Raw genomic sequence first — 57,671 nt, 5'->3', positions numbered from 1 at the left:
GCCTCGAACCGGGTGATGTGGGTCCCGCGCCGGTTCTTCTGCATGGGGCCCTTGTGCAGGGGCGACTGCCACTTCTTGCTGGAGTTCATCATCTGCACGTTGCCCGAGACGAAGTCCGAGCCGGACTCCTGCAGGGTGCGGATCAGCAGCTCGTAGGCGTACTCGGGAAGGACGTCGTCGCCGTCGGCGAAGGCCAGGAACTCGCCCCGGGGGTGCATGGCGCGCAGGCCGGTGTTGCGAGCGTGGCCGGGACCGTGCGAGTCCTGGCGGACGAGGCGGAAGCGGGGGTCGGCGGCGCAGAAGTCGGCCGCGATCATGGTCGAACCGTCGGTCGATCCGTCGTCGACCAGGATCACTTCGAAGTCACGGAACGACTGGCGTGCGATCGACTCCAGACACTCTGCGAGGTAGATCTCGACATCCTGGAACGGGACGACAATGCTCAGACGCGGGTGATCCGCCAACTCTCGCTCCTACCAAGACATTTCGCCCCCCAAGAGCGCCATCAAACGCCGGCAGCCTTGGCATCAGTGTTCACTTGTGGCTTTTCCGCACGTCGGACCCCTCCGGCCACAAGTTATTCACATCTTATACGGCGCTTAGAGTCGGTCAACAGTGATCAATGTGTTCTACATCATTACAACCTTCTATGATCACCTTTTCGTAACCTTCGCGTGCCGGCCCTGTCAGGCGATCAGATTCGGCTCCACGACGACAGCGAGAGCCCCGATCCGCTCTCCTGACGGGCCACCTTCGGGAAGCCTCGCGGATCGATCAGCACCATGACGATCCGGCCGTGACCGTCCTGGGCCAGGGCGGGGGCGCCCTGGCCGGACACGTCGAGGGACTGCCACCAGAAGCCCGCCTGCTCGCTCTCGGTGCCGCCCATGCCGAGCAGCACGGACCCGTCGTCGCCCCGGCACGCGACCACCGTGCAGTCGTAACCGTCGACCGGTGCGCGCAGCACCCCGTACCCGCCCTGGGCCGGCCCCCCGCCAAGAGGCATGGGCCAGCCGCCCTGCCGCCAGGCCGCGGTCCCGCCGAGCCGGGCGTCCGCCCACAGGTAGGTGGCTCTGTCCGGCCCCGTCTCCAGGGCGGCCGCCGTACCGGGCACGAGGCTCAGCGCGAATCCGCTGGGCTGCTCGAAGTCCCCACCGGGTGCGGTCTGACGCCAGACGAAGAGGCCCGACTCGGCCGCGGAGCACACTTCGAGCCGTCCGCTGCCGAGAGCCACCGGCCTGGCCCGGACGTCCAGGCCCACGCCGCCCAGGTTCTCCCACAGCTTCCACTTGCCCTTGGCGTCCTCACGCCGCAGGGACAGCCCGCCCTGCGCGTTGCGCACGAAGACGTGCACGGTGCCGTCCCGGGCGACGGCCGCGGCGGGCGGGCCGATCTCCCAGTTCTGGTCCCAGTGCTTGTAGTGCGGGTTGCCTATGGAGAAGAAGTCGGTGAAGGCCAGCCCGGTCTGGTACTGGATCGCGTGGGCGATGTCGACCATGCGCTGTCCGCCGCCCCGGACCCGGTCCCGGCGCGCGAGGAAGTGGACATACCGGTTCGCGCCCTGCGCCACGGTGAGATGCGTCAGCCCCTCCACCGCCACGAAGTGCGGACCGCTCCAGGACGGGCCGCCGACCGCCGTCTCCGTCCAGCGCAGCAGACCTCCGTCGGTGACGGCGTAGAGGCTGAGGCGTCCGTCGCGGCCGAGGGTCAGCCAGTCGCCGTGGGCCGCCCGGGCCGCCGGCCCCTGCGGTTGCTCGTCCTTGCGGCTCGCGGGGCCTGCTGACCTTCTCCGCATAGCCTGGTGCACCTTCCTGGTGTCAACGCGTTCCCCACCTGGGGGTCTACGAAAATCCGGAACATCATACGCCGACCGTTCACTTGTTCTTCGGTCCGTCGCCACACAGTGCGGGGCCTGCCGCGCGGGCGGCCGCCTCCCACCCGACAGACCCCGGGCTTTGACAAGCCGTCTATAGTTCTCGGGCACCTGTCCGATTCATCGTGGTCTTTCGGCCTCCCCCCTCCGATGACGCACCGCGGGCACCACGCCTGTGTGCCTGCGCCCGCCCCGGTCAAGCGGACCTCCCGTGTCGTACGACCAGGAACGCACCGACGCGACCCACCCGACCCGACCGCATCGCGGTCACGCCCGATCGCGGGCACGGAGGAACGAGCTGGATGAGCACCGACACCGACCGGACCGACTACGGCCACTCGGAGACACCCCGGCGCTCGGAGACCGGGCACGGGCACGGCCGCGGCAGCCGGCGTCGCAGCGCCAGGAAGCCCAAGCGGCGTTGGGGCCGCATCACCCTCCTCGTCCTGCTGGTCCTCGTCCTTGCCGCGGGCGGCTACGCCTATTACCTGTACAGGGATCTGAACGGCAACATCAACGGCGTCGACATCAACGACGCGATCGGCAAGGACCGCCCGGAGAAGCTGCCCACCTCCGGGCAGAACATCCTGATCCTCGGCTCCGACTCCCGCGCGGGCGACAACGCCGAGCTGAACACCGGCAAGGTCGCCGGAGCCCGCTCGGACACCGCGCTGGTGATGCACATCCCCGAAGGGCGCAAGGAGGCCGTCGCCGTCAGCATCCCGCGCGACACGCTGGTGACCCGGCCCGAGTGCACCAAGCCGGACGGCTCCGAGGTGGCCTCGGCCGAGCGGGTGATGTTCAACTCCGTCTACTCGCAGGTCGGCCCGGCCTGTGTGGTCAAGACGGTGGAGAAGATGTCCGGGGTCCGCATGGACCACTACGTGGAGATCGACTTCGCGGGCTTCAAGGACCTGGTGGACGCGATAGGCGGCGTCACCGTCACCGTCGACCAGGACATCCACGACAAGTCCAGCGGGCTCGACCTGACCGCCGGCACGCACAAGCTGAACGGCACGGACTCGCTGGCCTTCGTGCGCACCCGGCACGGCGTCGGTGACGGCAGCGACCTCGGGCGGATCGGGCTCCAGCAGGAGTTCATGATCGCCCTGCTGAGCGAGATCAAGAAGCAGGATCTGCTGGGCAGCCCGACCAAGACGTACAAGATCGCCGACACTCTCACCGCGGCCCTGACGACCGACTCCGAACTCGCCTCGCTCACCGCGCTGGCGGACTTCGGACGCAGCCTGAACGGCGTCGATCCGTCCACGATGGAGACCATCATGCTGCCGGTGGCGTACGACAAGATCGACCCGAACCGGGTGGTGGCCGCTGAGCCGCAGGCGTCCACGCTGTGGAAGGCGATCCGCGGCGACCAGGAGATCCCGGAGTCGGCGAAGAAGTCCCCCGCGGGCGGCAAGACTTCCTGACCCGCCACCGGCCGGCCCACCGGGGGAGAGACACCCCTCTCCCCCGGCTCTCGCCGTCCTCTCAGAACGCCTCCCACGCCCCCAGCGCCAGCCCCGCCTCGTCCTTCCGGCGGGTCAGCAGCAGCTGCCGGGTCGACGGGGACAGGGTCGCCGCCACCAGCCGGCCGTCGGCGTCCACGGCCAGCGCCACGGTCGCGTCGGCCGGCAGCGCGGGGCCCGACTCGGTCCAGGCCGCGCCGGCCTCCTCCGTCTCCGAGGGGTACGCGGCGAACGCGACCCGGCCGCTGCCCGCCGCACGCTGGGCCAGCAGCGTGCAGTCGTAGCCGTCTATGACGGTGCCGACGGCGGACACGGGGCCGGGCCCGGCGGCGGGCATCAGGGGGGCCGGTTTCCCGCCGGGGCGCCAGGCGCACAGCTCGCCGGTGTCGTCGTCGGTGAAGAAGACCGTGGTGTGCTCCGCGGAGGTCGCCAGCGCGCGCAGGGTGCCCGGGCGGACCGCGGCGTGCAGGGGCTCCCCCAGCACCATGCGGGTGCCCGGCCCCTCCTGGCTCCAGTGCAGGATCCCGCCCTCCACGGGCGCGTACAGCTCGACCAGGCCGGTCCGGGTCGTCACGGCCACCGGCGAGTCCTGGACGCCCCTGCCCTTCAGGTCACGCCACGGCGCCCAGCCGCCCTTCTCCCGCTGGGCCACCATGCTCATGCCGCCGCCCCGGTTGCGGACGAAGACGTGGGCGCGTCCCTGCGCGTCGACCGCGACGGTGGGAGGTCCGGTGCGGTCGCCCTGCTTGTTGGGGTGACCGACCGGCTGCCAGTCCAGGGGCACGAGCAGCGGCCGGTAGTGCGTGGTGTGCACCAGGCCGGCGCGGTCGGCACCGGTGGGCCGCCAGGCGACCAGGTGGGCGTAGCCGTCCGCGCCCTGTCCGACCGCGAGGCCGCCCGGACGCAGTTCCTGGTCGCCGCCGGCCCGGCGCGGGGGATCCAGGCGTCCGCCGGGTGTGCTCTCGGCACGCCACAGGGCGGCGTCGTCCGCCTGGAAGTACACACTGAGGCGGCCGTCGCGGCCGAGGAGAAGCCAGTCGCCGTTCACCGGTTCACTCTAAGCGGGAGCGCCGGTTCCGTGGCGAGCGGGTACACCCGTCGACCGCGAGGCGCGGACGGGGACAGCGACAGGGCGAGGACGGGGCCGAGAGCGAGAGCGGGGGCTGGGGGCGTGCGACCCTGACGGCATGGAAGACAACGCGCCCCTGCTCGTGGTCGTCGACGCCGCGAACGTCGTCGGCTCGGTGCCCGACGGCTGGTGGCGGGACCGGCGCGGGGCCGCCGAGCGGCTGCGGGACCGGCTGGCGGCGGACGGGGTGCCGGGGCGGGCCGGGCCGGTGGACATCGTGCTCGTCGTGGAGGGCGCGGCCCGCGGGGTGGAGTCCGTGCCCGGCGTACTGGTGGAGTCGGCGCCCGGCAGCGGGGACGACCACATGGTCGACCTGGTCGCGCGGGCGGCGGACGACCGCCCCGTCCTGGTCGTGACGGCCGACCGCGGACTGCGCCGCCGGGTGACGGAGCTGGGCGCGGAGGTGGCCGGGCCCCGGACGGTGCGGCCCGTGTGACACCCGGCCCCGCGCCGGTGGGCTACCTGCCGGACGGCTCGGCCGGTTCCTCCTCGCCGCGGGCCAGGCGGCTGTGGGTGCGGCCGTAGAGGAAGTAGACGACGAAGCCGATCGCCATCCAGATGGCGAAGCGGACCCAGGTCTCGGCGGGCAGGTTCAGCATCAGCCACAGCGAGGCGGCCACGGAGACGATGGGCAGCAGCGGGACCAGCGGGGTGCGGAAGGCGCGCGGCAGGTCCGGCCGGGTCCTGCGCAGGATGATCACGCTGATCGCGACGATGACGAAGGCGAACAGGGTGCCGATGTTCACCAGCTCGGCCAGCTCGCTGAGGCTGGTGAACCCGGCGACGATCGCGATGACCACGCCGAGCAGGATGGTCGGCCGGTAGGGGGTGCGGAACTTCGGGTGGACGTGGGAGAAGAAGCGCGGCAGCAGGCCGTCGCGGCTCATGGCGAAGAACACCCGGCTCTGGCCCAGCAGCAGGATCATGCAGACCGTGGTCAGGCCGACGGCGGCGCCGAAGCTGATCACGCCCGAGAAGAAGGGATGGCCCGTGGCCTTGAAGGCGTCGGCGAGCGGGGCGTCCACGGAGAGCTTGGTGTAGTGCTGCATGCCGGTGACGACGATCGAGACGCCGACGTACAGGAGGGTGCAGATGACCAGGGAGCCGAGGATGCCGCGGGGCATGTCGCGCTGCGGGTTCCTGGTCTCCTCGGCGGCGGTGGCGACGATGTCGAAGCCGATGAAGGCGAAGAAGACGACCGAGGCGGCCGTGAAGATGCCCATCACGCCGAAGTTGGCCGGAGCCCAGCCAAACATCAGCTGGATCAGCGGTGAGTGCAGTCCCCCGCCGGCCTCGACCGGCTGCGACTTCGGGATGAAGGGGTCGTAGTTGGCGCCCTTGATGAAGAACGCCCCCGCGATGATCACGATGAGGACGACGGCCACCTTGATGGCGACGACGAGCGAGGTGATGCGTGCCGACAGCTTCATGCCGAGCACGAGGATGGCGGTGAGCACCAGCACCAGCGCGGCGGCGAGGATGTCGAAGCCGAAGCCCTCGGCGCCGTCCCTGCCGCCCAGCTCGGCGGGCATGTGCCAGCCCGCGTTGTCCATCAGCGAGCGGATGTAGCCCGACCAGCCGACGGCCACCACCGCCGTGCCGAGCGCGAACTCCAGGACCAGGTCCCAGCCGATGATCCAGGCGGGGAATTCGCCCAGGGAGGCGTAGGAGAAGGTGTACGCGGAGCCTGCCACCGGGACGGTGGAGGCGAACTCGGCGTAGCACAGCGCGGCGAGCGCGCAGACGACTCCGGCGACGACGAACGCCAGGGCCACGGAGGGCCCGGCGTTGTTCTTGGCGACCGTGCCGGTCAGTACGAAGATGCCGGTGCCGATGACGACGCCGATACCGAAGACGGTCAGGTCCAGCGCCGACAGGGTTTTCTTGAGCGCGTGCTCCGGTTCCTCCGTGTCACGGATGGACTGCTCGATCTTCTTGGTCCTGAAGAGGGTGTTGCTCACGGGGACCTCCCACGCTTGTCGTCCTCGACATGATCGAGAGGGGGCGTACTGCGTATGCCCCGGCGTGGGCGATTTCACGCGGATGGGCCGGTTCCACCACTGCAACGAGTGGTGGAACCGGCCCATCCGGCGCAGTGCCGGGTTGCGGGTCCCGCGGTGCGCGGTGTCAGTCGCGCGCGGCCTCCACCTGGTCCACCTCGGCGCCGGCGCGGTCGTACCTGCCGTCGAGCTTGGCGACCAGACCGGTGACCTGGCGGGCGATGTCGGGCGCGGTGAGCCCGATCTCGGCCAGCACTTCGGCGCGGGAGGCGTGGTCGAGGAAGCGCGGCGGGATGCCGAAGTCGCGCAGCGGTACGTCGACGCCGGCGTCGCGCAGGGCCTGGGCGACGGCGGAGCCGACGCCGCCGACGCGGGAGTTGTCCTCGACGGTGACGACCACGCGGTGGCGCTCGGCGAGCGGGGCCATGGCCTCGTCGACGGGCTTGACCCAGCGCGGGTCGACCACGGTGGTGGAGATGCCCTGCTTGTCCAGCAGGCCGGCGACCTCCAGGCACATCGGCGCGAGGGCGCCGACGGAGACCAGGAGCACGTCGGGGGTGTCGGTGCCGGGGGCGCGCAGGACGTCCATCCCGCCGACGCGGCCGACGGCGGGTACGGCGGGGCCGACGGCGCCCTTGGAGAAGCGGACCACGGTCGGCGCGTCGTCCACCGCGACGGCCTCGCGCAGCTGGGCGCGGACCTGGTCGGCGTCGCGCGGGGCGGCGAGCCTGAGGCCGGGGACGACCTGGAGGATCGACATGTCCCACATGCCGTTGTGGGAGGCGCCGTCGGTGCCGGTGACTCCGGCCCGGTCCAGCACGAAGGTCACGCCGCACTTGTGCAGGGCCACGTCCATCAGCACCTGGTCGAAGGCGCGGTTGAGGAAGGTGGCGTAGACGGCGAAGACGGGGTGGACGCCGCCGTGCGCGAGGCCGGCCGCGGAGACCGCGCCGTGCTGCTCGGCGATGCCGACGTCGTAGACGCGGTCGGGGAAGGCCTTGGCGAACTTGTCGAGGCCGACCGGCTGGAGCATGGCGGCCGTGATGGCGACCACGTCCTCGCGCTCCTTGCCGAGCTTGAGCATCTCGTCGCCGAAGACGCTGGTCCAGTCGGCGCCGGAGGTGGAGATGGGCAGGCCGGTGTCGGGGTGGATCTTGCCGACGGCGTGGAAGCGGTCGGCCTCGTCCGCCAGGGCGGGCTGGTAGCCGCGGCCCTTCTCGGTGAGGCAGTGCACGATCACCGGGCCGCCGAAGCGCTTGGCGCGGGTGAGGGCGGACTCCAGGGCCTCCAGGTCGTGGCCGTCGATCGGGCCGACGTACTTGAGGCCGAGGTCCTCGAACATGCCCTGCGGGGCGATGAAGTCCTTCAGGCCCTTCTTGGCGCCGTGCAGGGTGTCGTAGAGGGGCCGCCCGACGACCGGGGTGCGCTCCAGGACCTCCTTGGTGCGGGCCAGGAAGCGCTCGTAGCCGTCGGTGGTGCGCAGGGTCGCCAGGTGGTTGGCGAGGCCGCCGATGGTGGGTGCGTAGGAGCGCTCGTTGTCGTTGACGACGATGACCAGGGGGCGGTCCTTGGCGGCGGCGATGTTGTTCAGCGCCTCCCAGGCCATGCCGCCGGTGAGGGCGCCGTCGCCGATGACGGCGACGACGTGGTCGTCGCGCTCCAGGACCTGGTTGGCCTTGGCGATGCCGTCGGCCCAGCCGAGGACCGTGGAGGCGTGGCTGTTCTCGATGACGTCGTGCTCGGACTCTCCTTGCGAGGGGTAGCCGGACAGGCCGCCCTTCATCTTCAGCCTGGAGAAGTCCTGGCGGCCGGTGAGCAGCTTGTGCACGTAGGACTGGTGGCCCGTGTCCCAGAGCACCTTGTCCTTCGGCGATTCGAAGACCCGGTGCAGGGCGAGGGTGAGTTCCACCACGCCGAGGTTGGGGCCGAGGTGGCCGCCGGTCTTGGACACGGCGTCGACGAGGAAGGTACGGATCTCCTCGGCCAGCTGAGTCAGCTCTTCCAGGCTGAGCCGGTCCAGATCGCGCGGTCCCGTGATGCGGGTCAGCAGCGGCACCCGTGCCTCCTTGCAGTAGAGCTGTTGCCGGGCGGGTCGAGTCTAATGTTCCGCTCCGGCGGAACGTGTCCGGGCGGTGCGTCGTACGTCACGCGTTCCGCTTTACCCACGCGCGGACCCTTCTACGTCTTCCCGGTCCCGGTCTCCCGGCACCTCGCCGTCCGGCTTGGGGACACCTTTGCCCGGGTGGTCCAGTCCACGGGGCGCACGGTGTGCAGGCCGGGGGGCGCCCGGCCCCGCGAATTGGTCTAGTCCCATTCTGGTCCAGACCATTGCGTCCCCCTCGCTCCGGCGATATCCCCGTACCCGGCAACACCCCAGCACAGCACGGGAATCGACGTTCCACCCCACACACACCGGGACTGACATGAGACGCATGCGTTCCATCCGGGCGGCCCTCACCGCGGCCGCCACCACCGTGGCCGCGGTGGGCCTCGCCCTGTCCGGCACCGGCGCGGCCCAGGCGGCGACCCCGCTGCCGGACCGGGTCTTCGCGCCGTACTTCGAGGCCTGGACCGGCGAGAGCCCGGCCGCGCTGGCCGCCCAGTCGGGTGCCAAGCACCTCACCATGGCCTTCCTCCAGACGGCGACCCCGGGTTCCTGCACGCCGTACTGGAACGGCGACACGTCGATGCCGATCGCCCAGTCGACCTTCGGCGCCGACTTCGACACCATCCAGGCGAACGGGGGCGACGTCATCCCCTCGTTCGGCGGCTACACGGCCGACACCACCGGCACCGAGATCGCCGACAGCTGCACCGACGTCCAGCAGATCGCCGCGGCCTACGAGAAGGTCATCACGACCTACGACGTCTCCCGGCTCGACATGGACATCGAGATCGACGCGCTGGACAACACCGCGGGCATCGACCGCCGCAACAAGGCCATCAAGCTGGTCCAGGACTGGGCCGCCGACAACGGCCGCGACATCGAGATCTCCTACACCCTGCCCACCACCACCCGGGGCCTGGCGAGCAACGGCGTCGCCCTGCTCGAGAACGCCGTGGCGAACGGCACCAAGGTCGACGTCGTGAACCTCATGACGTTCGACTACTACGACAACCAGCCGCACGACATGGCCCGGGACACCCAGACGGCGACCCAGGGTCTGCACGACGTGCTGGCCCGGCTCTACCCGGACAAGTCCTCGGCCGAGCTGTGGCACATGATCGGCGTCATCGAGATGATCGGCGTCGACGACTTCGGACCGGCGGAGACCTTCACCCTGGACAACGCCCGCACGGTCTACGACTGGGCCCTGGACCAGGGCATCAACACGCTCTCCTTCTGGGCGCTCCAGCGGGACAACGGGAGCTGCGCGGGCGGCGGCGCGGCCGACAACTGCTCGGGCATCCAGCAGAACACCTGGGACTTCTCGCACATCTTCGCGCCGTTCACCGGCGGCAGCACGGCCCCGGAGAACGACTTCTCCCTCTCCGCCACCCCGGCCTCCGGCACGGTGACCGCGGGCGCCTCGGCCACCACCACGGTGAAGACCGCGGTGAAGTCGGGTACCGCGGAGACGGTGCGGCTCAGCGCGAGCGGGGTCCCGACGGGCGTCACCGCGTCCTTCAGTCCCGCCTCGGTCACCGCGGGCGGGCAGTCGACGCTCACCCTCGCCACCACCGACCAGGCGGTCTCGGGCACGTACTCCGTCACCGTCACCGGCACCAGCCCGTCCGGCAGCCACAGCACCACGTACGCGCTGACCGTCACCGGCGGCAACGGCAGCCAGTGCACGGCCGCCCCGTGGAACTCGGGCGCGGTCTACACCGGCGGACAGCAGGTCTCCCACGAGGGGCACAACTGGAAGGCCAAGTGGTGGACCACCGGCGAGGAGCCCGGGACCACCGGCCAGTGGGGCGTCTGGCAGGACCTCGGCGCCTGCTGAGCACCCAGGCGGGAGGGACACCCGCGACGCAGGCGTGAAACGGTCCGCCCGCCCGGGGCTCAGCCGGGCGGGCGGACCGTCGTCGGCCGTGCGGCACTCGCTACGCGCGGCCGGCCGTCTTCTGCGTCTTGCGGGTGATCGCGTCGATGACGACGGTCGCCAGCAGCACGCCACCGGTGATCATGTACTGGACCGGCGAGGCGATGCCCTCCAGGGCGAGGCCGTACTGGATCGAGACGATGACCATCACACCGAGCAGCGCGTCCCAGGTGCGGCCGCGGCCGCCGAAGAGGGACGTGCCGCCGATCACGGCCGCGGCGATGACGTTCATCAGGAACTCACCGGTGCCCGCGCCCTGGTTGGCGGCGGCGATCTTCGAGGCCACGAAGAGGCCGCCTATCGCGGCGAAGCCGCCGGCGATCGCGAAGACCGAGATCCGGATCAGCTCCACGTTGATGCCGGCCCGGCGGGACGCCTCGACGCTGCCGCCGAGGGCGAAGATCTTGCGACCGTAGGCGGTGCGGCGCAGGACGAAGTCCGTGAGCAGCAGGAACGCCAGGAAGATCACCACGGCCAGCGGCAGGCCCTTGTACTGGTTGAAGACGATCGCCACGACGAACGCCAGGATCGCCAGCAGCACCGTGCGCACGATGATCTCGTTCAGCGGCCGGGAGGGCACCCCGGCGGCCTCGCGGCGCCGGTTGTCGAAGAACGCGCTGAGGAAGTACCCCGCGGTCACGACGATCGCCAGCCCGTAGGCGGCGGCCACATCGCTGAAGTAGTAGCTGGTCATCTTGACGACGATGCCCTCGGAGTCGAGGTTGATCGTGCCGTTGCTGCCCAGGATCTGCAGCATGAAGCCCTGCCAGAACAGCAGTCCGGCCAGCGTCACGGCGAACGCCGGCACGCCGATGCGGGCGAAGACGAAGCCGTGGATGGCACCGGCCACGGTGCCGGTGAGGACGGACAGCAGCAGGGCGAGCCACTCGTTCATCCCGTGCGTGACGCTCAGCACCGCGAAGGTGGCGCCCGCGACACCGCTGACCGAACCGACCGACAGGTCGATCTCGCCGAGCAGCAGGACGAAGACGATACCGACGGCGATCATGCCGGTGCCGACCATGGCGACCGACATGTCGGAGAAGTTGCCGGCGGTGAGGAAGTTGGAGTTCAGGCTGGTGAAGATGGCCCAGATGATCAGCAGACCGACGACGACCGGGATGGACCCGAGGTCTCCGGCCTTCATCTTCCGCTTGAACTCGCTCAGGTAGCCCGCGAGGCCCTGCTCGCGCACCAGCAGCCGCGGGTCGACCGCGGTGGCCGCGCCGGAGGCCGCGGCGGGGTTCTCGACCGCCTGGTCCTCGGCGGGGGTGGAGGTCTTGTCGATGCTCACTTCTTGATCTCCCCATTGGTGCGCGCCGCACGACGGGTCACGGCGTTCTCCGTGGCGCCCGTGATGGCGGAGATGATCTCTTCCTGCGAGGTCGACTTGACCTCGAAGACGCCGTTGTTGCGCCCGAGGCGCAGGACGGCGACCTTGTCGGCGACCGCCTTGACGTCAGCCATGTTGTGGCTGATGAGGATGACGGCGTGGCCGCGCTCGCGCAGCCGCTCCACGAGGTCGAGGACCTGCGCGGTCTGCTCGACGCCGAGGGCTGCGGTGGGCTCGTCGAGGATGACCAGCTTGGGCTCGCCGAGCATGGACCGGGCGATCGCCACCACCTGGCGCTGACCGCCGGAGAGCGAGGCGATCGGGATGCGGACGCTCGGGATGCGGATGGACAGCGTGTCGAGGAGCTCGCGGGAGCGGCGCTCCATCTCCACCTCGTCCAGGACGCCGCGCCTGCGGATCTCCCGGCCCAGGTAGAGGTTGCCGACGACGTCGATGTTGTCGCACAGCGCGAGGTCCTGGTAGACGGTCGCGATGCCGAGACTCTGGGCGTCGTGCGGCCTGTTGATCGAGACGGACCTGCCGTCCCACTCGATGGCGCCCTCATCGATGGGGTGCACGCCGGCGATCGTCTTGACCAGCGTGGACTTTCCGGCGCCGTTGTCGCCCACCAGGGCGACCACCTCACCGGCGTGGACCTCAAGCTCTACGTCGGTGAGCGCCTGGACGGCACCGAATCGCTTGGAGACCCCGCGCAACGCCAGCACGGGCGTAGCGGACACGTGAACCATCTCCTTCGCCGCCTGACCCGGCGGGAGGTTGTGCAGAAGTGATTGGGGGGTGTTCCGTCCGGCGCCCCGCGTAGCTTGCGGGGCTGATGGGTGCGGGGCGCCGGAGGAGCTGGGGCGGCCGGTCCCGGGCGGCTCAGCCGGCTCGGGACGCGGGTCCGCTTACTTGAGGCCGATCTTGTCGCAGGCGGCCTTGTACTTGTCCGTGCAGATCTCGTCGATCGTGTAGAAGCCGTCCTTGATGACGGTCTCCTTGATGTTGTCCTTGGTCAGCGAGACGACCGGGACGATGACCGCGGGAACGCCCTTGGTGGTGGCGCTGTCGACCTTGTCGTTGGCGATGGAGTCGAGCGACTCGCCCTTCGCCAGCGCGACGGCCATCTCGGCCGCGGTCTCGGCCTCCTTCGGGTAGGACTTGAAGACGCTCATGTACTGCTCACCGGTGACGATGCGCTGCACGCCCGCGAGTTCGGCGTCCTGGCCGGTGACCGGGATGTCCGCGATGCCGGCCCGCTTCAGGGCGGTGATGGAACCACCCGCCATGCCGTCGTTGGCGGAGTAGACGCCGTCGATCTTGTCCTTGCCGAGCGCGGAGATGGCCGCCTGCATGTTGGCGTTGGCGTTCTCCGGCTTCCACTCCTTGGTGTCGTACTCGCGGCCGATCTTCACCTTGCCGTCGAGGACGGAGTGGGCGCCCTCCTTGAACTGGGCGGCGTTCGGGTCGGTGGAGGACCCGTTCATCATGACGATCTGGCTGTCCTTGGCCTTGTCGCCCAGCGCCTTCAGGAGCGCCTCGCCCTGCGTCTTGCCGACGGTGACGTTGTCGAACGAGGTGTAGGCGTCGATCGGACCCTCGGCCAGGCGGTCGAAGGCGACGACCTTGATACCGGCGTCGTGGGCCTTCTTCACCGAACCCGCGATGGCCTTGTAGTCCACCGCGTCGACGATCATCACGTCGACCTTGTTGGTGATCATCGTGTCGACCTGCTGGTTCTGCAGGCTGGCGTCCTGCTTGGCGTTGGCGTAGACGACCTCGCCCTTGTTGTTCGTGAGCTCCTTGACCTTCTTCTCGATCATGGGCTTGTCGAACTTCTCGTACCGCGCGGTCTGGTTCTCGGGAAGGAGCAGACCGACCTTGATGTCGTCGCCCTTCTTCGCCGCCGAGTCGGACGAGTCGCTGCCGCCGTCGGACTCCTTGGCGCTGCCACAGGCGGCGAGCGAGACGGCCATCGCGGTGGTGGCAACGGCAACGGCGGCACGACGCATACGCGTGTTCACTTCACAAACCTCCCTGACGAGGCCGCGTCGTTGCGGCCGAGGTGGCTGGAAGTCAACTCGGCCGCACGTGCGACGTCAAGAAGTAAATCCTTAACGAGATGACAACGGTGCCATCCGTGCTCTAAGTGAAGGCAGGCGTGGCCGCCGGCAGAGCGCCGGTCGCAGACCCGTCCAAGAGCGTCGAATCGCCCATCTCACTGAGGGCGAGGGCGAGGGCTCCGAGCACCTCCGCACGGCCGCCGAGGGCCCCGGGAAGCACGGAGAGCTGCCGCGCCGCGCTGGGGATGGCGTAACGCCCCACGGACTCTCTTATCGGCCCGAGCACCAGCTCGCCGGCCTCGGCGAGATCGCCGCCGAGGACGACGCGGCTCGGGTTGAGCAGGTTGCAGAGGTTGGCGACTCCACTGCCGATGTGGCGGCCGACGTCGGCGATCACCCGACGGCAACCGGGGTCACCGTCCCGCGCCAGCCGCACGACGCCCTCCATCGTCAGATCGGTGCCGTGGCTGGGCTGGAGGAGCGGAAGCACATAGCGTGCTGCGGCGAAGGTCTCCAGGCAACCCCGGTTTCCGCACCGGCAGACGGGACCGGCCTCATCCAGGGTGATATGCCCGATTTCGCCTGCTGTGCCGCCGGGGCCGCGATAGATCTTCCCGTTGATCACCAGCCCGGCGCCGACGCCGCTGGCGACCTTGATGTACGCCAGGTCCCGCACCCCCCGGCCGCTGCCCCAGACGAGCTCGCCCAGGGCGCCGAGGTTGGCGTCGTTGTCCACGTGCACCGGCACGCCGAGCCGCCCCCGCAGCTCCTCGGCGGGCCGGGTGCCGCCCCAGCCGGGCAGGATGGCGGTCGAGCCCAGCGTCCCGGACTCGACGTCGATCGGACCGGGCACGCCGAGGCCCACCCCGGCGATCTTCGCGCGGTCCACACCGGTGGCCGTGATCAGCCGGCTGACCAGCTGTTCCGCCCGGTCGAAGCCCTGGTCCGAGGAGGCGTCGACGTCCAGCGGCTCGGACTCCTCGGCGAGCACCTGGTGGGCGAGGTTGCCGACGGCGACGCGCAGGTGGGTGTGGCCGAAGTCCACGCCGATGACGATGCCGGCGTCGCCGCTCAGCGAGACGCTGCGGGCCCGGCGGCCGCCCGCCGAGGTGGGCGTGACCTCGACCGTCCCGCCTTCCTTCAGTTCCCGGACGATGTTCGAGACCGTTGCCGCGGACAGCCCCGTCGTCCTCGCGATCTCCGCCTGCGTGAGCGAACCGGCGAGCCGTACTGCCCGTACGACGCGTTCCAGGTTGGCTCGGTGCAGCGACGACTGCGACCCGGGAGTCTCCATTGACTCTCACCCTCATCCCTGGGTCCGCGTCACCCGGTGTGATGCAGACCTTGTACAAGTTATGAACCCCAAACTCCGCTGAATCGCCCAGTGGCGTCAAGCCCTTGAAAGAAATCGGTTCCAGGCCGTGTCCACGGCCGCTACCGGCGGTACGCCACAGGGGTCCGGTCCCGGAGAGCTGTCTCTCCGGGACCGGACCCCTGCGTACGACGGGTGGCGCGGCGGTGGGCGTCAGCGGAAGGTGCCCTGCGACACCGAGCCGGCGATCCGCCGCTGGAAGACGCAGTACACGATCAGTACGGGCACCACCGTGATCACGATCGCCGCGAACAGCGCGCCGTAGTCGATGTCGTAGACCTGCGAGGACGCGTAGGCGGCCATGCCCTGGGTGAGGACCCACTTGTCCTGGTCGGTGTTGAGCGCCACCGGCAGCAGGAACTGGTTCCACAGGCCCAGGAAGTTGAAGATCGCCACCGCCGCCATGCCCGGACGGGCCATCGGCAGCATCACCTGGAAGAACGCCCGCCAGTCCCCGGCACCGTCGATCAGTGCGGCCTCGTACACGTCGTGCGGCAGCGACCGGAAGAACGAATAGAGGAAGAACATCGTGAACGGCAGCGCGAACGCGACATAGGTGAGGATCAGTCCGGGACGCGTGTTCAGCAGCCCGAAGTTCTGCAACTGGAAGAAGAGCGGAACGATCGCCAGGAAGACCGGGAAAGTCAGGCCGGCGAGCATCGCGTAGTAGATCAGCCGGCGGCCGGGGAACTCGAACCGGGCGAGTACATAGGCGCACATCGCGCCGAGCAGCATCACCAGGATCAGTGCCGAGACCACGACGATCACGGAATTCAGGAAGTACTTCCCGATGTTCGCGTCGGTCCACGCGTTGGCGTAGTTCTCGAACCGCCACTGATCCGGCAGCGAGAACGGCGACGAAAGGATCTCGCCGGTCGTTTTGAACGACGACACCAGCACCCACAGCATGGGCACGATCACGATCACGGACCACAGGATCAGCAGGGCGTGCGAGATCACCGCGAACCTGCGGTCACTGTTCGCGACGACGCGCGTCAGCTTCCGGTCGCTCGCCGGTTCCCGGTCACTGGCCGGCTTCCGGTCGGCGGCAATGGCGCTCACCGGGCAGCACCTCCCTTGGCTGCGGCACGCCGAGTCCTGGCACGGGGTGCTTTCCTCTTGCCCTCGCCCTCGTCGCCGCCCGTGAGGCGGTTGACGAGGAACACCAGCGCCGCGAACACCAGGGTGACGACGGCGAGGACGACGCCCATCGCGGTGGCGTAGCCGAACTGCTGCTTGGCGAAAGCGACGTTGAACAGACGCTGGCTGATCGTCAGGGTCGAGTTGGCCGGGCCGCCGTTCGGCACCATCGCCTGGACGTAGACGAACGCGTCGAGGGCGGCGATGCCCAGGTAGATGTACGCCGTCTGCACGCTGTCCCGGATCGCCGGCAGGGTGATCGAGAGCGTGGTGCGGAACCGGCCGGCCCCGTCGATCCTCGCCGCCTCGTACAGCTCGGCGGGGACGCCCTTGATCGCGGCGATGAAGAGCACCGCGTAGAACCCGACGAGCCCCCAGACGATGACGAACATCACGGACGGCATCGCGGTCGCCTTCTCGCCCAGCCACGCGAACGTGTCGAACCGGTCGAGACCGAGGCCGGTGAGGACGCCGTTGAGCAGGCCGGCGTTCGGGTCGTACATCTGCGCCCAGATCAGACCGACGATGATCGCGGGCACGACGTAGGGGAAGAACGAGACGATCCGGTAGAACGACGCCCCCCGGATCCCCCGGACCGGGCCCTTGCTGGGCCCGCCCAGGGTGATGGCCACCGCGACCCCGAGGGCGAGCGTCAGCGTGACCAGCGGCACGAAGATCGCGAGGAGTGCGATGTTGCGCAACGCCTTCAGGAAGATGTCGTCCTGGAACATCTTCGTGAAGTTGTCGAAGCCGACGAAGTTGTAGTCCGGGCTGAAGCCGCGCCAGTCGGTCATCGCCCAGAAGATCGCCTGGCCGAACGGGATCAGGATGAAGATCACGAAGATGGCCAGCGGGACACCGAGGAACGCGAGGAAGAACGTAACCCGGTCGAACGTGAGCTTGCGGCGCCGTGGCCGCCCGCCGCGAGCGGCCGGCTCGGGCCGGCGGCTCGCGGCGTCGGATGTGGTGATCGTGTCTTTCATCGCCGTACTAGCTGATCTCGATCTTGTCGATGGAGTCGTCGTCCCGGACCTTGTCGGAGATCTTCTGCAGGGCCGCGGTGAGACCCTTGCGGTCGAGGTCACCGGCGAGGAACGAGTTCCACGGCACCAACTGGTCGGTGTTCATGCCGTAGGCCTCGACGAACCTCCGCATGTCGTAGATGTTGTCGCCCGCGGCCTCGAGCATCGTCGTCTGCGAGACGAGGGCGGCCGATCCGAAGCCGTCGGCGGGCACGGTGCCCTTGACCACCGTCGGGGCCAGCTTCGTCTTGGAGAAGTTGGCGGCCGCCTTCTCGGACAGCATCGCCCGCAGCACTTCCTTGCCGCCGGCCGGGTTCTTGCCCTGCTTGGGCACGATGAACGGCTCGCCCGCCGCGGCGTGGAGCGACTCGTAGGGCAGCTTCGGCTTGTCCGTGAGCGTCATCTCCGGGAACCCGGTCATCTGGAAGTCCTTCTTGGTGGCCTTCTTCATCTCGTTCTCGATCCAGCCACCGGACGGGTAGAGCAGCGCCTTCTGGTCGTTGCTCCAGATCGCCTGCGCCTTCTGGAACTGGGTGCCGGAGCCGCCGGGGACGAACATCTTCTCCTTGACCATGGTCTCCATGACCTTGAGGACGCCCTGGACGGCCGGATGCGACCAGGCGTTCTTCTCGAGATTTCCGAGAGCGAGCCGGACCTCGTCACCGCCCTCCTTGATCGCTGAGGCGAACAGCATCGTCTGGTAGTAGGTCGCGGCTTCCTTGCCGTGGACGAAGAGGTACTTGCCCTTCTTCTTCGCCTGCTGGCCGAGGTCGAGCGCCTCGTCCCAGGTCTTCGGCGGGGTCCAGCCGTTCGCCTCGAAGAGGGTCTTCGAGTACCAGACGCCGTACACCGTCATCACGTACCGGAGCGCGACGAACTTGCCGTTGTACGTTCCGGGGTCCTTGACACCGGGGTAGACGATGTCGGCGATCTTCTTGCCTTCGTAGGTGTTGGCCTCGAAGAGGTCGTCCAGCTCCTCCAGTTGGTCGAGGATGCCGAGGAAGCCGATCTGGTCCTCACCGGAGTTGTCGATGAGGTCCGGCGGGTTGCCGCCGACGAAGCGGGGCTGGAGCTGGGGGGCGATGTCGACGACCGGCTTGACCTCGACCTTGAGGCCCTTGATCTGGCTGCCGAGCACCTGGTTGGTGTAGTCGACGTAGTCGGTGCCGTAGCCGCCGTCGAAGATGGCCGCTTCGACCGCGGAGTTCGCGGCGACACCGAACGGGTTCTTGGCGCTCTTCTCACCCTTCGGGCCGCCGTCGCCGTCGCTGTCCTTGCTGGAGGGAGAGCTGCACGCGACCGCGAACGAGCCCACCGCCGCGGTGGCGATGGCCCCGCGCAGGAGCGTCCGCCTGTCGAGAGAACCGGCACGAATGGTCATCTTTGCATCCTCACTGATCGATTGTTTCTGTCCGGGTGTGCTGCGTGTGCGGCGTTGTCGCCGTCGTCTCGGAGCCGCGGTACGGCGCCGATGATCAGCTGAGCGATGCCGGCACAACAGTCGCCGGGGCCGGAGCGGCGGTCGCGCTCCGCCTGATCAGATCGTGATGGCCCACGCCGGTGGTGGATCCCATGCTCAAGTCCTCGCCTTCTCCAGGACTCAGGCGGTGAACCGGATCCTCCCCGGCACCGCGTTCGGGTCAAGCTGGGTCATGCAGGAAAATGCGGCCGTACAAGGTCGGGTGCGGTGAAGATGCCCCGGAGTGCCGACAGGTATAGTCCACTTTCACTTGGCGGAGCAAGATCGAATGCAAGGTTCGCGGTACGTCTTTTCCGAGTTGAGACCTCCCGGAAATATGAGCGGCCTGTGCACGGCATGCCGTAGGAATACCTGCCATAAGCCCCTAACGCCACATCCAACACCCTTGACATCACATGCCACTTGACCCCTACTGGTCCTTGCGCAGTTGATTTGACAACGTTGTCCCGCGCGCAGGGAGGGTGGCCAGGACATGCAGTACAGAGTTCGGCACAGATGGGGTCCGGCGGTCGTCATGACGACCGCCTTCGCCTTGGCAGTGGGTTCACAGGGGGCGGCGGTCGCACTGCCGGACGCGCCCGCGAAGGCCGACCGGGAGTTCGCGTCCTCCTTCGAGGCCGACGACCCGGCTCCGGACTGGACCGACACCGTGGACACCGGCACGGACGGCCGCAAACGGGCCTCCGGTGTGGACGGCGGGTACAGCACCGGCATACCCGGCAACGTCACGGAGCACGTCACCGACGTGCGCGCCAGCGCCGAGAACACGGGCGGCCGGGAGGTGAAGGAAAACCTCGTCGACAACGAGCCGGCCACCAAGTGGCTCACCTTCGCACCCACCGGCTGGGTCGAGTTCGACCTCGACGCCCCGACGAAGATCGCCAAGTACGCGCTCACCTCGGCCAACGACCACGACGAACGCGACCCGCTGGACTGGACGCTGAAGGGCTCGGCGGACGGCGAGAACTGGCAGACGCTGGACACCCGCGCCGGGGAGCACTTCGACGGGCGGTTCCAAACCAAGACCTACGAACTCGCCGAGACCGCCGAGTTCCAGCACTTCCGGCTGGAGATCACCAAGAACAACGGGGCCGGTGACGCGCTCCAGCTCGCCGACGTGCAGCTGGCCACCGGCGACACCGAGATCCCCACGCCCGAGGACATGCTCTCCTTCGTCGACGAGGGCCCGGTGGGCTCGCCGACCGCGAAGGCGAACGCCGGGTTCACCGGCAAGCACGCGCTGCGCTACGCGGGCCGGCACACGGCGGACGGCCGGGGCTACTCGTACAACAAGGTCTTCGACGTGAACGTCAAGGTCGACCGGCGCTCCGAGCTGTCCTACAAGATCTTCCCGTCGATGGCCGACGGCGACCTCGACTACGACGCCACGAACGTCTCGGTCGACCTCGCCTTCACCGACGGCACCTACCTGAGCGACCTGAAGGCCACCGACCAGCACGGGTTCCCGCTGACGCCGCGCGGTCAGGGCGACGCCAAGATCCTCTACGTGAACCAGTGGAACAGCGTGAAGTCCGGGATCGGTTCGGTCGCGGCCGGCAAGACCGTCGACCGGATCCTGATCGCGTACGACTCCCCCAAGGGCCCGGCGAAGTTCCGCGGCTGGCTGGACGACGTGGAGATCGAGCGGGCCAGGCCCGAGCGTCCCAAGGCCCACCTGTCCGACTACGCGCTCACCACCCGCGGCACCAACTCCAGCGGCAGCTTCTCGCGCGGCAACAACTTCCCCGCGACCGCCGTGCCGCACGGCTTCAACTTCTGGACGCCGGTGACCAACGCCGGGTCGCTCAGCTGGATCTACGAGTACGCCAGCGGCAACAACGACGACAACCTGCCCACCGTGCAGGCCTTCTCCGCGAGCCACGAGCCGAGCCCCTGGATGGGCGACCGGCAGACCTTCCAGGTGATGCCGTCGGCCGCCTCCGGCGCCCCGGACACCGGCCGGGACGCCCGCGAGCTTGCCTTCCGGCACGAGAACGAGACCGCCCGGCCGTACTACTACGGCGTGCGGTTCGAGAACGGCGTCAAGGCCGAGATGGCGCCGACCGACCACGCGGCGATGATGCGCTTCACCTACCCCGGTGACGACGCGAGCGTCATCTTCGACAACGTCAACGACCAGGCCGGCCTGACCCTGGACAAGGAGAACGGCACCTTCACCGGCTACTCGGACGTCAAGTCCGGCGGCTCCGCCGGTGCCACCCGCCTCTTCGTCTACGGCGAGTTCGACAGCAAGGTCACCGGCGGCGACTCCAGCGGCGTCAAGGGCCACCTGCGCTTCGACGCGGGCCGGGACCACGCCGTGACGCTGCGCATCGCCACCTCGCTGATCAGCGTGGACCAGGCGCAGGACAACCTGCGCCAGGAGATCCCGAAGCGGGCCTCCTTCGACAAGGTCAAGCGCGACGCCCAGAAGCAGTGGGACAAGATCCTCGGCAAGGTCGAGGTCGAGGGTGCCACGCAGGACCAGCTGACCACGCTGTACTCCGGCCTCTACCGGCTGTACCTGTACCCGAACGCGGGCCACGAGAAGGTCGACGGAAAGTACAAGTACGCCTCGCCGTTCTCCAAGGCGGTCAAGGAGAACACGCCGACCGAGACCGGCGCCAAGATCGTGGACGGCAAGGTCTACGTCAACAACGGCTTCTGGGACACGTACCGGACCGCCTGGCCCGCGTACTCCTTCCTCACCCCGTCCCAGGCCGGTGAGCTGGTCGACGGCTTCGTGCAGCAGTACAAGGACGGCGGCTGGACCTCGCGCTGGTCCTCCCCCGGCTACGCGGACCTGATGACCGGCACCTCCTCCGACGTGGCGTTCGCCGACGCCTACGTCAAGGGCGTCGACTTCGACGCGAAGGCGGCGTACGACGCGGCGGTCAAGAACGCCACCGTGGTGCCGCCGTCCTCCGGCGTGGGCCGCAAGGGCATGGAGACCTCGCCGTTCCTCGGCTACGCCGGTACCGAGACGCACGAGGGCCTGTCGTGGTCGCTGGAGGGCTACCTCAACGACTACGGCATCGCGAAGATGGGCGAGAAGCTCTACAAGGAGACCGGCGAGAAGCGGTACAAGGACGAGTCCGCCTACTTCCTCAACCGCGCCCAGGACTACGTCAACCTCTTCGACGCGAAGGCCGGCTTCTTCCAGGGCAAGGACAACAAGGGCGACTGGCGCGTCGACTCCGAGAAGTACGACCCGCGGGTGTGGGGCTACGACTACACGGAGACCAACGGCTGGGGCTACGCCTTCACCGCCCCGCAGGACAGCCGTGGCCTGGCCAACCTGTACGGCGGCCGGGACGGCCTCGGCGACAAGCTCGACGAGTACCTCTCCACCCCGGAGACGGCCTCCCCGGACCTGAAGGGCTCCTACGGCGGGGTCATCCACGAGATGGTCGAGGCGCGGGACGTCCGCATGGGCATGTACGGGCACTCCAACCAAGTCGCCCACCACGCCCTGTACATGTACGACGCGGCCGGGCAGCCGTACAAGACGCAGAAGAACATCCGCGAGGTGCTCCAGCGGCTGTACACCGGCAGCGACATCGGGCAGGGCTACCACGGCGACGAGGACAACGGCGAGCAGTCGGCCTGGTTCCTCTTCTCCTCGCTCGGCTTCTACCCCCTGGTGATGGGCAGCGGCGAGTACGCCGTCGGGTCCCCGCTGTTCACCAAGGCGACGGTGCACCTGGAGAACGGCCGCGACCTGGTCGTCAAGGCGCCGAAGAACAGCACGAAGAACGTCTACGTGCAGGGCCTGAAGGTCAACGGCAAGCGCTGGAACTCCACTTCGCTCCCCCACTCGCTGATCGCGAAGGGCGGCGTCCTGGAGTTCGACATGGGCGCGAAGCCCTCCTCGTGGGGCACGGGTGAGAACGCGGCACCGCCGTCGATCACCAAGGACGACGAGGTGCCGACCCCGCGCACCGACGCGATCACGGGCCGGGGCGCGCTGTTCGACAACACCTCGGCGACCGACGCGAGCGTGACGTCGGTGGACCTGCCGGTGTCCGGCGAGGGCGCCGAGGCGGTCCAGTACACGCTCACCTCCTCGGCGGACCGCACCAAGGCCCCGACCGGCTGGAAGCTCCAGGGCTCGGCCGACGGCACCACCTGGAAGACGCTGGACGAGCGCTCCGGCGAGTCCTTCGCCTGGGACCGGCAGACGCGGGCGTTCTCGGTGAAGTCGCCGGGCTCGTACGCCAAGTACCGGCTGGTGCTGGACGGCGCGCACACGCTGGCGGAGGTGGAACTGCTGGCGTAGCCGACCCGTACGGGTGACGGACGGGCGGCGGGTCCCGGCTTCGGCCGGAACCCGCCGCTCTCGCGTGCCGCCCCATTCCCCTGAGCCGGGGCATGCACCAAAATGGGCGAGCGCCGTCGGCGGCCGCCGGGGGCGCGTCACGCATCGTCAGGGGGAACACATGCGGACATCCATCGGCAAACGCGTCACCGGGCTGGTCACGGGCGCGCTGCTGGCGGCGGGGGCGCTGCTGGCGACCGCCGCGCCGGCCCAGGCCTACGACCCGGACCCCAGCGTCTCCACGTACTACCGCCAGACGAGCAACTGCCCGTGCAGCGGCGGCACCCTCGGCGACCCGTTCGACGGCACCTACTTCGCGCACGACGCGGGCGGCACGGCCGTCAAGATGGAGCTGAACGACGCGGGCTGGTTCATCGGCAAGGTCGAGTTCCACCCCGACGGCGAGAAGCTGTGGGTGTACGACACCAGGAACGACGGCGACGGCTTCTACGTGGCCGTCGGCTACTCGTCGGGCGGTTCGTACCACGACCTGGGCACCTTCTCCGCACCGGGCACCTCGGCCACCGTGGACATGACGGTGAAGGACTTCAGCATCCCGGACGGCGCCTACGTGGACATCACGGTCTACGACGGCTCCGGCCGGTCCGACTACATCGGCGCGGCGCGCGGCACCGGCGGAGCGGTCGCCTGACGGCATGAACGACGCCGTCGACCCGGCCTGGCTGCCGGACGCCGCCTTCCGGGCGGCCGGCACCCGTCGCGTGCTGGTGCGCGGGGCCGGGCCGCTCGTGTGCGGCGCCGGCTGGAGTGGCTGGCCGCCGTGATGCCGGCGCCGTGACGCCGGCCTCGTGACGCCGGCCTCGTGACGCGGCGAGGGCCGCACCCCCGTCACCGGGGATGCGGCCCTCAACCGTTGTGCGCCGCCGCCTACTTGCGGATCAGGCTGCGCAGCACGTACTGCAGGATGCCGCCGTTGCGGTAGTAGTCCGCCTCGCCGGGGGTGTCGATGCGGACGACCGCGTCGAACTCGACGCCGGTGTCGGTGGTGACCTTCACCGTGCGCGGGGTGGTGCCGTCGTTCAGCTCGGTCACGCCGGAGACGGAGAAGGTCTCCTCGCCGGTCAGGCCGAGGGACTCGGCGGTCTGGCCCTCGGGGAACTGCAGCGGCAGGACGCCCATGCCGATCAGGTTCGAGCGGTGGATGCGCTCGTAGGACTCGGCGACGACGGCCTTGACGCCGAGCAGCGCGGTGCCCTTGGCGGCCCAGTCGCGGGACGAGCCGGAGCCGTACTCCTTGCCGGCCAGGACGACGAGCGGGATGTTCTGCTCGATGTAGTTGCGGGAGGCGTCGTAGATGAACGACACCGGCCCGTCGGCCTGCGTGAAGTCGCGGGTGTAGCCGCCCTCGGTGCCCGGCGCGATCTGGTTGCGCAGGCGGATGTTGGCGAAGGTGCCGCGGATCATGATCTCGTGGTTGCCGCGGCGCGAGCCGTAGCTGTTGAAGTCGCGGCGCTCGACGCCGTGCTCCGTCAGGTACTTGCCGGCCGGGGTGTCGGCCTTGATCGCACCGGCGGGCGAGATGTGGTCCGTCGTCACCGAGTCGCCGAGCTTGGCGAGCACCCGGGCGCCGGAGATGTCCTCGACCGGGGCCGGCTCCATGCCCATGCCCTCGAAGTACGGGGGCTTGCGCACGTAGGTGGACTCGCCGTCCCACTCGAAGGTGTCGCCGGTCGGGATCGGCAGCGCCTGCCACTGGGCGTCGCCCGCGAAGACGTCGCTGTAGGACTTGGAGAACATGTCCTCGCCGATGGCGTTGGCGACGACGTCGTTGACCTCGGCCTCGGAGGGCCAGATGTCCTTGAGGAAGACCGGGTTGCCGTCCTGGTCGGCACCCAGGGCGTCCTTGGTGATGTCCACCTTCATGGAGCCCGCGAGCGCGTAGGCGACGACCAGCGGCGGGGACGCCAGGTAGTTCATCTTGACGTCGGGGTTGATCCGGCCCTCGAAGTTGCGGTTGCCGGAGAGCACCGAGGTGACGGCGAGGTCGTGGTCGTTGACGGCCTTGGAGACCTCGTCCGGCAGCGGGCCGGAGTTGCCGATGCAGGTGGTGCAGCCGTAGCCGACCAGGTTGAAGCCGACCTTGTCGAGGTAGGGGGTCAGGCCCGCCTTCTCGAAGTAGTCGGTGACGACCTTGGAGCCCGGGGCGAGGGTGGTCTTGACCCACGGCTTGCGGGTCAGGCCCTTCTCGACCGCCTTCTTGGCCACCAGGGCGGCGGCGACCATGACGTACGGGTTGGAGGTGTTGGTGCAGGAGGTGATGGCCGCGACCGTCACCGCACCGTGGTCCAGCTCGTAGGTCGTGCCGTCGGGGGCGGTGACCGGGACCGGGTTGGACGGGGCGCCGTTGGTGACGGCCGGGGAGTCGGAGGCCGGGAAGGACTCCTTGCCCGCCTCGTCCACGACGTCCACGTAGTTGAGGACGTCCGACTTGAACTGCTGGGCGGCGTTCGCGAGGACAATGCGGTCCTGCGGGCGCTTCGGGCCGGCGATGGAGGGGACGACCGTGGCGAGGTCCAGCTCCAGCTTCTCGGAGAAGTCCGGCTCGGCCTTCGGGTCCAGCCAGAGGCCCTGCTCCTTGGCGTACGCCTCGACGAGCGCGACCTGCTGCTCGGAGCGGCCGGTCAGGCGCATGTAGTTCAGCGTCTCGTCGTCGACCGGGAAGATCGCGGCGGTGGAGCCGAACTCCGGCGACATGTTGCCGATGGTGGCGCGGTTGGCGAGGCTGGTGGCGGCCACGCCCTCGCCGTAGAACTCGACGAACTTGCCGACGACACCGTGCTTGCGCAGCATCTCGGTGATGGTCAGCACCAGGTCGGTGGCGGTGGTGCCGGGGGTCAGCTCGCCGGTGAGCTTGAAGCCGACGACGCGCGGGATCAGCATGGAGACCGGCTGGCCGAGCATCGCGGCCTCGGCCTCGATGCCGCCGACGCCCCAGCCGAGGACGCCGAGGCCGTTGACCATGGTGGTGTGCGAGTCGGTGCCGACCAGGGTGTCGGGGTAGGCCTTGCCGTCACGGGTCATGACGACGCGGGCCAGGTGCTCGATGTTCACCTGGTGGACGATGCCGGTGCCCGGCGGGACGACCTTGAACTCGTCGAAGGCGGTCTGGCCCCAGCGCAGGAACTGGTAGCGCTCGCGGTTGCGGCCGTACTCGAGGTCGACGTTCTGCTTGAACGCGTCGTTGGTGCCGAACTTGTCGGCGATGACGGAGTGGTCGATGACCAGCTCGGCCGGGGCCAGCGGGTTGATCTTCGCCGCGTCGCCGCCCAGCTCCTTGACGGCCTCACGCATGGTGGCGAGGTCGACGACACAGGGCACGCCGGTGAAGTCCTGCATGATCACGCGGGCCGGCGTGAACTGGATCTCCTGCGACGGCTGGGCCTGCGAGTCCCAGCCGCCGAGGGCGCGGATGTGGTCGGCGGTGATGTTCGCGCCGTCCTCGGTGCGGAGCAGGTTCTCCAGCAGCACCTTCAGGCTGTAGGGAAGGCGCGCGGAGCCCTCGACCTTGTCCAGCCGGAAGATCTCGTACGACTCGTCGCCCACCTGCAGTGTGCTGCGGGCGTCGAAGCTGTTCGCCGACACGACAGTCTCCTTCATTTATGTGCGCGTACCACCGCATCCTGCCGCCACGCCCTATTGGCCGATCCGCTAAGGTAAGGCTAAGTTAGGTAACCCTTACCGCCAGACCCGGAAGCGGCGCGCGGCTGCGGTGCGCCTCGGCAGATATCTCGATGTCGAGATAACTCTAGTACATGGGGGCGGTCCGGTCATGTCCGGGCGCCGTGTGGCGTCCACCCCGTCCCGGGTGACCCGCACGGCCGCCGCTACGCCACCCGGAGGCGCCCGATGCGCGCGGCTTTGACACCGTGTCACCCGAACGGACCCCCCGAGAGGTGCGATCTCATATCTGAGATAGCCTCAACCTCATGGCAGACGACTACCTCGTACGCATCGGCCGACTCATCCGTGACGCCCGGCAGCACCGCGGCTGGACGCAGTCACAGCTCGCGGAGGCGCTCAACACCAGCCAGAGCGCCGTCAACCGCATCGAACGCGGCAACCAGAACATCAGCCTTGAGATGATCGCCCGGATCGGCGAAGCGCTGGACAGCGAAATCGTCTCCCTGGGCTACGCGGGTCCGATGCACCTGCGCGTGGTCGGCGGCCGTCGCCTGTCCGGCGCCATCGACGTCAAGACCAGCAAGAACGCCTGCGTGGCCCTGCTGTGCGCCTCGCTGCTCAACAAGGGGCGCACCGTACTGCGCCGGGTCGCCCGCATCGAGGAGGTCTACCGCCTCCTGGAGGTGCTCAACTCCATCGGCGTGCGCACCCGCTGGATCAACGACGGCACCGACCTGGAGATCGTGCCGCCGGCCGAGCTGGACATGGAGGCCATCGACGCCGAGGCCGCCGTCCGCACCCGCTCCATCATCATGTTCCTCGGCCCGCTGCTGCACCGCATGGAACGCTTCCGGCTGCCCTACGCCGGCGGCTGCGACCTCGGCACCCGCACCATCGAGCCGCACATGATCGCGCTGCGCCGCTTCGGCCTGGACGTCGCCGCGACCGAGGGCCACTACCACGCGGTGGTCGACCGCACGGTGCGCCCGGACCGCCCGATCGTCCTGACCGAGCGCGGCGACACGGTCACGGAGAACGCGCTGCTGGCCGCCGCCCGGCACGACGGCGTCACCGTCATCCGCAACGCCTCGTCCAACTACATGGTCCAGGACCTCTGCTTCTTCCTCGAAGCCCTGGGCGTCCGCGTCGAAGGCATCGGCACCACCACCCTCACCGTCCACGGCATGCCGGTCATCGACGCCGACGTGGACTACTCCCCCTCCGAGGACCCGGTCGAGGCGATGAGCCTGCTGGCCGCCGCCGTGGTCACGGAGTCCGAGCTGACGGTCCGCCGGGTCCCCATCGAGTTCCTGGAGATCGAGCTGGCGGTCCTGGAGGAGATGGGCCTCGACCACGACCGCACCCCGGAGTACTTCGCCGACAACGGCCGCACGCGGCTGGTGGACCTGACGGTGCACCCGTCGAAACTCGAAGCGCCGATCGACAAGATCCACCCCATGCCCTTCCCGGGCCTGAACATCGACAACGTCCCCTTCTTCGCGGCCATCGCCGCGTCCGCCCAGGGCCAGACCCTCATCCACGACTGGGTCTACGACAACCGCGCCATCTACCTCACCGACCTCAACCGCCTCGGCGGCCGCCTCCAGCTCCTGGACCCCCACCGCGTCCTGGTCGAGGGCCCCACCCGCTGGCGCGCCGCCGAGATGATGTGCCCGCCGGCCCTGCGCCCCGCCGTGGTCGTCCTCCTCGCGATGATGGCCGCCGAGGGCACGTCGGTGCTCCGCAACGTGTACGTCATCAACCGCGGTTACGAGGACCTGGCGGAGCGGCTGAACTCCATCGGGGCGCAGATCGAGATCTTCCGGGACATTTGAGAACTCCGGGACAGGTGACGCGAAACCCCTCCTGAACCGCACGTGTGCAAGCCAGGAGGGGTTTCGGCCGGTCAGGCCAGCGACCGCCGCCGAGCCCTGCCGTGCAGGGTCAGGTAGAACGTGCGGAGGGATTCCTGGGAGCTTCCCACCGCGAAGCAGTTCCGGACCTTGCCCAAGGGGTTCCACACCCGGCCGTCCGGCATGCGCACCCCGGCCGGTTCCCCGAAGTAGGACCGCTGGTCGGCCTCGAAGTCGATCCACGTCGCGCCGGCACGTCGCACCAGGACCTCTCCGACGTAGGCTCCGAGGCCGAGCAGCGCTTCACGCACCCTCACCTCTTCCACCCCGTTCTTGCGCAGTCCGTCGACGAGGAAGTCGACGACGCGGAGGCTGGCCACGGAGTAGTCCAGCGGAAGCCTGTTCCGCACGGTCGCACGTCGCACGAAGGCCGCGGCCGTACTCCGCATCTCCTCCGCGCACGGCACGCGTTCGCCCACATCACCCATAGGCCCGCTTCCCCTCCACCCGGTCATGCGGAAAACGTCCATACGCCTTCCACAGGACCAAGCGCAGACCCACTCGCGGCCATCACGGCTTCCGGACGTGCGTAATCCCACACGAGTTCGCGCCGCTTCCCGTACAACCTTCTCGACCGCCGCGCGTCGGGCCGCGTTACGCGTATGGGCCGGACCAGGGCGTCACCGCCGCATCCGCGCTCCGGGGGCAGATCTCCTTGCCGTTCACCGCGACTCGCACACCGTCACGGGACTCCACATGGTCACCGCCCAGACCGATCACCCGTTGCACAACCGGCGCGCCCCCGTACCACCCCGGCACACGGACGAGGACGACATCGCCGCGATCTATCCCGGCTTCGTAGATGCTCTCAACGGTCAACCCCTCAGGGCGAGCTTGCCGAAAGCCCTGCCCTCCTGGACGGTGCCGCAGTCCTGCCGCGCACGAGCGGCCGTGCCGAGAAACCCGGCACGGCCGCTCTCAGTCGGGCGCGGGTGTCAGAGCTGTCCGGCGACGCCGACCACTCGATAGACGCACACCAGGATGATCGCCGCGCAGACGACCTTGGACAGCAGGCGTCGCGAGAGCGATGTCACGGCCACCGCCGCCGAAAGGGCGGCAATACCGACGCACAGCAGTGCTCCGAAAGCCCCGTCGTTGTCCCGCCGTCCCGGGAACGCAGCCGGGTTGTCCGCTTCGACCGTCATGGCGAAGCTGAACAGCACCAGGGCCGCCGCCACCGCGTACAGCACGGCAGCACCCCAGGACTTGACGACGGAGGAGGCTCGTGTCGTTGTCATCCGACCAGTCCCTCCGACGAGTCGAAGTTGACGGTCTCAGGAATTCTGGTCAATCACCCGTCATTCCCCAGAAGGCGAATCCGCAGGGTGCACCCTGTTCATAGATGGCGGTGCAGCAACCGGACCCGCGAAGCACTGGCGGAAGGCGCCGCCTCGCGGTCGAATAGACAGATTCCACAATTTCCCGCGTGGGCTTGTCCGTGCCGAAATACTGAACAACCTCTTGCGGAAGGAGCAGTCGAACCGTTCCGTCTTCATCGTATTCGGGATCATCTGATTCGATGACGCGATCGACGTCGATGATCGAGTGAGCCCCCTCCTCCTCGAGCGCACCACTGTTCACCAAGTCGGAAAGCGATGCAATCGAAGGGTCGAAGTCGCTCCAGGATTTTACGAATTCACGCTCCCGCAGCTCGTCCAATGCGGACCGCGCGCCGTCACAACCTTCGATGAAGTAATGCCATCGAGACGCCCCCAAAACATTTCTCCATTCTCGGAAAATCTGACTTGCAAAGACGGGCGGGTGCACCGGTCAGAAAGCGCACCCGCCCGTCAGTCTGCCCTATTAGAAGGCAATCGCGCAAGCAGGTGCTGCCGGCCCGCACAGCGGCGCAAATACCTTCGCACCCCACCAGAGTGCGGTACCAAGAGCTGCGGCACCTGCACCGACCTTCACCGGCTCAGGCACGCGCACGGGTTTGGGTTCCGGACGCGAGGTCGCCATGTAGAACTCTTGATAATTGACTACTCCATGTTCAGTAGCCATACCGCCGAAGAAATCGGAATTGTCCAGTTCGAGGAACTGACCCCGCTTCACTCCGGGCCCAACCAGCGGATGCGGAAGCCGGAAGCCAGGCTTGATGTCGAGACCGGCGTACTGCGGATCGCGACGCATGAAATCTATATACCATTCCACGTCATCCTTTCCGTAGCCTTCGGCCGGCGCAAAACGGTCGTTCGTCCACGGCATCCGCGCCTTGTGCTTGAGTTCCCACACATAGAGTGTGTTCCCGTCTCGGTACGTCATATCCGCACCTCCGTCTTCGCCGGTGCCCTCCTTGGAGCCTCCCAGCACAGGGGCCTCCATCTGGACACGCGTGATCCCCGACGGACCGTACTTGGCCTCGGCCAGGCCCACCAGGTACAGCCACATGATGTCCTGAGCCGCGTTGTGCATGCTCGTACCGGCCCCAGCCGCTTTTGCAGATGTCGAGCCGCTGTTTGTGGCACACGGCCCGATGAATCCTGGCGTCCCGCAGCCACCCGACGCCGGAGTGCTGCTGCCACCGCCATCCATCGGCGCGGGCATGTGGCCGTCGAGTTCCACGTTGCTGACCGGGTTGCCGCCGGTGAACGCGTACCGGTTGCCGGTGAACGGGTCGGTGCCGAGGCCCATGTCGGCGAGGGCGCCGTTGTACATGTCCCGGGTGGTGAAGCGGTTGAGGCCCGGGTTGTAGTCGCGGAAGCCCATGTCGTAGGTGCCGGACTGGGCGTCCCAGCGCTTGGAGTTGTAGCGGTAGGGGTTGTAGTCCTCCTTGGTGGGGTCGGTGGTGTCGGGCTTGTCGATGCCGGTGAACTCGGACTCGTCGTTGGAGCCGTAGGCGGTGTAGCCGTAGGTGGCCTTGGTGTCGCCGTTGTCGTCCGTCAGGGTTTCGACGTCGGTGTGGCTGTTGTAGCCGTAGTAGCCGTCCTCGGTCGTGCCGTCGGTGTTGTGCTTGATCTGCGACAGGCGCTGGCCCCACGGGCTGTACTGGTAGGACTTGGTCAGTTCGCCGGCGACCTTCTCGTCGAGGACCTCGCTGGACAGGCCGAGGTACTCGAAGTCGGTGGTCTTGCCGTCCGCCGTCTTCGAGGCGGTGCGGTCCAGCGGGTCGAAGGTGTACGTGGTCGACTTCATCGCGCCGGTGTCGTCCATCTTCTGGGACTCCACGACGTGGTCGAAGCCGTCGTACACGCTCCGGGAGGTGACCTGCCCCTGCGACGTCACCGACTGCTGGCGGCCGAAGGGGTCGTAGGTGTAGTCGGCCGTGACGCCGGAGGTCGTCGCGGTCAGCAGGCGGTTGCGGTCGTAGTGGTAGGCGGTCGTCGTGCCCTTGACCGTCTGGCTGACGACGTTGGCGTTGTCGTCGTGGACGTAGGTTTCCGTGCCCGCGCCGTTGCCCGTCTTGACGGACTTGGTGAGCCGGCCCGCCGGGTCGTAGGTGTAGTCGGTCGTGGAGTCGAGGTACGCCGCGTGGTTGTCGGCGTTCATCTTCTTCGCGACGTCGCGCGCCTTGTTGCCGTTGGGGTCGTAGGTGTAGGTGTGGGAGGCGACCAGCGTGGTGCCGTCCGCCTTCTTCTCCGTCGTCGACTTCAGGGCGCCGTCGAGGTAGTAGGTGTGGTCGACGGTGTTGTCGTTGGCCTTGGTCTCCTTCAGCTTCGTGCCGCGGGCCGTGTACGTGTACGACGTCACCTTCGGGTCGGTGTCCGTCGCCGTCTTGCCGACCGAGACGGTCTTGACCAGTTCGCGCAGGTCGTAGGTGTACTGGGAGAACTGGCTGGGGTGGCTGACCGTCTCCGGCTGCCCGTTCGCGTCGTACGTGTACGACGTCGCCTTCTGCTCCGTGCCGGACAGGGACTCCGTGACCTTCTGGACCTGGTTGAGGCCCGTGTAGGCGACCGTGTAGACGTCGGTCCGCGCGCCGGACGACGTGTCGTCGATCGAGGTCAGGTTGCCGTTGACGTCGTAGCCGTAGGTGAACGTCTTCTGTTCGGTGTCCGTGTCGGCGGAGTTGTCACGGACCAGCTTGACCGCGTCGGCCACCGCGGTGCCGGTGCTGCTCTGCCGCAGCTTCAGCTCGGTGTCCTCGCCCTGCTTGAGGGCGTAGTCGCCGAGGGCGACCCAGGTGCCGGGGCCGGTCGTCTGGTTCTTGGTGACGGCCGCCTCGGTGGTGGTGCCGTGGGTGAGGGTGTACTCGGCCGCTGTAGCCGCGCCGGTCACCTCCGGGTACTTCACGTACGCGGTGTACGTGCCGTCCTCGGGGATGTTCAGCGTCCACGTGAAGGCGTCCGTGCCCGCTCCGGCGGCGTGGGTACGGTGGTCGTAGCCCTGCTGGCCGGTGCCGTCCCCCTGCGTCCAGGTGCCGGTGGTGGCGGTGTTCTGGGTGTCGGAGTTGTCCGCCAGGACCACCGACCTGCCCACCGGGACACCGTCGTCGGAGCGGGACTCGAGCTTGCCGTCGGGGTAGTACGACCACGTCATCGTGCGGTTGGAGGAACCGCCCGCCGATGTGAGGGTGCGGGCGGTCTGCCTACCCAGGTCGTTGTAGTCGTAGGTCGTGGCGATGTCCCACGGGTCCGTGGAGGACCTCACCCAGCCGTTGTCGAAGTAGTCGAACGCCGTGGTGTTGCGGACCGTCTGTCCCTCGGAGGGCGGCAGCGAGGTCTTCGCCACCCGGCCGACCTTGTCGTACACGGTCTCGGTGTAGACGTTCGGGTCGTTGTGGCGGGTGTCCGCCGGGTCGTAGGGCTGGTACTGCTTGACGGGCCGGTTCAGCGCGTCGTATTCGGTGCGGGCGGTGAAGGCCGTGGTCGTGTCCGCCGCGACGGCCCGCGGGGTGATCACCTTGGTGGTGTTGCCGACCTCGTCGTACTCGTACCGGGTCGTGCGGTAGGTGATCGTCGTGGTGCCGCTGTGCGGGACCTTGACCTCTGCGGTCTTGCCGCGCTCGTCGTAGGTGATGAGCGTGGTGTTGTTCTCCGCGTCCGTGGCGGAGGTGACCAGGGAGTCCTTGTCGTAGGCCCGCTTGGTGGTGTTGCCCGCGGCGTCCGTGGCCGAGGTGACGCGGTGGTTCAGGTCGTAGGCGGTCTTGGTGGTGTAGTCGGTGGTGTCGGCCGTGGCGTTCTTCTTCGGGTCGACGACCTTGGTGGTGTTGCCGACGTCGTCGTACCCGTAACTGATCGTGTCGCCGTCCGCGTTGACGACGGAGGTGAGCTGGTAGATCTCGTCGTAGTGGTTCGTCGTGACGTGGTCGGCCGGGTCCGACGTGGTCAGCGTGCCCTTGGGCTCGGTGGTCGCTTCGAGGTGGCCGACCTTGTCGTAGGTGTAGGTGCTCCTGCGTTCGTCCGAGGTGGTGGTGTCCTTCGGCGCGGTCGCCGAGGTGATCTGGTCCGCGGCGTCGTACACGGCGGTGGACACCGCTCCGTTGGGCGCCGTCGACGTGGTGACGTTGTCGTTGGCGTCGTACTCCGGAGCGGGCGTGGTGATCAGGTCGCCCTCGTCCTGGGTCTTCGGCACCGTGCTGACCAGGGGACGGCCGAAGGTGTCGTAGGTCTGCGTGGTGACCTTGTCGTAGGCGTCGGTCACCTTGGTGACCTGGCCGCGTTCGTCGTAGACGAACTCCGTGGCGTGGGCCAGCGCGTCGGTGATCGTCTCCGGGTTGCCGGTCGCGTCGAAGGCGCTGTACGTCGTCGGGTTCCCGTTGGCGTCGACGGCCTTGGTCAGCTGTCCGTAGGAGTTGTACTCGTAGGCCGTGGTGTAGTCGTCGGCCGTGGCCGTCGCGACGCCCTTGGGGTCGGTGACCGTCTTCAGGTTGCCGAAGGTGTCGTAGCCGAACTGCCAGGCGCGGCCCTCGGGCGAGGTCTTGCGCCACAGGTCGGCGGCGTAGCCGTCGGCGCGGGTCTGGTACTCGTATGTGGCCGCGTTCGCCGGGTGGGTGCCGGGGGCGCAGTCCGTGGCCGGCGGGACGCCGTTCTTGTTGTTCTCGGCGTCGCGGGACCAGAGGGGGTAGCCGGTCTTCTGGTCGTAGCAGTAGGCGGTCTTCGCGCCGTTGGCCTCCTCCAGGTAGGTGACGTTGTTGTCCGCGTCCCAGCTCATCTTCGTGGTCTGGGACTTGGCGTTGGTGGTCTGGACGGGGCGGCCGTAGTCGTCGGTGACGTACTTCGTCGCGTGGCTCTCGGCGTCCGTCACGGTGGCGTCCGTGAACTTGGGGTTCGCCGTGTCCGCCGCGTAGGTGAAGCCCGTGTCACCGCCGAGGCGGTCCGTGAGGGTCTTCGTCCACCAGTGGTACTTCGGGTCGTCGCCGGTCTGCGGGGCGTAGTACGCCAGGTCGGTGCCGTTGCCGCGCGGGTCGGTGGCGGTGACCAGCTTGACGTTCTTGTTGCCCTGGGTGGCGTCGTAGGTGAAGGCGAACACCTTCGGCTGGGCGGAGCCCGCACCGTCGGTCAGCTTGGTCAGCAGCGCCTTGTCCGAGTACTCGAAGGTCAGCCTGCGGCCCGAGACGTCGGTCATGGACCGGACGTGGTCCGCGACCTTCGGGAACGGCGCGTCGGTCTTGTCGTAGTAGTCGACGGTGAGAGAGGTCCGGCCCGCGGGGTCGGTGATGTACTTGAGGAACTTGGTCGGCTTGTTGTTGGACCTGCGTTCCTCGTACGTGTACGTCTGCGTGTTGCCGTTCTTGTCGACCGTCGAGGTCAGGTAGCCGTCGCAGCCGAAGAGGAAGCGGGTGCCGTCCGGGCGCAGCAGGGACCAGGCGTCCGGGACGGGGTCCTTGTTGGGCCGGCAGTCCAGGCCGGCCTTGGCTGTCAGCCGGTAGTGGACGCCCGCCGGGGCCTTCCAGGTGCCGTCGTCCTGCAGACGGAAGACGTGCGTGGTGCCGTCGCCGTCCGGGAGGCGGACCTCGGTCGGGTTCGGGTTGGGGTGGAAGTCCAGGGGCGCGCCGAGGCGGACGGGACCGGCGAGTTGCGCGGACCAGCCCGCGCCCGAGACGGTGTCGGACGTGTCGAGCGAGTTGTAGGAGAAGCGCGCGAACGTGGTCAGGCCGCGGCCCGGGTTGGTGAACGCGTTGTAGGACCAGACGCTGTTGCCGGAGGACAGGTTGTTCATGACCGTGGAACCGGCGCCGGTGTTCTTGCCGGTGTAGGAGTAGAACTTCTCCAGGCCCAGCTGGTTGGAGGTGGGGTCCTCGACCGCCACGCTCTGCTTCAGCGGCGGGATGCCGTTGGTGCCGGCCGAGAGCCAGCTGCCGTCGGCACTCTTGCGGACGTCCCAGCCGAGCACGTACTCGCCGCGCTTGTTGCCCGAGTCGGAGTTGACCGGCGTGGAGACCTTCGCCTGGATCGTGGCCGACTTGCCGGGCAGCAGCGCCGGGATCGGGGTGGCCAGCTGGTTGCCGCCGGTGGTGACGTCGGTGCCGTCGGGGAGCTTCCAGGTGTAGGACAGTTCCCGCTCGCCCGCCGCCCGCTGGGCGGAGGTGGTGTTGGTGACCGTGAAGTCCACCGTGTAGGTGGTGTTCGGGGTCATCCGGGACGGGGTCTGCGGGGCGTAGTACGTGTCCTCGGTGGTGGAGTCGACGTAGATGACCTGCATGTACGGGCGCAGCTGCGGGTCGGCGGCCTCGGCGGACAGGAACAGGGTGCGCTCCTGCGGGCCGGAGGAGGACTCGTCCTTCAGCTTCACCGCGACGCCCTTGTTGCCGGCCGGGTCGTCGATCCAGCTCTGCATCAGACCGGTGGCGTCCCACCAGTGGCGGCCGACGTCCGACACGCTCGCCACGGTGTCGGAGACGGCGGCGGACATGTCACCGCCCGCGCTGGACCAGGCGGTGGTGGAGGTGGCGTTGTTCCACGTGGCCTGGGTTTCGGAGAAGTCCCGGGTGAGGGCGTGGAGTTCGTAGATCGCGCCGTCGGTGTCGGTGGTGGTCTCCGCGCCCCACAGGTACATGCGGTTGTTGATCACCGTGGCGGTGGACGGGATGTCGTCGGTGGGGAACTTCAGCGCGGCGCGGGTCTTGCCGTAGGTGCCGGAGTTGTTGCCGACGCTGAGCCACTTCTGGTCGACGTCCCAGGAGCGGATGGTGTCCTGGTTGGTGGACGGCTGGGCGGAGGACAGGGTGGTGTCGGTGACGCCGCCCTGGCTGCCCTGGATGATCTTCATCGTCCGGCCGGCCTTGGGGATGCCGACGATGCGGGTCGGGGAGCCGAGCAGTTCCCCGCTCTTCGTCTTCACCGCGATCTGGTAGTAGTACGACTTGTCGATCTCGTTGGCGGCCGAGTCGGGCGTCGGGACCGCGGTGGTGTCCGTGTACGTGGTGTCCGACGCGCCGATCGGCGCGATCAGGGTCGCCGCGGACGGGGTGAAGGCCTGCTGCGTGGAGCGGTGCAGCTGGTACTCCACGATGTCCAGGCCCGCGTCACCGGTGGTGTTGGAGTACGCCTTCCAGGACAGCTCCGGGCCCGTGGAGTGCACCACGGTCGGCGAGTTCAGCGACGTGCCCACCTTGCCGTAGGTCACCGTCAGCCGCGGGATGGTCGACGTCTCACCGCCGTAGGCGCCGTCACCGGCCTCGTAGCGGGGGCCGCCGAGTGGGCCGGTGGACGACTCGTCCTTCGCCATCAGCACGAAGCCGTGGTTGGCGGCGGTGCCGCTCACCCACTTCTGCACCGTGTCGGCGACCGGGAACTCGTGCCACTGGTTGTACTCGCCCTTGTTCTTCACGATCTGGGCCGGGTTCACCAGCCGCACCGCGTCCGCGAGCACCGCCGTCGAGGACGACGCCGGTCCGTCACCGAGGACGACCTTGCCGACCGTGCCCTTGGTGAAGGGCAGCTGGCCGCCGCCGTTCAGCGACGTCCACACGCCGTTGGTGCCGGCCGACTGGTCGACGGTGAACGTCTGGGTGCCGTCCCGGTGCGTCACCGTGTACGGGGCGTTCGTCGCCCGGTCGGTGGCCGCGAGGTAGTGCACGTCCACCCGGTAGGTGCCGGTGTCGGTGACCTTCGGCTGCCAGGTGTAGGTGTCCCCGGCGACGGTGTCCTTGTTGTAGTGGTAGTCCTCGCCGATCGCGTACTGCGTCAGCGTCGACCCCGACGACGGCCACGACCCCTTCGCGGCCGTGGTGCCCGCGTCGCCGTCGTCGACCTGGACGCTGGTGCCGGACAACTCACCGGCCAGGCCCGACGTGTTGGACCAGGTCGCCGTCGGCTCGTCCCAGGCGCCGGTCGCACGGTGCGCCTCGATGGTGACATCGTTGCCGTTCGTCGTGTGCGACTGGTCGAAGTAGACGCCCAGCCGGGCGCCGTCGATCTTCACCCCGTCCGGGATCTCGTCCAGCGGGAACTTCAGCAGCGAACGGGAGGTGGCCGACGCGGACGTCTTGCCCGCCGCCAGCTTCCAGGAGGAGTTGAAGTTCACGCCCGGCTGGTCGGACAGGACCATCGTGTCCTGCGAACCCGACGGCGACGGCGCGATCGTGATCGTCGGATCGATCACGACCGGATACTGCCGCTCCTTCGCCGCCAGCCACTTCGTGTCCGGTGTGACGGTCAGCTTCCAGCCGTCGCCGTCCCGCCGGAGCTTCTGCGTGACCTCGGCGCTGTACGCGTAGCCGTACGGCGACGACGCCGACTTCCTCGCGTCCGTCATGTACGGGGCCGGGATGACCAGCACCGGAGTGTTCGGCAGCTCGCCGAAGAACGCGATCGAACCGTCCTCGCGGGCCTTCGGCGTCAGCCCCTGCGTGTCCAGCGTGAACGTGTACGTCACGGGACCGGCGGGCCGCTCGGACAGGGTGATGTTCTCCTTCACCCGGCCCGGACCGACCACGTACGACAGATCGGCACCGCCGACCGCGTCCTTGTAGGTGACGGTGGCGTCCTCGGCCTCCGGCTTCAGCCGGCCGCCGGCGCCCTCCAGACCGAGGGTGACGGACTGGCCACCGTCACCGGCCTCGAAACGCAGCAGCCGGTCCGGGTCGGAGCCGAACCAGCTGCGACCGGTGTTGGACTTGTTGGCGAAGTCGAACCCCTTGGCCTTCGTCTCGGCCACTCGGGTGTCGATCGTCTTCCAGGACTTGCCCGCCGGGTCCTTGTAGGAGGTCGGCGCGGCCGTCAGCTCCGCCTCCACCCGCCCGTCGGACAACTGCCAGAAGCGGGCCGTCGGGGTGCGGCGCGAGGTCAGTTCCCTGACCCGCTTCGCCTTCGGCGTGTTCTTCCCCTTGGGGAGCTTCTGCCGGTCGGCCATGCCGAGACCGCCGTACGACGGCGGCCGCGGGGTCTCCTTCTCGTCGTCCCCGAGCCAGTCGGAGACGGTGTCGAAGAATCCCTTGTCACCATCCTTGCCGGAATTCGACGGTGGGGCCGCATAAGCGACTTGCGGCAATAGCGTGCCCGCAATCGCCGCAGCCACCAGACAGGAGAAATATCTCCTGTAAGGCACCTTCACGTGCATACCTTTCGCCATCGGCGGCCCACTCCGCCGAACGCGAAACGGGCGCGCCGAACGAGCCGTTGCGAAGAGTTCCGCACGGCTTTGTGCATAGCTGCGCAGCCCTTCGCGAGCAGGGGAAACGCTGGCTCACGGGGCGCGGCGGCGGGATTATTGACCAGTCGACTGACGACCTGTCAAGCGCAGGGTCATTGCGGGCAAATTACCCCCGGAAACGCCACCGCTTCGCCCGGGTTTGTCTCCTCGATAGCGTGGCCGACACTTCGCGGTGTATAACCCCCGGCAATCGATCCGGACCGTCGAAAGCCGAGCCCCGTACATGTCAGTCAAGCAACCAGCGGAGAGCACGGAGAGCACCGTGAGTGGTGGCGGCCGGGCCGGCGTCCTGATCGCTGCCGTCCTGCTGCTCGCCTGCGCCGGGCTCGTCGGCTACGGGCTGCTCGACACCGAGGACGAGCCGCAGCCGGCCGCGACGCCGACCGCCGCCGTGACCTACGAAGTCACCGGCGACGGCACGGCCGAGATCTCCTACCTCGGCCAGGACGAGGACGGACGGGCCACCGTCGTACGGGACGCCGAGCTGCCCTGGAAGCACACCGTCCAGGTACCGCTCGGCGAGACCCCCACCGTCGCCGTCGTGCTCGGCGAGAAGGGCGGCCAGGCCGCCTGCACCCTCGCGATCCGCGGCAAGCACGTCCAACGGGCGACAGCCATGGGTGAGTTCGGGCGTGCCACCTGCACGGGTTCGCTGCCCGCCGACGGCAATTGATCACCACGTACACACTTCACGAGGGGTGGGCATGAGCCCGAGGGGAATCCGCGCACGGCGTTCGAGGGTGCCGAAGCGCACGATCTGGCTGGCGGCCGGGATAGTCGTCCTGGCGGGTACCGGCGTGACGGCGGTGTCCGTGACCGGAGGCTCCGGGGACACCGGCGCCGCCGACGCCTCCCGTCCCGCGCAGGCGCACACGCTGGCACTGGACGGCAAGAACCCGAAGAAGCGCGAACTTCCGCGCACGGACACGCAGTTGTTCTCCCTCGTCGGCGTCTCCTGGGAGGACGACGCCGACGACTTCGAGGGCACCGCGCAGATCCGCACCCGCGGCGCGGAGAGCGGCACGTGGACCGACTGGCGCGACCTCGACTTCGGCATCCGGGCGCCGGAGACGGAGGAGGGCGACGCCTCGCGCGTCCGCGGTGCCTCGGAACCGCTGTGGGTGGGGCCTTCGGACGGGGTCGAGGCCCGGGTGGTGGCCGACGGCAAGGAGACGGCCGTGCCGGACGCGCTGCGGCTCGACATGATCGACCCGGGTGACGAGAAGGGCGGCAAGGGTCGGGGCGGGAGCAGCAACAAGGGCGGCAACGGCAAGGGGAACGGCAAGGGCGAGCCCTCCACCGAGCCCGGCACCGACACGGGTACCGGCACCGGGGAGAGCGCCTCCGCCACCGTCAGTGCCACGCCCTCCGGCGGGGACGCCGAGCCGACCACCGCCCCCGAGCAGTCCGCCGAGCCGACCCGGGAACCCACGGACGCCCCGACCACCGAACAGCCGGCCGCATCCGACGCCCCCGCCCCCTCCGGGGAGCCGGTCCAGGAGCCGACGGCCGAGCCCGGCGTCCCGACCGCGAGCGAGGAGCCGACGACCTCCGCGCCCAGCAGCCCGAACGAACAGCCGACGACACCGGCGCCCTCAGTCGATCCGACGCAGGGACCGACGCGGGAGCCGACGGAAGATCCCGCCACCTCCGCGCCGAGCGAGGAGCCGACGTCGGAGCCCACCGCGGCCCCGACCGCCGAGCCCACCACGGAGCCGAGCGCCCAGCCGGAGCCGACCGGGTCCACGTCGCCGGCCGCCCCCGCCGCCCCGGCGGTCGTCAGCCGCGCCGAATGGGGCGCCGACGAGTCGCTCGTCGCCGACCCGCCCTCCTACCTGGACAAGATCGACGCGGTCTTCGTCCACCACACGGCGGGCACGAACGCCTACGACTGCGCCGACTCGCCGGCCATCATCCGGGCCATCCTCACGTACCACGTGAAGACCAACGGGTGGAACGACATCGGCTACAACTTCTTCGTCGACAAGTGCGGCACGGTCTTCGAGGGCCGGGCGGGCGGCGTCGACAAGGCGGTCCGCGGCGCCCACACCTACGGCTTCAACGGCTACTCGGCCGGTGTCTCGCTCCTCGGCGACTACGAGAACGGCGGCACTCCCAGCACCGCCGCGAAGCAGGCCATCGCCGACCTCGCCGCCTGGAAGCTGAACCTCGACGGCGTCGACCCCGAGGCCGAGGTCACCCTCACCGCCGCCGGCGACACCGGCGTGTACGAGACCGGCGAGAAGGCCACTGTGCACACCATCTCCGGCCACCGCGACGGATACGCCACGTTGTGTCCCGGGCAGGCCCTGTACGACGCCCTCCCCGCCATCCGCACGGCTGCCGGCGCCTCGCGCTTCACCACCCCATAGGCCGGCCCGCACCGGTCCAGGAGTGCCCCAGCCGCATCCCCGAACCCGGATCCGTGTCCCGTACTCCTACTCGTACTCGAAGAAGGAACCCCTTCGTGCTGCCCGAACACGCCACCCTGCCCATACGCCCCCACAGACTCGCCCTCGCCGTCGCCACGTGCGGTGCACTGCTGCTCACCACCGGCTGCGGTACGGACGAAGGCGACACGGCGGCGGAGCAGGTGGCAGCGGACGCGGGGCCGGGCTCGACCGGACCGGGCGCGACGGCCACGGCCTCCCCCAGTGCGTCCGAATCCGCGTCCGCCTCCCCCTCGGCGTCGGCGTCGGCGTCGGCGTCGGCATCGGCCACAGCGAGCGGCAGTGCCTCGCCGACCACCGGGGCGGCCGCCTCGAAGGCCGGTGAAGCGGGCGACGGCGACACGGCGGAAGGAACGCGATCCGGATCCGGATCCGGCACAGGTACCGGTACCGGTACCGGTACCGGTACCGGTACTCAGCCGGACCCGGCACCGGGCGTGGCCGCCCCGGACTTCCCCGTCCCCGTCGAGGTCGGCAACGCCACGCAGTTGATCACGGTCAAGGCCCGTGGCTCCTACGCCACGGTCACCGCGTGGGCCAAGGGATCCGCCGGCTGGAAGGCGCAGTTCTCCACCGAGTCCGGGCGGGTCGGGTCCAACGGCGTCACGAACGGGGCGACGCGGCGGCAGGGCACCTGGACCACCCCCACCGGGACGTACACGATCACCGAGGGATTCGGCGTGGAGGCGAGCGGCACGAGCATGCCGTACCACGTCGTCACGGACGACGACTGGTGGGTGGAGGACCCCGAGTCGGAGTTCTACAACTCCATGCACGGCGCACAGGGCGCGGACTTCCCGCTGACCGAATCCGGCGACCGCGGCAGCGAACACCTCATCGGCTACCCCACCCAGTACGCCAAGGCGCTCGTCATCAACTTCAACCGGTGGCCCGCCACCCCCGGCCGCGGCGCCGGCATCTTCCTTCACGTCAACGGCAGCGGCGCCACAGCGGGTTGCGTCTCCGTCCCCCGGGCGACCATGGACCGTTTCATGAACTGGATCGAACCGTCCGCCCATCCCCGTATCGCCATCGGCTGACACTCCTGCGTGAGGAACGGACGACCGGGCAGCGCTCTGTGACCTTTCCGGGCTCGGGTGCGACGCAGGCGGGGCCGGAGGGACGTGTCGTCCTTCCGGCCCCGCCGTGCTGCCTGGGCCCCGCCGGCCTCCGCGCGGGACCGGTTGTCCCGGGGGCTCAGGCGGTCGGTGGGTCCGCCGGTCAGTAGGCGGAGTCGACGTTGTCCATGGAGCCGTACTTGTCGGCCGCGTAGTTGCAGGCGGCGACGATGTTGGCGACCGGGTCGGTGATGGAGTCCTTGGTGCCCTTGACGTGGTAGGCGTCGAAGGTGGGCTGGATCGTCTGGAGCAGGCCCTTCGAGGGGATGCCGTTCTGGGCGTTGACGTCCCAGTTGTTCTGCGCCTTCGGGTTGCCGGAGGACTCGCGCATGATGTTGCGGTGCAGGCCGTCGTAGGTGCCCGGGATGTTCTTGGCGTCCATGACGTCCAGGGCGGTGCGGATCCAGCCTTCGAGGTCGTCGCCGTACTTCTTCTCGCCGGCCTTGACGATGGCCTTGATCTTGTCGGTCTGGGCCTGGGTCTGCGCGGTGGAGGCCTTGGCCGGCTCGGCGGCGTGTGCCGGGCTCGGGGCGAGGGTGAGGGTGACGGCGGCGGCGCCCGCGGCGGCGAGGGAGGCCACGGCGGACTTGCGGAAGACGGGGCGGCGCATGATGGCGTGCACGGGTGTACCTCTCCATTCGGGAACGTGATGGGGAGGCCGACGGGGGGTCGGCGACGCGGTGTCCGCGTTGGACGCGGCTTCGCGTCATCAGGGCCGGTGTCTGGATCACGGACGGCCTCTTCCCGTCCGGTCCCGGCGCTCGGCTCCCCGGTACGCCGAACACATTGCGGAACGCTCCGGCGCCGCGGCAAGTGTGTGACCTACTACGCCGCTTCGCAGATGGGCCGCGTGAGGCGCGCGGACGCCGCCCACCACGCGGGCGAGCGGCCGTCCGGCGTCTACTAACCCCGACCCCGTGTGACGTGAGCCCTGTGCGCGCCCTCACAGAGCCGGTCACCCGGCGGTCGCGACTTGTCACCCTGCGAAGACAGGCGTCTCACTCAATGAAACAAGGCGGTCACCCTTCGGGTTCGCCTGCGCGGCCCTGCCGCGCAGGGGCAACCGTCGACGTGTCCTCCTGCCTCCCGCCCGGCCGGAGCAGCGCCAGCAGGGCGGTCAGCGCCGCCACTCCGGCCAGGACCAGGAGGACGACCCGGTCGGACACCGCCGCGCCGATGTCGGACAGTCGTTCCTCCAGGGCGAACTCGGTGTCGGTGTCCAGCACCGACGGCAGTGCGGAGGTGCCGTCGAAGGCCAGGAACGCCACCCCGAGCGCGATGAAGAACAGGCCGCCGAGGAGGGTGGTGCTGTGCAGCGTCAACGGGCCCGCCCGGAAGGTCCGGCCCCGCAGCCAGCGCCTGCGGCCCAGGTCGAACCGGTCCCAGAGCAGGGCCAGTACGAACATCGGGACCGCCATGCCGAGCGCGTAGACGGCGAGCAGCACCCCGCCGTGCAGCGGGTCGCCGTCCACGGCCGCCACGGTCAGGATGGAGCCGAGGATCGGGCCAGCGCAGAATCCCGCCAGCCCGTACACCGCGCCCAGGGCGAACACCGACAGGGCCGAGCCCGAACGGTGTCCGCCCGCGGCCCGCGCCATCCGGCGGGAGCCGAAGCCCAGCCCGGCGATCTGGGCCACGCCCAGGGCGATGACCGTCCACCCGCCCGCCGTCACCAGGGCGTCCCGGTGCCCGTAGAAGAGGCGGCTGGCGAAGGAACCGGCCACGCCGAGCGGTACCAGCGTCGTGCACAGTCCGACGTAGAACAGGCCGGTGCGTGCCATCAGCCGGGTGCGGCTGGTGAAGGAGTAGGCGAAGAAGGCCGGCAGCAGCAGTGCGCTGCACGGGCTGAGCAGGGCCAGCAGGCCGCCGAGGAAGGCCATCGCCAGGCCGGCCTCGCTCATCGTCCGGCCCCCTTCGCCGCCTTCGCCGCCCTCGCCGCGGTCTCGACGGCTTCCTCGAAGGTGTCCGTGGGCTGGGCGCCCAGGATCGGCCTGCCGTTGACCAGGAACGCCGGGGTGCTGGTCACGCCCAGGGTGTAGCCCTCCTCCTGGTCCTCGCGCACCGCGCCGCGGGCCTCGTCGGAGGCCATGTCGGCCTGGAAGCGCTCGATGTCGGCGATTCCCGCCTCGCGGGCCATGGCGACGAGGTTCTCGGCGTCGAAGGCGCCAGTGTTGCGCTCGCGCGGCTTGCCGTAGGCGACGTCGTGGAACTCCCAGAACTTCTTCTGCCGCCCGGCCGCCCAGCCGGCCAGTGCCGCCTGTTCGGACTCCTCGCCGAAGATGGGGAAGTTGCGCCACTCGATGCGCAGGGTGCCCTTGTCCACGTACGAGCGCAGCAGTTCGGGCTTGGTCTCGCGGGCGAACCGTCCGCAGAACGGGCACTGGAAGTCGGAGTACTCGATCAGCACGACCGGAGCGTCGGCGCGCCCGATCGCCAAGGGATCGGACGCGTCGCGGCGGGCGAGGGCGAGCAAGGCCTCGTCGGCGGGCGCGGGGGCGGCGGAGCCGGTGACGGCCGCGGGTTCGCCGGCCTTCTCCTCGCGGTGGTCCGAGCCGTCGAGCGTGAGGGCGAAGGCCGCGGTCACCGCGGCGGCCGCGAGCACTGCCACGGCGGCGGCGGTCCGGCTGCGGCTGCGGCTGCGGCTGCGGCGGGACGAGGAAGGGGAAGGGGAAGACGGGGAAGGGGACGGGGACGGGGTGGATCCGGTCATGGGGTACCTCAGACAGGTGAGGAGGGAAGGGAAGAGGAAGAGGAGGGGTGCGGAACCGGCCTCGGGTCAGGCGGAGGGCGTGACCGGGCACGCGGTCTCGAAGGACAGGCGGCGCAGCGCGGCTTCCGTCAGCAGGCCCACCGACAGCAGGGCCAGCAGCGGCTGCAGCGGAGCCCAGTAGCTCAGTGCGCCGGAGGCTCCGAGGAGCACGAGGACCAGCTTGTTGCAGACCGGGCAGCCGACGGCGAAGAAGGAGAGCACCCCGCCGATCGCCCCGAGTCGGCCGCCGTCGGCGGCGTGCGGCTCCGGTGAGGACGACGGCCGGCGCACGTAGGTGGTCAGGACGATGCCGGCCAGTGCGGCCGTGACGGCCAGGGCCGGGTAGTTCCACCACTGCACGGGGACCGACCGGCCGAAGAGCGGATTGGGCACCACGTCGGTGGGCGCGCCGACCAGGACCGCCGTGGCCAGCGCACCCGCGCCCGCCACGGTCCACTGCCGGGACCGCCAACCACGCAGTGCCGTACCCGCCCGCCGCCAGGAGCGCGGGGAAGAGGACATGCCGAAGAACTCCGTTTCAGAGGATGTGGGGACACGGCCGAACGGGCCGGTCTACATCCGCAGAACGGAGTGGAGGGTCGGCGAGGGCGGATCAGGGCCGCCGGCGAAGACGCCGAAGTGCTGTGGCACGAGGGGCGCGGGATCGGTGTGCGGGGACGTCGCGCGCGGGAAGGCGGCGGACGGCGGCGGGTTCTCGGCCCGCTGGACACTGGAGTCGCCGATCGCCTTCTTGCCGCACGGTGCCGCGGCGCCGTCGGAAGGTTCGGCCACGGCGGCAGCTGCTGCGGCTGCGGCTGAGGTCTGTACCCGCTCCGCGGTGGGCGCGGGCATGCCCCGCGCTCCGCTTTCCGCGTGCGTGAAGACGCACAGCAGCCCCACCACTGCCACGAGCAGGGCCAGCACACCGCGGACGTGGGCGGGCGCCCGCCCGGGTGCCGCTCGCTTCATCGCCGCTCCTGCGCTGTCCGTGGTCAGGGCCACCCTAGGTCACGCGCCGCCAGGCCTCGTACCGGGCCCGGACGCACCGTCGGGCCGCGCTTCTCCCCCGTTCGCGCGATCTCTGACGCTTTTCGTACAGGACGGCAACCGAACCGGTGTGAATTCGAGATTGGGTAAGTATCGCAGAAATCGTTCACCCGACTGCCGCGCATCCGACGGAGTAGGCAGACGTTACTTCGGATATGACCGAGGAACGCGGGGAATTCACGGCGCTTGGCCCGTACACCTACAGGCCCGGCAGAAATCACTGTCCGTCACCGATCGACGGAACTCTGACCAGAGGCGGGTACCCCGTCCCGCTCCGGGTGACCGAGCCCGTGCTGCAGCGGTTCCTGGACGTCATGACCGAGTTGGAGACCGGCCTCGCCGAGCGGTGGGGCCGGACGCAGGGCTCCTTGACGTACACCCGGGCGGAGTGACCGGCACCTCGTGTACGAAGAACACTACGGAGATCACACCCACCCCCGCATGCCGTACGGCGAGGGACCGTTCCGCGCCACGGGCAGCGGTCGGCACCGCGCGCCCGAGGCGGCCTCCCAGGAGACCCTGGTCCCGCCCGAACCCGGTTGGGACCCGGCCGAGGAACTCGCGTTCCTGCTCCAGGACGCGATGGAGCAGCAGCCCGGAGCACCCTCCGCGACGGACACCTCGGCACTCGCACCCGCCCCGGGCACACCGCTGAGCAATCTGCAGGAGATCACGGCGGAGCTGCCCCCGTTGAGGGAGTCCCCGACGAGTCACCGCAGGGTCCGCAGAGGGAGAAAGGTGAGCCGGCTGCGCGCCGCGAGCCTGTTCGTCGCCGCGCTCGCCGCGGTCATCGCCGCCTCGGTGAGCCTGTTCGGCGGCATGGTGGCCTACGAACCGCTGCGACTGGCCGCCGTGACCCGCACCCGCGGCAGCGTCGTGTCCTGGTGGCCGCTGCTGGTCTACGGGCCCTGGCTGGTGGCCTCGTTGGCGGTGCTGCGGGCCGCGCTGCACCAGCGCCGCGCGGTGCACTCCTGGGCCGTCGTCCTGCTGTTCTCGGCCATCGCGATGCTGCTCTGCATCGCGGAGGCGCCCAGGACGATCAGCGACGGCGCGGCGGCCGCGCTGCCCGGACTGGCCTCGCTGGTCTGCTTCCAGCAGGTCATCCGCCAGATCACGCTCACCCGTCCGCCCCGGCGGGCGGTGCCGCGTCACCGGCAGCGCGCCGCGGTCACTCCGGGTGACGATCCGTCGGGCAGGGCGGCCGCCGATCCGGTGTCCCTTCCGCAGCAGCGGCAGAATGCCGTGCGTTCGCCGCGGCCCGGCACGAGGCCCGGAAAACGAACCTGACCGGAGTGGAACAAGGCGGTTGCGACGGTCTTCCATCTCCTTTCGGAGAATGTGAAGAAAAGGAAATGCGGAATGCGTTGCGGATCGCGCCCGGACGGATACGGGAGGGCACCGCGCGGGTCAGCCCGCCGTCAGGATCACGTCCTGTGCCTGCCGGGCGTGGAAGCTCGGCAGCGGCACGATACCCATGGGGCGCAGCTCCATCAGGGTGGCCTCGACGTGGGCCGCGCCGGGCTCCAGGACGACCGTGTCGGGCGTGCCGGTGTTGACCCAGCGGTGCTCCAGGCCGTCGCAGACCGCGCGGGTGCCGCCGACGCCGAAGCGGGCGGACGGGTCGCTCTGGCTCACGGTGGAGCTGACGTAGACCGGGCCGCTGCCGCCGGTGCAGCGGTAGGTGCCGGAGAGGGTGACGCTGCCGTCGGCGGCGATGCGGCCGGCCGGGTCGACGGTCACCGACTCCGCGACGAGGCGGGCGTCGTGGGGTGCGGCCGTGGCGGCGGGGGCGGCGAGCAGGAGCACAGCTGCGCCGGCGGCTGCGGCGAGGGCGGCGGGGCGTACGGGCACGGGGGACCTCCCGATCGGTCGGAATGAGGGGTTCCACTGGTACCGGGCGGAGGGGCCGGCGGCAGTGACCGTCACCCCTTCGGTGGCGAGTCCGCGCCGGCCGTCGTGGAACGGTCGCCGGCTTGTCCGGGTGTTGTCACGCTTGCCGCCCGGGTCTTGGCGACGACTTCCCGGCGGGCGCACCGTCTGTACACGCGACGGTCCCGAGGACGGGACGGTCTCCCGACGTGGAGGTGCGCCATGTGTGTCCACCGGCCTTCCTGCCCCGCTTCCGACTCCCCCGAGGCGCGCGTCGTCACCGCGCACGTCGTCGCCGCCCACCCGGAGCAGGGGTGGAACCTGCTGTGCGACGGCACGGTCGTCTTCGACGACACCGGCGAGCTGCTCCCCGACGGCCGAGTGGTCGCCCCGTGCCGGGTGCCCGCCGGGCGCCTGGCCATGGCCGCCTGAATCCGTCCGGTACGGCTCAGTCCTGCTCGGCGACGAACTCCCGCAGCAGGGAGGCGAGCAGCTCCGGCTGGTCCTCGGGGATCAGCGTCCGGGTGTCCTCGACCTCCACGAGCCGTCCCCGCGGGAGGAGTTCGGCCAGGCGCCGGCCGTGGGCGCGGGGCATCATCAGGTCCTCGGTGGCCCACACGACGAGTGCGGGCCGGTCGAATCTCCGCAGGCCCTGGGCGGCTTCGAGCAGTTCGTCGCGGCGCACGTGCGTGCCGTAGTGCCGGAAGTCGCGCCGGATCGCGGGGTCGGTGCGCAGCGGGCGCAGCCAGCCGTCGACGACCTCGTCGGGCACGGGGCGTTTGGTGAGTGCGCCGATGCCGACGGGCAGACGGCGCAGCGGCTTGAGGCCGAGGGTGCGCACCAGCAGGGACACGCCGCCCGGGGTCCGGCAGGCGATGCCGATCAGCTTCCCGGGCAGGCCCGGCGGGTAGTTGTCGAACGCCTCGCACGCGACGAGCGCCAGCCGCGCGAGCCGCTCCGGGTGCCGGGCGGCCACCGTCTGGGCGCGCCCGCAGTCGTTCTCGACGAGGGTGACGTCGGTGAGATCGAGGCGGTCGAGGAACTCGGCGATCAGCTCGTTGACCAGGTCGGGTGTGGGTGGCCGGCGCAACGGGCGGCGGTGGGCGCCGTAGGGCAGGGTCGGCGCGATCACCCGGTGGTCGGTGCGCAGGTCGGCGACGACCTTGCGCCAGACGGTCCGGTCGTGGACGAGGCCGTGCAGGAGGACGACGACGGGGCCGTCGCCGCCGGTGTCCTCGTACTCGACGGTTCCCGCGCTCAGTTCGATGTCCGGCATGCCGGAATGCTAGGCGTCGCGGCCGGGCTACGGCAGTACGGCGAAGCCGTCCAGTTCCACCAACGCCCGTTCGTCCCAGAGCCGTACGACCTCCACGACCGCCATCGCCGGGTAGTCGCGGCCGGCCAGCTCGCGCCAGGTGCGGCCGAGTTCTGCGGCGTGGGTGCGGTACGCGGCGACGTCGGTGGCGTAGACGGTGACCCGGGCCAGGTCGGCGGGGGCGCCCCCGGCGGCGCGCAGGGCGGTGAGGAGGTTGGTGAGGGCCTGCTCGAACTGGGCGGGGAGGGTGTCGCCGGTGACCTTGCCGTCGGTGTCGAGGGCGGTCTGGCCGGCCAGGAACACGACGCGGCCGCCGGTGGCGACGACGGCGTGGGAGAAGCCGGTGGGCGGGGACAGTTGGGGTGGGTTCACCCGTTCGGCGGTCATGCTCCGGCCTCCTTGCTCGTGGCGTCGGTCCGGGACGGCTGGTACGTCCGGTACAGCTCCTTGGCGACGATGCCGCGCTGGACCTCGCTCGCTCCCTCGTAGACGCGCGGGGCGCGCACCTCGCGGTAGAGGTGTTCGAGGAGGTGGCCGCGGCGCAGGGCGCGGGCGCCGTGCAGCTGGACGGCGTGGTCGACGACGTACTGAGCGGTCTCGGTGGCGAGGAGTTTCGCCATCGCTGCGCGCCCCGGGACGTCCGGGGCGCCCGCGTCGTACGCCGTGGCCGCCGCGTACACCATCAGGCGGGCCGCCTCGGTGCGCAGCGCCATCTCGGCGACCTGGTGGGCGACGGTCTGGAGGTCGCGCAGCCTGCCGCCGAAGGCCTCGCGGGCGGTGGTGTGGGCGAGGGTCGCGTCCAGGGCGGCCTGCGCCATCCCGACGGCGAAGGCGCCGACGCTGGGGCGGAACAGGTTGAGGGTGTCCATGGCCACCCGGAAGCCGCGGTCGGGTTCGCCGAGCACGTCGTCCGCGGTGACGGGTACGCCGTCGAAGGCGAGGGCGCCGACGGGGTGCGGCGAGAGCATGTCGAGCGGGGTGCCGGTGAGCCCGGGACGGTCGGCGGGCACGAGGAAGGCGGTCACACCGCGGGCACCGGCGCCGGGGGTGGTGCGGGCGAACACCGTGTAGAAGTCGGCCTCGGGGGCGTTGGAGATCCAGCACTTCTCCCCGGTGAGCCGCCAGGCGGCGGCTCCCGCGCCGGGCCCGGCCTCCGGTTCCGCCCGCAGCGACAGTGCCGCCGCGTCCGAGCCGGCGCCGGGCTCGCTGAGGGCGAAGGCGGCGATCGCGGTGCCGTCGCTCACGCGGGGGAGCCAGCGGGCGCGCTGGGACTCGGTGCCGTGCGCGTGCACGGGGTGGGCGCCGAGGCCCTGGAGGGCCAGGGCGGTCTCGGCCTCCGTGCAGGCGTGCGCGAGGGACTCGCGCATCAGGCACAGGTCGAGCGCGCCCGAGGTGAACAGCCGGGGCAGCAGGCCGAGGGAGCCCAGTTCGGCGACCAGGGGGCGGTTGACGCGGCCCGGCTCGCCCTTCTCCGCGAGCGGGCGCAGCCGTTCGGCGGCGAGGGCGCGCAGCTCGTCGCACCAGGTGAGTTGTGCCGGTTCGAGCGAGAATGCGGGCATCGCCGGTCCCTTCCCCTGTCCGGGCCACGGTCGAGGCTATCGCGCCCCGTTGACTGTCGTCACCAACACGATACGCTCGTTGCGCGAGCCCACCACGACAAAGGGGGCGAACCGCCATGGCCGATCCGCGCCGCGCGGACCCGCACCGCTCCGCCCACGTCGACACCTTCGCGCGCGACCACCTGCCGCCCCCCGAGCAGTGGCCCGAGCTGCTCTTCGACCTGCCGGAGCTGCGCTACCCGGAACGGCTGAACTGCGCCGCCGAGCTGCTCACCGGCCCGCCCGGCGACCGCCCGGTCTTCCGCACCGCGTCCGGGGACACCTGGACCTACGGGGGGCTGCGGGACCGCGTCGACCGGATCGCCCACGTGCTCACCGGCGATCTCGGCGTCGTCCCGGGCAACCGGGTGTTGCTGCGCGGCCCCACCGGCCCGTGGCTGGCCGCGTGCTGGCTGGCGGTGCTGAAGGCGGGCGCGGTGGCGGTCACCGTGCTGGCCCAGCAGCGCCCGCACGAGCTGCGCGCGATCTGCGAGATCGCCCGGGTGCGGCACGCGCTGTGCGACGTCCGGGCCGTCGACGACCTCGCCAAGGCGGAGATCACCGGCCTGCGGATCACGACGTACGGCGGGGACGCGCCGGGCGACCTGCACCGCCGCACGGCGTCGGACACGGTGCCCTCGACGCCGTACCGGGCCGTCGACACCGCCGCCGACGACGTGGCGCTGATCGCGTTCACCTCCGGCACCACCGGGCGGCCCAAGGGGTGCATGCACTTCCACCGCGATGTGCTGGCGATCGCGGACACCTTCTCCGCGCGGGTGCTCAAGCCGCGCTCCGACGACCTCTTCGCGGGCAGCCCGCCGCTCGGTTTCACCTTCGGGCTCGGCGGTCTCGTCGTCTTCCCGATGCGGGCCGGGGCGAGCGCCCTGCTGCTCGAACAGGCGGGCCCCCGGCAGCTGTTGCCGGCGGTCGCCGAGCACCGGGTGTCGGTGCTGTTCACCGCGCCGACGGCGTACCGCGCGATGCTCGACGAGCTGGACGGGTACGACGTGAGTAGCCTCAGGCGCTGCGTCTCGGCGGGCGAGAACCTGCCCGCGGCCACCTGGCGGGCCTGGCACGAGCGCACCGGACTGGGCGTCATCAACGGCATCGGCGCCACCGAACTGCTGCACATCTTCGTGTCCGCCGCGGACGGCGACATCAGGCCCGGGACGACGGGCGTTCCGGTGCCGGGGTGGCAGGCGCGGGTGCAGGACGCGCACGGCGCACCCGTGCCCGACGGCGAGCCCGGACTGCTGGCGGTGCGCGGTCCGGTGGGCTGCCGGTACCTCGCCGACCCGCGCCAGCGGGAGTACGTGCGCGGCGGCTGGAACGTCACGGGGGACACCTACGTCCGCGAGCCCGACGGGTACTTCCGGTACGTGGCACGCGCCGACGACATGATCATCTCATCCGGGTACAACATCGCCGGGCCCGAGGTGGAGGACGCGCTGCTGCGCCACCCGGACGTGCTGGAGGCGGCGGTGGTGGGCCGTCCCGACCCGCACCGGGGGCAGGTCGTGGTGGCGCACGCGGTGCTGCGGGAAGGGGCCGCGCGGGACGCGGACGCGCTGCGCGCGTTCCTGCGCTCGGAGCTGGCGCCTTACAAGTGTCCGCGGGAGATCCTCTTCCCGGACGCGCTGCCGCGCACGGCGACCGGCAAGCTCCAGCGCTACCGCCTCCTCGACCCGACCGGTCCGGGCCCCTCCCCCGCTCCCGGGGCTCGTCCCGGTCCCCTGGGCGGCCGGGCGTGACGCCGACGACATAAGATGATCAATGTGTCCGACCTGCACGTACAGCCTGCTCCGAGGTCCCTCATCGTCACGCTCTACGGCGCGTACGGCCGTTTTGCGCCGGGCCCGGTGCCCGTCGCCGAGCTGATCCGGCTGCTGGCCGCGGTCGGGGTGGACGCGCCCTCCGTGCGTTCGTCGGTGTCCCGGCTGAAACGGCGCGGGCTGCTGCTGCCCGCCCGTACGGCCGAGGGCGCGGCGGGGTACGAACTCTCCGCCGAGGCCCGTCAGCTGCTCGACGACGGAGACCGGCGCGTCTACGCCGGCACGCCCCACGAGGACGAGGGCTGGGTGCTCGCCGTGTTCTCCGTGCCCGAGTCGGAGCGGCAGAAGCGACACGTCCTGCGTTCGCGGCTGGCCGGTCTCGGCTTCGGCACCGCGGCTCCCGGCGTGTGGATCGCCCCGGCCCGGCTGTACGCGGAGACCCGGCACACCCTGGGCCGCCTCGGCCTGGACTCCTACGTGGACTTCTTCCGCGGTGAGCACCTGGGATTCACGGCGACCGCCGAGGCGGTGGCCCGCTGGTGGGACCTGGCCGCGATCGCCAAGGAGCACGAGGCCTTCCTCGACCGTCATGCGCGCGTCCTGCACGACTGGGAGCGCCGGGCGGACACGCCGCCCGAGGAGGCCTACCGCGACTACCTCCTCGCCCTGGACTCCTGGCGCCACCTGCCCTACACGGACCCCGGGCTGCCCGCCCGGCTGCTGCCCGAGGGCTGGCCCGGCACACGCTCGGCGGCCGTCTTCCGGGCGCTGCACGAGCGGCTGCGCGACGCGGGCGCACAGTACGCGGCGATGGGACCGACTCCGACCCCCGGGGAGTGAGTCACATCACATTCTGAGGCGATCAGGGAACGCTCAGCCCCCTCAGACCCTCTTCTCAGGTTTCTCACCTACCGTGCGGAGGCATGAGTCTCGCACGTAACTTGAACCGGGCCCTCACCGCCACGACCGGCCTCCAGGTACGGAGAGCACCCCGGACGGCGAAGGGGAGTCCGAAGGGGAGGCAGGCAGCGAAGTCCGCCGCCGCGCAGCCCGCGGCGCACCGGGCGGCCCCGTACCGATGTCCGTCGGCCGGGGAGCTGCCCACCGACCGGTTGCTGCGACGGCCCGTCTTCATCATCTCGTCGATCCGTTCCGGCTCCACCCTGCTGCGCATGATGGCGGGCGCCCACCCGCGGCTGCACGCCCCGCACGAACTGCACGTCGGCAAGCTGGAGGTCGCCTGCACCAACTGGCACTCCGAGCGCGCGATGGGTGAACTCGGCCTGCGCCGCGGCGACCTGGAGCACCTGCTGTGGGACCGCGTCCTGCACCGTGAACTCACCAAGTCCGGCAAGGACTTCGTGGTCGAGAAGACCCCGGCCAACGCCTACATGTACCAGCGCCTCAAGGACTGCTGGCCCGACGCGCGCTTCGTCTTCCTGCTGCGCCACCCCGAGTCGATCGCCCGCTCCTGGCACGAGAGCGACCCCGTCAAGCGGCCGTACGACACCGCCGTCACGGACGTGCTGCGCTACATGACGGCCGTGGAGGAGGCCCGGTCGGCGGACGCCGACGGCTTCACCGTGCGCTACGAGGACATCACCGGCGACCCCGAGCGCGAGATGCGCCGCCTGTGCGCATACCTCGGCGTCGACTACGCGCCGGCCATGCTCGACTACGGCGCGAAGAGCGGTGCGGAGCTGGTCAGGGGTCTGGGCGACTGGCGGGAGAACATCCGCACCGGCACCGTGCAGCCGGGACGCGCACTGCCCGGTCGGGACGAGATCCCCGAGCGGCTGCGCCCGATGTGCGCGGCCTGGGGCTACCCGTCCTGACCCGGGCCGTACAGCGTCAGCCTCGGCTTGGGGGCGTCGGTGCGTCCGGTGCGCGGCGGGCGGCTGCCCGCCCGGTACGGCGCGGGCCAGCGGGCGCCCGGTCCGTCGTAGCCCTGCTCGGCTGCGGCGTGCAGCGTCCAGTGCGGGTCGTAGAGGTGGGGCCGGGCGAGGGCGCACAGATCGGTGCGCCCGGCCAGGATCAGCGAGTTGACGTCGTCCCAGGAGGAGATGGCGCCGACCGCGATCACCGGGACGCCCGCCTCGTGGCGGATGCGGTCCGCGTACGGCGTCTGGTACGACCGCCCGAACTCGGGCCGTTCACCGGCGACGACCTGGCCCGTGGACACGTCGATGGCGTCGGCGCCGTGCGCGGCGAACGCGCGGGCGATCCCGACCGCGTCCTCGCCGCTCGTGCCGCCCTCGGCCCAGTCGGTCGCGGAGATCCGTACCGTCATGGGCCGCTCGTCCGGCCACACCTCGCGTACGGCGTCGAAGACCTCCAGAGGGAAGCGCAGCCGCCTCTCCGGTGAGCCGCCGTAGGCGTCGGTGCGGTGGTTGGTGAGCGGGGAGAGGAAGCCGGAGAGCAGGTAGCCGTGGGCGCAGTGCAGTTCGAGCAGGTCGAATCCGGCCCCGGCGGCCCGTTCGGCGGCGGCCCTGAACTGCTCCCGCACGTCCGCCAGTTGCGCCCGGGACAGCTCGCGCGGAGTCTGGCTGCCGGGCCGGTACGGCAGCGGGGAGGGTGCCACGAGGGGCCAGTTTCCGTCGGGCAGCGGTTCGTCCATGCCCTCCCACATCAGCCGGGTCGAGCCCTTGCGGCCGCTGTGGCCGAGCTGTACGCCGATCGCGGTGCCGGGCGCGCCGTCGTGCACGAAGTCGGTGATCCGCCGCCACGCCTCGCCCTGCCGGCCGGTGTAGAGGCCCGCGCAGCCGGGGGTGATGCGGCCTTCGGCGCTGACGCACACCATCTCGGTCATCACCAGGGCGGCACCGCCGAGGGCCCGGGCGCCGAGGTGGACCAGGTGGAAGTCGCCGGGGACGCCGTCGGTGGCGGAGTACATGTCCATCGGGGAGACGACGACGCGGTTGCGCAGGGTCAGCCCGCGCAGCCGGAACGGGGTGAACATCGGGGGCGTGTCCGGCGGGCAGCCGAACTCCCGCTCCACCTCGCCGGTGAAGTCGGCGTCGCGCAGCCGCAGGTTCTCGTGGGTGACCCGGCGGCTGCGGGTGAGCAGGTTGAAGGCGAACTGGCGCGGCGGCTGGGCGAGGTACCGGTCCAGGTCCTCGAACCACTCCAGGCTGGCCTTGGCCGCCCGCTGCGTGGAGGCGACGACGGGGCGCCGTTCCTCCTCGTACGCGGTCAGCGCCTCCTGGAGGGTGGGCCGCTCCTGGAGGCAGGCGGCGAGCGCGAGGGCGTCCTCGACGGCGAGCTTGGTGCCGGAGCCGATGGAGAAGTGGGCGGTGTGGGCGGCGTCGCCGAGCAGGACGACGTTGCCGTGCGACCAGCGTGCGTTGACGACCGTGCGGAAGGTGGTCCACGCCGACTTGTTGGACCTCAGCGGGCGGCCGCCGAGCGCGTCGGCGAAGATCTTGGCGCAGCGGGCGGTGGACTCCGTCTCGTCCAGTTCGTCGAAGCCGGCCGCCCGCCAGACCTCCTCGCGCATCTCGACGATGACGGTGGAGGCGTTGGGCGCATACGGGTAGCCGTGCAGTTGCATCACGCCGTGCTCGGTCTCGGCGATCTCGAAGCGGAAGGCGTCGAAGGCGAAGTCGGCGGCGAGCCAGATGTAGCGGCAGCGGTGCGGGGTGAGGTGCGGCCGGAAGACGTCGTGGTACGCCTCGCGGGTGGCGCTGTGCACGCCGTCGGCGGCGACGACGAGGTCGTGGGTGCGCGCGAGGCGGTCCGGGGGCGGTGCCTCGGTGCGGAAGCGGAGTTCCACGCCGAGGTCGCGGCAGCGCTCGTGCAGGATTTCGAGGAGGCGGCGGCGGCCGAGGGCGGCGAAGCGGTGTCCTCCGGAGGTGTGGCGGGTGCCTCGGTGGACGATGTCGATGTCGTCCCAGCGGACGAAGTGGGCCTTGAGGGCCTCGTAGACGGTCGGGTCGGCGTGTTCGATGCCGCCCAGGGTTTCGTCGGAGAGGACCACGCCGAAGCCGAAGGTGTCGTCGGGGGCGTTGCGTTCGTAGACGGTGACCTCGCGGTCGGGGGCGAGGCGTTTGAGGAGGGCGGCGGTGTAGAGGCCGCCGGGGCCGCCACCGATGATCGCCGCTTGTAGGGGGTGGCTTGTCTTCGCGGGCGGCTGCGGGTTCGTTGTGGTTGCTCGCGCAGTTCCCCGCGCCCCTGAGGTTGGCATACTCCCCCGCATCGACGACATCTCCCTACCTCCCTTGCCACTTCGGGGGGCGCTTCTCCGTGAAGGACGCGTGGAATTCGGCGTAGTCCTCGCCCGTCATCAGCAGGGCCTGGGTCGAGGCGTCCAGTTCCACCGCGGCCGCCAGCGGCATGTCCAGTTCGGCCGTGAGGAGGGCCTTGGTCTGGGCGTGGGCCAGGGCCGGGCCGTCGGCGAGGCGCCGGGCCAGGGTGT

The 57,671-nt window shown here is 69.9% G+C and carries 44 protein-coding genes (2 of these 44 running past the window's edge); 15 read left to right on the top strand and 29 right to left on the bottom strand.

The window, feature by feature from the left end; all coding sequences use genetic code 11:
• Both ACH4D3_RS01390 and ACH4D3_RS01385 read right to left on the bottom strand, forming a co-directional pair.
• Positions 1-464, bottom strand: partial view of a CDP-glycerol glycerophosphotransferase family protein gene (locus ACH4D3_RS01390; RefSeq protein WP_398315125.1) — the start only. The gene continues 3,589 nt to the left of window position 1, outside the view; 464 of the gene's 4,053 nt are visible here — the first part of the coding sequence; it begins with the start codon at positions 462-464; the stop codon falls past the left edge of the window.
• A gap of 230 nt (positions 465-694) precedes the next feature.
• A complete protein-coding gene (locus ACH4D3_RS01385; protein WP_398315123.1) occupies positions 695-1,795 on the bottom strand; it encodes a hypothetical protein in 1,101 nt (366 codons plus the stop codon).
• Positions 1,796-2,175: 380 nt separating this feature from the next.
• Between ACH4D3_RS01385 and ACH4D3_RS01380 the strand changes: the two genes are divergently transcribed.
• Complete coding sequence (locus ACH4D3_RS01380) at positions 2,176-3,303, top strand: LCP family protein (RefSeq protein WP_398315121.1); 1,128 nt, start codon at positions 2,176-2,178, stop codon at positions 3,301-3,303.
• A gap of 61 nt (positions 3,304-3,364) precedes the next feature.
• Here the strand turns inward: ACH4D3_RS01380 and ACH4D3_RS01375 are convergent, their stop codons facing one another.
• Positions 3,365-4,390 (bottom strand): hypothetical protein, encoded by a 1,026-nt coding sequence (locus ACH4D3_RS01375; protein WP_398315119.1) that lies wholly within the window; start codon positions 4,388-4,390, stop codon positions 3,365-3,367.
• Positions 4,391-4,529: 139 nt separating this feature from the next.
• On the opposite strand from ACH4D3_RS01375, the gene ACH4D3_RS01370 reads away from it, so the two are divergent.
• On the top strand, positions 4,530-4,907 hold the full coding sequence (locus ACH4D3_RS01370) for an NTP pyrophosphohydrolase (protein WP_398315117.1): 378 nt from the start codon (positions 4,530-4,532) through the stop codon (positions 4,905-4,907).
• A gap of 22 nt (positions 4,908-4,929) precedes the next feature.
• On the opposite strand, the gene ACH4D3_RS01365 is transcribed toward ACH4D3_RS01370, so the two are convergent.
• Entirely contained in the window at positions 4,930-6,432 is a 1,503-nt protein-coding gene (locus ACH4D3_RS01365; RefSeq protein WP_398315115.1) for an amino acid permease, read from the bottom strand.
• Positions 6,433-6,598: 166 nt separating this feature from the next.
• Positions 6,599-8,527, bottom strand: a complete 1,929-nt coding sequence (dxs, locus tag ACH4D3_RS01360; RefSeq protein WP_398315113.1) for a 1-deoxy-D-xylulose-5-phosphate synthase — start codon at positions 8,525-8,527, stop codon at positions 6,599-6,601.
• A gap of 367 nt (positions 8,528-8,894) precedes the next feature.
• Here dxs and ACH4D3_RS01355 point away from each other — a divergent pair, with 367 nt between their 5' ends.
• Positions 8,895-10,418, top strand: a complete 1,524-nt coding sequence (locus ACH4D3_RS01355; protein WP_398315111.1) for a glycosyl hydrolase family 18 protein — start codon at positions 8,895-8,897, stop codon at positions 10,416-10,418.
• A 100-nt stretch (positions 10,419-10,518) separates the two neighbouring features.
• On the opposite strand, the gene ACH4D3_RS01350 is transcribed toward ACH4D3_RS01355, so the two are convergent.
• From ACH4D3_RS01350 to ngcE, 7 genes are all read right to left on the bottom strand, one after another.
• Complete coding sequence (locus ACH4D3_RS01350) at positions 10,519-11,811, bottom strand: sugar ABC transporter permease (RefSeq protein WP_398315109.1); 1,293 nt, start codon at positions 11,809-11,811, stop codon at positions 10,519-10,521.
• A complete protein-coding gene (locus ACH4D3_RS01345; protein WP_003972912.1) occupies positions 11,808-12,599 on the bottom strand; it encodes an ATP-binding cassette domain-containing protein in 792 nt (263 codons plus the stop codon). The genes ACH4D3_RS01350 and ACH4D3_RS01345 overlap by 4 nt, the downstream gene beginning before the upstream one ends.
• A gap of 159 nt (positions 12,600-12,758) precedes the next feature.
• Positions 12,759-13,862, bottom strand: a complete 1,104-nt coding sequence (locus ACH4D3_RS01340) for a sugar ABC transporter substrate-binding protein (protein ID WP_398316604.1) — start codon at positions 13,860-13,862, stop codon at positions 12,759-12,761.
• A 133-nt stretch (positions 13,863-13,995) separates the two neighbouring features.
• Positions 13,996-15,207, bottom strand: coding sequence for an ROK family protein (locus ACH4D3_RS01335; protein ID WP_398315107.1), 1,212 nt, complete (start codon positions 15,205-15,207; stop codon positions 13,996-13,998).
• Positions 15,208-15,438: 231 nt separating this feature from the next.
• On the bottom strand, positions 15,439-16,347 hold the full coding sequence (locus ACH4D3_RS01330) for a carbohydrate ABC transporter permease (RefSeq protein ID WP_398315105.1): 909 nt from the start codon (positions 16,345-16,347) through the stop codon (positions 15,439-15,441).
• Positions 16,344-17,408: a carbohydrate ABC transporter permease gene (locus ACH4D3_RS01325; protein ID WP_398315103.1), complete on the bottom strand. Its 1,065-nt coding sequence runs from the start codon at positions 17,406-17,408 to the stop codon at positions 16,344-16,346. The genes ACH4D3_RS01330 and ACH4D3_RS01325 overlap by 4 nt, the downstream gene beginning before the upstream one ends.
• Positions 17,409-17,415: 7 nt before the next feature.
• Positions 17,416-18,828, bottom strand: a complete 1,413-nt coding sequence (gene ngcE / locus ACH4D3_RS01320) for an N-acetylglucosamine/diacetylchitobiose ABC transporter substrate-binding protein (RefSeq protein ID WP_398315101.1) — start codon at positions 18,826-18,828, stop codon at positions 17,416-17,418.
• Between the two features lie 571 nt (positions 18,829-19,399).
• On the opposite strand from ngcE, the gene ACH4D3_RS01315 reads away from it, so the two are divergent.
• The 3 genes from ACH4D3_RS01315 to ACH4D3_RS01305 all read left to right on the top strand — a co-directional run bounded on the left by ACH4D3_RS01315 (position 19,400) and on the right by ACH4D3_RS01305 (position 24,030).
• Positions 19,400-23,206, top strand: a complete 3,807-nt coding sequence (locus ACH4D3_RS01315) for a GH92 family glycosyl hydrolase (RefSeq protein ID WP_398315099.1) — start codon at positions 19,400-19,402, stop codon at positions 23,204-23,206.
• A gap of 160 nt (positions 23,207-23,366) precedes the next feature.
• The gene (locus tag ACH4D3_RS01310; protein ID WP_398315097.1) at positions 23,367-23,897 is read left to right on the top strand and encodes a hypothetical protein; all 531 of its coding nucleotides are present in this window, start codon (positions 23,367-23,369) and stop codon (positions 23,895-23,897) included.
• A gap of 4 nt (positions 23,898-23,901) precedes the next feature.
• Complete coding sequence (locus ACH4D3_RS01305; RefSeq protein WP_398315095.1) at positions 23,902-24,030, top strand: hypothetical protein; 129 nt, start codon at positions 23,902-23,904, stop codon at positions 24,028-24,030.
• Positions 24,031-24,133: 103 nt separating this feature from the next.
• On the opposite strand, the gene acnA is transcribed toward ACH4D3_RS01305, so the two are convergent.
• Positions 24,134-26,848, bottom strand: coding sequence for an aconitate hydratase AcnA (gene acnA / locus ACH4D3_RS01300; protein ID WP_398315093.1), 2,715 nt, complete (start codon positions 26,846-26,848; stop codon positions 24,134-24,136).
• A gap of 344 nt (positions 26,849-27,192) precedes the next feature.
• On the opposite strand from acnA, the gene ACH4D3_RS01295 reads away from it, so the two are divergent.
• Positions 27,193-28,722 carry a helix-turn-helix domain-containing protein gene (locus ACH4D3_RS01295; RefSeq protein WP_398315091.1) on the top strand — a complete coding sequence of 510 codons (1,530 nt, stop codon included), beginning with the start codon at positions 27,193-27,195 and terminating at the stop codon, positions 28,720-28,722.
• Between the two features lie 71 nt (positions 28,723-28,793).
• On the opposite strand, the gene ACH4D3_RS01290 is transcribed toward ACH4D3_RS01295, so the two are convergent.
• From ACH4D3_RS01290 to ACH4D3_RS01270, 5 genes are all read right to left on the bottom strand, one after another.
• A complete protein-coding gene (locus ACH4D3_RS01290) occupies positions 28,794-29,228 on the bottom strand; it encodes a hypothetical protein (protein ID WP_398315089.1) in 435 nt (144 codons plus the stop codon).
• Between the two features lie 166 nt (positions 29,229-29,394).
• Positions 29,395-29,619: a S26 family signal peptidase gene (locus tag ACH4D3_RS01285; RefSeq protein WP_398315087.1), complete on the bottom strand. Its 225-nt coding sequence runs from the start codon at positions 29,617-29,619 to the stop codon at positions 29,395-29,397.
• 116 nt (positions 29,620-29,735) lie between these two features.
• Positions 29,736-30,038 (bottom strand): hypothetical protein, encoded by a 303-nt coding sequence (locus ACH4D3_RS01280; protein WP_398315085.1) that lies wholly within the window; start codon positions 30,036-30,038, stop codon positions 29,736-29,738.
• Positions 30,039-30,087: 49 nt separating this feature from the next.
• On the bottom strand, positions 30,088-30,459 hold the full coding sequence (locus ACH4D3_RS01275) for a hypothetical protein (RefSeq protein WP_398315083.1): 372 nt from the start codon (positions 30,457-30,459) through the stop codon (positions 30,088-30,090).
• 144 nt (positions 30,460-30,603) lie between these two features.
• A complete protein-coding gene (locus ACH4D3_RS01270) occupies positions 30,604-39,255 on the bottom strand; it encodes a DNRLRE domain-containing protein (RefSeq protein ID WP_398315081.1) in 8,652 nt (2,883 codons plus the stop codon).
• 343 nt (positions 39,256-39,598) lie between these two features.
• On the opposite strand from ACH4D3_RS01270, the gene ACH4D3_RS01265 reads away from it, so the two are divergent.
• From ACH4D3_RS01265 to ACH4D3_RS01255, 3 genes are all read left to right on the top strand, one after another.
• Positions 39,599-40,009 carry an MmpS family transport accessory protein gene (locus ACH4D3_RS01265; RefSeq protein WP_398315079.1) on the top strand — a complete coding sequence of 137 codons (411 nt, stop codon included), beginning with the start codon at positions 39,599-39,601 and terminating at the stop codon, positions 40,007-40,009.
• 31 nt (positions 40,010-40,040) lie between these two features.
• Positions 40,041-41,708, top strand: a complete 1,668-nt coding sequence (locus ACH4D3_RS01260) for an N-acetylmuramoyl-L-alanine amidase (RefSeq protein WP_398315077.1) — start codon at positions 40,041-40,043, stop codon at positions 41,706-41,708.
• Positions 41,709-41,803: 95 nt separating this feature from the next.
• Positions 41,804-42,826, top strand: coding sequence for a L,D-transpeptidase family protein (locus tag ACH4D3_RS01255; RefSeq protein WP_398315075.1), 1,023 nt, complete (start codon positions 41,804-41,806; stop codon positions 42,824-42,826).
• 181 nt (positions 42,827-43,007) lie between these two features.
• On the opposite strand, the gene ACH4D3_RS01250 is transcribed toward ACH4D3_RS01255, so the two are convergent.
• From ACH4D3_RS01250 to ACH4D3_RS01230, 5 genes are all read right to left on the bottom strand, one after another.
• On the bottom strand, positions 43,008-43,526 hold the full coding sequence (locus tag ACH4D3_RS01250; RefSeq protein WP_398315073.1) for a transglycosylase SLT domain-containing protein: 519 nt from the start codon (positions 43,524-43,526) through the stop codon (positions 43,008-43,010).
• A 397-nt stretch (positions 43,527-43,923) separates the two neighbouring features.
• A complete protein-coding gene (locus tag ACH4D3_RS01245) occupies positions 43,924-44,805 on the bottom strand; it encodes a cytochrome c biogenesis CcdA family protein (RefSeq protein ID WP_398315071.1) in 882 nt (293 codons plus the stop codon).
• On the bottom strand, positions 44,802-45,614 hold the full coding sequence (locus ACH4D3_RS01240) for a DsbA family protein (protein WP_398315069.1): 813 nt from the start codon (positions 45,612-45,614) through the stop codon (positions 44,802-44,804). Before ACH4D3_RS01240 ends, ACH4D3_RS01245 begins: the two co-directional genes overlap by 4 nt.
• A 66-nt stretch (positions 45,615-45,680) precedes the next feature.
• Entirely contained in the window at positions 45,681-46,175 is a 495-nt protein-coding gene (locus tag ACH4D3_RS01235; RefSeq protein ID WP_398315067.1) for a hypothetical protein, read from the bottom strand.
• A gap of 51 nt (positions 46,176-46,226) precedes the next feature.
• Complete coding sequence (locus ACH4D3_RS01230; RefSeq protein WP_398315065.1) at positions 46,227-46,622, bottom strand: hypothetical protein; 396 nt, start codon at positions 46,620-46,622, stop codon at positions 46,227-46,229.
• 519 nt (positions 46,623-47,141) lie between these two features.
• On the opposite strand from ACH4D3_RS01230, the gene ACH4D3_RS01225 reads away from it, so the two are divergent.
• Complete coding sequence (locus ACH4D3_RS01225; RefSeq protein ID WP_398316602.1) at positions 47,142-47,987, top strand: DUF2637 domain-containing protein; 846 nt, start codon at positions 47,142-47,144, stop codon at positions 47,985-47,987.
• A 120-nt stretch (positions 47,988-48,107) separates the two neighbouring features.
• Here the strand turns inward: ACH4D3_RS01225 and ACH4D3_RS01220 are convergent, their stop codons facing one another.
• Positions 48,108-48,551, bottom strand: a complete 444-nt coding sequence (locus tag ACH4D3_RS01220; protein WP_398315063.1) for a DUF6299 family protein — start codon at positions 48,549-48,551, stop codon at positions 48,108-48,110.
• 240 nt (positions 48,552-48,791) lie between these two features.
• On the opposite strand from ACH4D3_RS01220, the gene ACH4D3_RS01215 reads away from it, so the two are divergent.
• Entirely contained in the window at positions 48,792-49,001 is a 210-nt protein-coding gene (locus tag ACH4D3_RS01215) for a DUF5999 family protein (RefSeq protein WP_385358845.1), read from the top strand.
• A 16-nt stretch (positions 49,002-49,017) separates the two neighbouring features.
• Here the strand turns inward: ACH4D3_RS01215 and ACH4D3_RS01210 are convergent, their stop codons facing one another.
• From ACH4D3_RS01210 to ACH4D3_RS01200, 3 genes are read right to left on the bottom strand one after another with little or no spacing between them, the layout of a single operon-like run.
• Positions 49,018-49,845: an alpha/beta fold hydrolase gene (locus tag ACH4D3_RS01210; protein WP_398315061.1), complete on the bottom strand. Its 828-nt coding sequence runs from the start codon at positions 49,843-49,845 to the stop codon at positions 49,018-49,020.
• Between the two features lie 27 nt (positions 49,846-49,872).
• Entirely contained in the window at positions 49,873-50,271 is a 399-nt protein-coding gene (locus ACH4D3_RS01205) for a RidA family protein (protein WP_398315059.1), read from the bottom strand.
• The gene (locus tag ACH4D3_RS01200; protein ID WP_398315057.1) at positions 50,268-51,443 is read right to left on the bottom strand and encodes an acyl-CoA dehydrogenase family protein; all 1,176 of its coding nucleotides are present in this window, start codon (positions 51,441-51,443) and stop codon (positions 50,268-50,270) included. Before ACH4D3_RS01200 ends, ACH4D3_RS01205 begins: the two co-directional genes overlap by 4 nt.
• A gap of 116 nt (positions 51,444-51,559) precedes the next feature.
• On the opposite strand from ACH4D3_RS01200, the gene ambL reads away from it, so the two are divergent.
• The 3 genes from ambL (at position 51,560) to ACH4D3_RS01185 (ending at position 55,092) form a co-directional block, all read left to right on the top strand.
• On the top strand, positions 51,560-53,236 hold the full coding sequence (gene ambL / locus ACH4D3_RS01195) for an aminobenozate:CoA ligase AmbL (protein ID WP_398315055.1): 1,677 nt from the start codon (positions 51,560-51,562) through the stop codon (positions 53,234-53,236).
• Positions 53,237-53,251: 15 nt separating this feature from the next.
• Entirely contained in the window at positions 53,252-54,097 is an 846-nt protein-coding gene (locus tag ACH4D3_RS01190; RefSeq protein ID WP_398315053.1) for a PaaX family transcriptional regulator C-terminal domain-containing protein, read from the top strand.
• A gap of 83 nt (positions 54,098-54,180) precedes the next feature.
• Positions 54,181-55,092, top strand: coding sequence for a sulfotransferase family protein (locus tag ACH4D3_RS01185; protein WP_398315051.1), 912 nt, complete (start codon positions 54,181-54,183; stop codon positions 55,090-55,092).
• Here ACH4D3_RS01185 and ACH4D3_RS01180 read toward each other — a convergent pair.
• Both ACH4D3_RS01180 and ACH4D3_RS01175 read right to left on the bottom strand, forming a co-directional pair.
• The gene (locus tag ACH4D3_RS01180; RefSeq protein ID WP_398315049.1) at positions 55,080-57,440 is read right to left on the bottom strand and encodes a bifunctional salicylyl-CoA 5-hydroxylase/oxidoreductase; all 2,361 of its coding nucleotides are present in this window, start codon (positions 57,438-57,440) and stop codon (positions 55,080-55,082) included. The two genes, ACH4D3_RS01185 and ACH4D3_RS01180, sit on opposite strands and share 13 nt — an antisense overlap.
• A gap of 25 nt (positions 57,441-57,465) precedes the next feature.
• Positions 57,466-57,671, bottom strand: partial view of an enoyl-CoA hydratase family protein gene (locus ACH4D3_RS01175; protein ID WP_398315047.1) — the final stretch only. 622 nt of this gene lie beyond the right edge of the window; 206 of the gene's 828 nt are visible here — the last part of the coding sequence; its start codon lies beyond the right edge, outside the window; it ends in the stop codon at positions 57,466-57,468.

The sequence above is a fragment of the Streptomyces sp. NPDC018026 genome, from assembly GCF_044327745.1.
Lineage (GTDB): Bacteria > Actinomycetota > Actinomycetes > Streptomycetales > Streptomycetaceae > Streptomyces > Streptomyces rubrogriseus.
Note: the sequence above shows the minus strand (reverse complement) of the source record. Positions and strands in the feature narration are given on the sequence as shown.

Coding starts and splice junctions, on each gene's coding strand:
- ACH4D3_RS01380 (WP_398315121.1), top strand. CDS start 2,176: ATGAGCACCGACACCGACCGGACCGACTACGGCCACTCGGAGACACCC.
- ACH4D3_RS01230 (WP_398315065.1), bottom strand. CDS start 46,622: ATGAAGCGAGCGGCACCCGGGCGGGCGCCCGCCCACGTCCGCGGTGTG.
- ACH4D3_RS01215 (WP_385358845.1), top strand. CDS start 48,792: ATGTGTGTCCACCGGCCTTCCTGCCCCGCTTCCGACTCCCCCGAGGCG.
- ACH4D3_RS01210 (WP_398315061.1), bottom strand. CDS start 49,845: ATGCCGGACATCGAACTGAGCGCGGGAACCGTCGAGTACGAGGACACC.
- ACH4D3_RS01280 (WP_398315085.1), bottom strand. CDS start 30,038: ATGACAACGACACGAGCCTCCTCCGTCGTCAAGTCCTGGGGTGCTGCC.
- ACH4D3_RS01200 (WP_398315057.1), bottom strand. CDS start 51,443: ATGCCCGCATTCTCGCTCGAACCGGCACAACTCACCTGGTGCGACGAG.
- ACH4D3_RS01385 (WP_398315123.1), bottom strand. CDS start 1,795: ATGCGGAGAAGGTCAGCAGGCCCCGCGAGCCGCAAGGACGAGCAACCG.
- ngcE (WP_398315101.1), bottom strand. CDS start 18,828: ATGACCATTCGTGCCGGTTCTCTCGACAGGCGGACGCTCCTGCGCGGG.
- ACH4D3_RS01325 (WP_398315103.1), bottom strand. CDS start 17,408: ATGAAAGACACGATCACCACATCCGACGCCGCGAGCCGCCGGCCCGAG.
- ambL (WP_398315055.1), top strand. CDS start 51,560: ATGGCCGATCCGCGCCGCGCGGACCCGCACCGCTCCGCCCACGTCGAC.
- ACH4D3_RS01185 (WP_398315051.1), top strand. CDS start 54,181: ATGAGTCTCGCACGTAACTTGAACCGGGCCCTCACCGCCACGACCGGC.
- ACH4D3_RS01315 (WP_398315099.1), top strand. CDS start 19,400: ATGCAGTACAGAGTTCGGCACAGATGGGGTCCGGCGGTCGTCATGACG.
- ACH4D3_RS01370 (WP_398315117.1), top strand. CDS start 4,530: ATGGAAGACAACGCGCCCCTGCTCGTGGTCGTCGACGCCGCGAACGTC.
- ACH4D3_RS01345 (WP_003972912.1), bottom strand. CDS start 12,599: ATGGTTCACGTGTCCGCTACGCCCGTGCTGGCGTTGCGCGGGGTCTCC.
- ACH4D3_RS01340 (WP_398316604.1), bottom strand. CDS start 13,862: ATGCGTCGTGCCGCCGTTGCCGTTGCCACCACCGCGATGGCCGTCTCG.
- ACH4D3_RS01355 (WP_398315111.1), top strand. CDS start 8,895: ATGAGACGCATGCGTTCCATCCGGGCGGCCCTCACCGCGGCCGCCACC.
- ACH4D3_RS01190 (WP_398315053.1), top strand. CDS start 53,252: ATGATCAATGTGTCCGACCTGCACGTACAGCCTGCTCCGAGGTCCCTC.
- ACH4D3_RS01205 (WP_398315059.1), bottom strand. CDS start 50,271: ATGACCGCCGAACGGGTGAACCCACCCCAACTGTCCCCGCCCACCGGC.
- ACH4D3_RS01260 (WP_398315077.1), top strand. CDS start 40,041: ATGAGCCCGAGGGGAATCCGCGCACGGCGTTCGAGGGTGCCGAAGCGC.
- ACH4D3_RS01245 (WP_398315071.1), bottom strand. CDS start 44,805: ATGAGCGAGGCCGGCCTGGCGATGGCCTTCCTCGGCGGCCTGCTGGCC.
- ACH4D3_RS01335 (WP_398315107.1), bottom strand. CDS start 15,207: ATGGAGACTCCCGGGTCGCAGTCGTCGCTGCACCGAGCCAACCTGGAA.
- ACH4D3_RS01235 (WP_398315067.1), bottom strand. CDS start 46,175: ATGTCCTCTTCCCCGCGCTCCTGGCGGCGGGCGGGTACGGCACTGCGT.
- ACH4D3_RS01295 (WP_398315091.1), top strand. CDS start 27,193: ATGGCAGACGACTACCTCGTACGCATCGGCCGACTCATCCGTGACGCC.
- ACH4D3_RS01305 (WP_398315095.1), top strand. CDS start 23,902: ATGAACGACGCCGTCGACCCGGCCTGGCTGCCGGACGCCGCCTTCCGG.
- ACH4D3_RS01225 (WP_398316602.1), top strand. CDS start 47,142: ATGCCGTACGGCGAGGGACCGTTCCGCGCCACGGGCAGCGGTCGGCAC.
- ACH4D3_RS01270 (WP_398315081.1), bottom strand. CDS start 39,255: ATGGCGAAAGGTATGCACGTGAAGGTGCCTTACAGGAGATATTTCTCC.
- ACH4D3_RS01180 (WP_398315049.1), bottom strand. CDS start 57,440: ATGCCAACCTCAGGGGCGCGGGGAACTGCGCGAGCAACCACAACGAAC.
- ACH4D3_RS01310 (WP_398315097.1), top strand. CDS start 23,367: ATGCGGACATCCATCGGCAAACGCGTCACCGGGCTGGTCACGGGCGCG.
- ACH4D3_RS01290 (WP_398315089.1), bottom strand. CDS start 29,228: ATGGGTGATGTGGGCGAACGCGTGCCGTGCGCGGAGGAGATGCGGAGT.
- ACH4D3_RS01240 (WP_398315069.1), bottom strand. CDS start 45,614: ATGACCGGATCCACCCCGTCCCCGTCCCCTTCCCCGTCTTCCCCTTCC.